Source organism: Polycladomyces subterraneus (assembly GCF_030433435.1).
Lineage (GTDB): Bacteria > Bacillota > Bacilli > Thermoactinomycetales > JIR-001 > Polycladomyces > Polycladomyces subterraneus.
Genome location: NZ_JANRHH010000011.1, coordinates 1 through 57,671, shown reverse-complemented (window position 1 = coordinate 57,671; position 57,671 = coordinate 1). Strand labels below are relative to the sequence as shown.

Below are 57,671 nucleotides of genomic sequence, written 5' to 3'. Positions count from 1 at the left end.
CTCTTGTTCGGCTGCTTGTATCAGCACTTTTTTCATTTTCTTTTCAAACTGCGACCGGGGCAAGAGCACGCTGTGGCCGCAACCGGTACACTTGATCCGAATATCCATCCCCATGCGAATCACTTTCCACGCATTGGTTCCGCACGGATGGGGTTTTTTCATCTCTACGATGTCCCCCAAAGCGAACACTTTCCGTTGCAACACCATCCATCACGCTCCTGCTCATTGCCTGTCGGCTCGGTCATCTGCTCGTATTCCAGTATAACCGATCTGATCAATCCTGCAACAAAACAGAATCCCCCAAACCCGGTTCGCCGAAAGAATGAGAATGTGTTTGGTGCATACTGTCCAATTGCGGAAGGGTTATGTCCGCTCCGACCCGAAGCGCAGTACGCGGGCAAAGTACGCTGCGCTTAGAGGAAGTTGCCCTCGATTTCTTCCCTGCGCGTTCCGGGTATTCGCTCGGCCGGCTTGGTCAGGCGCTCATCTGGGAAAGCATATACTCCACGGATCTACCAGACACGCTAGCGGCTGAATATGTAAAATGATACTCAAAATATCAAGCCACTCCTGTCCAATAGCATGTGGGCCTCCCCGGCCCTGGTTTGGCGGGTAAGCAGATTTCACTTTCAGAATATGGCGATCACATGTGTTCGTTGGAAAAACAAGTCTGTAGAATACGAAAAAACCGGTCAACGACCGGATTTCTGCGTGGATTCTACAATTTAGAAATGATAGAATATTGAAAGGAGACAGGGAAATGCGTTGGCCTCACTCTCTGGCCGGTATCAAGGGGGTGAGGCGCATAACCTGGCAAGAAATAGTTGATCTGATGACCGGTTTGGCGGCAGTACTTGCCGTACTGGTCCAAGTCATTCGTCTTTTCCTTGACTGGGAACAGTCTAGGAAAAAACGGCGCTAAAGCCCTTCCTGTGGTTACGTAATAAAAGGCTCCTAATGACCGCACATCGTTGGGAGCCCGCCGGCCCAGGAGAGTGGGGCCGCTTGCCAGCACGCTTTCCTTGTCTCCATTATATTCCCCATTTCAATCATGATCAATCGATGGACGACCTTGATTTTTGCGGAAAATGATCAACTGGGGACCATCCGGATTTTGAGAATGGGATCCGGCTCATGATCCCCCGATCCGGCAGACTTCGGCAAGCCGTCGGAAAGGTAAAAAGGAGAAGTGCCGCATGAAACGGAAAAGACTTAAAGTGCCGGCGGAGATTACCTTCATCGCCGTTTTTGCGTTCCTGATCAACTTGTGGACGGAAAATGATTCCCAGACACTGTACGACCGATATTTTGCCTTCATCTTCAAATGGAAACTGCCGATCATCATCGTGGCACTGCTGTTTTCGTCTTTTTATATCTATTTTCGTGAGCAAATCCGCGAATACAAGGAAGATTTGGCGGACAACGCCCGCATGTTGCTGCAGGCCTATGACGAGCTGAAGGATTTCAAATGGCGGGCGCGTCTGTTACATGCCATGAAACGGTTTACCCGAAACGAACCGTACGTGCTCGCCGTCCAGTTGTACGAATACACCATCAAGCGGGAAAGGCGGAAAGTCGTCTTCAAAATCAACCACTTGGACGGGTATGTATGGGAAAACATCGACCTCAACGCGATGGTGCAGGCATACTATGAGGTGGACGCGCGATTGTTCCAGCAATTTGAGCAGGCAGTACGAGCATTCGAAGAGGACCGTTTTGATCCGCTGTTGGATTTTATCCAGCAGTATCAACCGGAGATTGAAGAGAAGGATGACATCGACGACCGTACGGCCCTCCAGTATGCATTCGTCCAGCTCGCTCTCGATCTCCTGGAGACCAAAATCAACTTTGATCTGTTGATCGACCCCGAAACCAGAAGGAAAATCAACACCCGAAAGCGAACCGGTATCTTACGGGGCATCATGATGAAAGACCGGTTTTACACGTTTTTGCACGATGGGAATAGCGACAAGCAGGGACGAGTATATTTAACCAAAACCATCCGCATCAAAGGCGGGAGTTACGTTTTCTTGCTCACACTGAGCCCGGACATCCTGGAAGAGGAAAACCACGCCGAGCACTTCGAAAAGCTGTCACAAGCATTTGCCCAGGAGATGCACCAAGCGGAACAAATCACGTATAATAATGGTGAGAGCAACTAAAAGGGGGACAAGCGCATGGAGCGCGGCGAGCTGGACAAACAGCGGGAGCAGATGATTGTCGAGCGGCTCAAACGGATGGGGATCAAGGTGGAACCAAAGGGCAACAAAAAAAGAACCCCCGATTTTTCCGCAATCATCGGCCACCCTCAGCCGCAATGGGTAATCAAGTGAGTATGGGTTCGATGGACCGGCTGAATCGATTGTTTCTATTCACATATGCTAGGACTGATACATATTGCCCGAACCTGACGGAACGGGACCGTATTCCTGTGCCCCATGGCAGATGGAACCGGTCTTTTTTTGTTTCCGGCACCCCGTCTGCATTAAATCAACCGTTGCCGGATTGGATGCAACAGCAATATCATTAAAATAAACAGATTCAATACACCGTACAAAGGATACAAAATCTGGATCAAGGCGGCAAAACCCAAGCGGCTGAGCGGAATCATCACGATTAAGACCATCGCTCCGATCATCCAGCGAGGTAACGGAAGCTTATCGGACAAGCGAGAAATCAAACCGTGCACGTTGCTGACGGCGGTGGTGAAAATGGCCAGCCACAACACCAAAGAAACCACTCCCATCCACCAGGGAGAATAGTGGCGCATCAAGGCAAACAGGGGAATATCATACTGAGGCATCAAATGCGCCACTCGAAGCAAGGCCATATTGTACAGATACGCCACTGCCCCCAGACAAACCGAACTAATGACAGCGGCGAGCCAAATTTCCGATGAGCGGCGAATTTCCGACCCCAACGTGGACAATACCGCCACCAACGAAATGATGTTGAACGCCGCATAGGTAATCGCCGACGACCATAGCGGGGTTTGGTGAGTCATGGTGGACAGATGCCAGGCCGAAACCGGCTCCTTGGCATCGGTTTGCAGAAAGTGGCTGCACACCAACAGCAGGATCAGGGTTAAAACCGGCATCAGTAGCGCATTGACCGTCATCACCCCTCGCAGATTAAACAACAGCACCAAAAAAACGGTTGCACACAGCACCAATCCACCCAGTATGTAAGATCCGTTCCACTGCTCAAACGTCGCACCACTTCCCGCCACCATCACCAATGTCCCGGTCAACAAAAACAGCAGAATCACCCCGTCAAAAAAACGGGCGAGCCGGCCATCCATCAATTGCATTAACATTTCTGAGTAATGCTGGGTCCGGTGGTACCAACAGATTTGAAGCATCGTAACGGTGGCCAAAAAAAACAATGCCATGGACAATACAATTCCCCACCTGCTGTTATCACCGTAAACGCCGAAAAATTCCCATATTTCCCGACCGGACGCAAAACCCGCGCCAATCGTTGTACCCACAATGGTCATGCTGATTTTAACTGAGCGCCAAACAGATGCCCACATACCAACCGCCTCCCAGGCTCGTCGCGGGTTGTCCGTATATGTATATTTCAACCTGTTAATCCGTATACTGGTAAGGACCAAAAATATCGGAGGTCGACTGCCATGCGCGAGCTGGTTCCCAGACCCGGATCACCTTACTCCTATCCGTATCGCGTACAGTACACACAGCCTTATGCCGCACAGGAATGCGCGGAGCGGTTGCATCAAGTCCTTCGCACAAGCGGATCATTCACCCATTTGGCTTGCGTTTGTATCGGAACCGACCGCTCCACTGGGGATGCGCTCGGTCCGCTGGTAGGAACGTTATTGGAGAAGCACGCACCACCTTCCCTGCATATTTTCGGTACATTGGACGAGCCCGTTCATGCCGTCAATCTGCGTTCCACGCTGTACCGTATCCATCAGGAGCTGCATCATCCATTCATCATCGCGGTGGACGCCTGTTTGGGACAATTGAAAAGCGTTGGATGGATTCAATTGGGTTTGGGGCCGTTAAAGCCCGGTGCAGGGGTGAACAAAAATCTTCCTGAGGTAGGCCAAGTACATGTTACGGGAATTGTCAATGTGGCCGGATTTATGGAATATTTCGTATTACAAAACACCCGATTGGGCGTCGTCATGAAAATGGCGGAAGTCATCGCCGATGCAGTACAGTTGGCCGTTCGTCAATACCACACCTTGCCGCGTTGAAGTACATCAGTGCTACCCTGGAAAATCTTCAGAACGAGATGAATGGGTGTTTTTGAAAAAAAAACCATCTGTACCGATCAGGCGATTGAGGTACAGATGGTTTTCCCTTTGATCCTCATTTTCCATCGTTGACTTTTTTTCCTGTTAACACAGCGGTGTCTTCATCTTGATTCCCATTGAGCGCGCGATGGATTGCTTGTCGCTCTTCGGAAGAAAGTGGATAAGAAGACTCGCCTTCAACAATCGGCTTCGCGTAAATATAGGACGGATTATGACGGTTGAATAAACTGCTGATCACCACACCGTTTCCCTGTTCATCCAGCATGGCCAACGAAAAGCTCATGTCGGTCGCACTCTCTCCTATGGCATTATAACGTACCAATCCCATACGACCCTTGAGGGAAGAGAGTGTCTGATCAATACGTTTGAGATAGTACAACAACTGTTCCGCATCCATCTCACCCGATTCCAACAGGTCGGAAATGGAATCGGACTTCTGGAAATAACGGGACAACTTACGCCATCTGCGCTTTTGTAGTGACAAACGAATCCACCCGATTAACAATAAAAGGAACAATACCACTTGTCCAATCAATACACCCATGATCCATGTGGCAGGATCCTGATGTATCCACCCGATCCAACGTTCCAGCATGGTGAAATCCTCCTGTCATTCCCTTTCCATTTCTTAAGAAAAATCGGCGTTGTTGCCATTTACACCAACACCTCTCGGATCTCCCGAAGCGCTGCCAGCAGGTCATCGATATCCTTCTCCTGGTTGAAGTACCCTGGGCTGACGCGAACCGTTCCGGTTTGATCCGTTCCCAAACTAAGGTGAGCCAATGCCGCACAATGAAATCCCGCACGTACGGCGATTTCGAAATGTTGATCCAAGATCTCGGCTACCATCAAACTGTCCACCCCTTCCAAATTGAAGGAGGTAACAGGTAATAAAGAATCATCCGGTCCGTACACTTGGATCCCGTCCATTTCCTGTAAGCCCGACCGCAATCGATCATTCAAGGCCATCTCCTTGCGGTGTATGGCATCCAAGCCGGTTTGGGTGACAAAACGCACCCCGGCCTCCAATCCAGCGATCCCGGGTGTGTTGGGTGTTCCGCTCTCAAACCCGTCCGGGCGGGCCGAAGGGTGTTCCAACGATTCGGAACGACTGCCTGTGCCTCCCTGAATCCAAGGTTCTATTTTGACATCGGGATGCACATACAATCCTCCCGTTCCCTGTGGGCCAAACAATCCTTTATGGCCGGGAAACGCCAAAAGATGAATGTTCATCGTTTCCACATCGATGGGCAGCACACCCGCTGTTTGTGCCGCATCCACCAAAAGAAGCACGTCGTGTTTGGCGGCAATGGCGCCAATCTCTTCGATGGGCAGGACGGCACCGGTCACATTGGAACCATGTGTCATCGCGATTAAACGGGTATCCGGCGTCAATGCTTCTTCCACCGCACGCGGCTCCACCGTTCCCTGCGGAGAGGGTGGCACGACTGTGACACGAATCCCACGTTCCTTTTTCAGCGCCTCCAATGGACGTGCCATCGCGTTATGCTCCCAGGGGGAGATCACCACATGATCCCCCGGTTGAAGCAAACCTTTTAGCGCTTGATTGATCGCTTGCGTTGCATTTGCGTAAAAAAACAGGTTCTGCGGGTCCCGAATCCCAAACAAATCAGCTAAAGCTCGGCGGGCTTTGGCCAACACTTCTCCCGCCTGTACCGACAGCCGGTGCCCCCCTCTGCCGGGATTGGCACCCAGCATATCTATGCAATCTTTTACCGCCTGCGAAACCCCTTCAGGTTTCGGCCATGTGGTGGCGGCGTTATCCAGATAAATCATTTTCCACCACTCCCAGTACCGATGACCCCTCTTTCATTATACAATGTCTGGTCAAAAGTCGGTCCCCGCTGTGCTTGATATCCTCCAATATCCTCCATCTATAAAGCCGGAAATCCCTGTCCCACTCATGCCGCCTGGGTGATCTTTTCTTATGTAATGGCCAATGCTGAAAGCATAAGGTTACCCACAGGAAAACAATCCCCCCTTCTCTATACGGACCATCCCCCTGACTTCAATTTTCCCATGATTCGCCTTGAAGGAATTCAATCAGTCGCTCCAGCTCCCGTTCGGAATAATATTCAATCTCGATTTTGCCTTTCCGTTTTCCCTGCCGGATCCGAACGGGCGTATTCAACGTTTCCCGTAACAGTTCTTCATAACGAGTGTATGGGGAATGGAACTCTGGTCTCTCTTTTTTCTTTTTCGGCTTTACCTGTTGAACGTGTTGCACCCATTCTTCCAGTTGTCGTACGCTGGCCCCTTCCTTTTTTACCTTTTCGGCCAACTTTTTCTGCAGATCCCGGTCTTTCAACCCCAATAAAGCGCGAGCGTGGCCCATGGATAATGTTCCACGTGAAACATCTTCTTGAATCTCAGGTGGCAATTGCAGCAGCCGCAGGAAGTTGGTCACATGCGGACGACTTTTCCCTACCCTCGCTGCCAGCTCTTCCTGTGTCAGTGAAAAATGTGTCATCAATTTCTGGTATGCCATTGCCACTTCCAAGGGATTCAAATCCTCACGCTGTAAATTCTCGATCAGCGCGATTTCCATCATCCGATCATCTGAAAACTCGCGAACCACCACGGGGACTTTGCTTAATCCCGCTTCTTTCGCTGCACGAAAACGCCGTTCTCCCGCTACGATTTCATATCCTCGAATGCTCTTCCGCACAACAATCGGTTGAACGATGCCGTGTTCCTTGATTGAGGAAACCAATTCTTGCAAAGCTTCGGGGTCAAAATGTTTGCGCGGTTGATAAGGATTGGGACGCAACTCCTCCAACGGTACTTCATTGATCGCATCGGATTCCTGGACATCAATGTCCGGTAATAGCGCTCCCAACCCCTTTCCCAAACGTTTACCGCTCACGTCCGATCACTTCCTTTGCCAACTGAATATAACACTCCGCCCCTTTGGAGCGCGGATCATATGTAATGATCGGTTTCCCGTGACTGGGTGCTTCACTTACCCGTACATTTCGCGGGATGACCACATCATATACTTTGTGCTGAAAATATTTCTTCACTTCTTCCATCACTTGGACGGACAAATTGGTTCGACCGTCAAACATCGTCAGCAACACCCCTTCGATCTCCAAATGCTTGTTCAGGTGTTTCTGAACGATGCGGATCGTGTTGAGCAGTTGCCCCAACCCTTCCAATGCGTAATATTCGCATTGGATCGGGATCAATACCGAATCAGCTGCCGTCAGGGAATTGACCGTCAAAACCCCGAGAGACGGCGGACAGTCGATCAACAGATAATCATAATGTTCCCGCACTTGCTGCAATGCCCGTTTCAAGCGCAATTCCCGCGAGATCACCTGTACCAACTCGATTTCCGCACCCGCCAACTGAATCGTGGCCGGCAGCACGTGTAGTCCTTTGATCATGGTGGAGCGGATCACATCAGCTGGTGGAACGTCATTGATCAACACGTCATAGATACAATGCTTGACATCAGCTTTATTGATCCCCAACCCGCTCGTTGTATTTCCTTGCGGGTCAATATCGATGATCAACACTCGTTTCCCTGCCATTGCCAGCCCCGCACCCAGGTTGATCGATGTCGTCGTTTTTCCGACTCCCCCTTTTTGGTTGGCAATCGCGATGATTCTTCCCATGTTTTCACCTCTTTTTTTTGCCCGGTTCTTCTCATCACACGGATACCTTCCTCTTTTATGTAACACCCTTTCTTTCCCGTAATCAAGTGTACATTACTTCCGGTCTCCCTTGGGAATCCGAATGACCAACTCGTAGTAGTCCTCGGTATCGTTCTCATCTGCCAGGACGGTCATCCCGGTTTGTTTGACCATATCCAACGATTGACGAATGGTGTTCAGTGCGATCCGAACATCCCGTGACACGGCCCGCTTGCGGGGTTTTTTGGGGGGATTCACCTTTTCCAATAACTTTTTCACACGCTCTTCCGTTTGCTTGACGTTCCATTCTTTTTCGATGATCTCCTTCAACAAACGAACCTGCATCCCTTCATCCCGCAATGCCAACAGCGCACGAGCATGCCGTTCGGTTATCTTTCTCTTAAGCAGCGCTTCTTTCACTTGTTCCGGCAACTGCAACAGGCGCAATTTATTGGCGATTGTGGACTGCCCTTTTCCCAAACGCTGTGCCAGGCTTTCCTGTGTAAGGCCATGCAGCTCGATCAACTTTTGATAGGCCATCGCCTCCTCGATCACCGTCAACCCTTCTCGTTGCAGGTTTTCGATGAGGGATGCCGATGCCGCTTGTGCATCGCTCATTTCCCTGACGATGGCGGGGATCGTCCGCATACCCAGCTTTTTCACCGCCCGCCACCGGCGTTCCCCGGCGATCAGCTCAAAACCTTTCTTGATCCGCCGGACCACCACGGGCTGAATCACACCGTGGGTTTGAATGGTTTGGCACAACTCATCGATCCGTTCGTCATCAAAAATCGCACGTGGCTGATACGGACTGGGGTGAATCGTATCAACGGGAATTTGTTTGACTTCTTCCTGTTCCTCTTTGTCTACCAAACCGAACAAGCGAGAGAAAGGATCTCTCATTTCGTTGAACACCACCTAGCTTCAACTCATAAACTTGCCGAAGGGCTACAATCTTTGTATTCGAGATCCAACGCCGTCCCCCTGCTTGACAAATCCTGATTGATATTGATGAGACCCCTTTCACGGAGCGCGTATTGACCTTACAAACCTTAGAAAAGCATACTTGCCGCACTGGGAATGTAATGGGTTCGTGCCAAATGTTTCACGTGGAACATTCCGAAAATACACGCGATCTCATTCATTGATTTGTCCCCAAACTCAGTTGACCCTTGTCTATTCGGATTGATAGAATCGATTATAGGAATTTTTCTTTCTATTATGGGAGGAGACCTTATGAGCACACCGGTATATATCGGAAATGACCAGGGTTATTACGGTACCAAAGTAGTGAGCAGACAAGGAGACAAGTTCTACAAACTCTTTATTCGCAACATGGTGGTCCCCAACCGGGTCGGAGAAATTACATACAACAACGATCCACACAACATCATTTATCGCGAAAAAGACGGAGACCGGGAATGGTTCTGTGGTAAATTGGCCATCGAACAGTCTGGCGATGACGAATTGTTCGACTCACACGAACGGCGTTTGTTCAGTCCGACCTGGTTCCGTGAAAAAGAATACCTGATTATGTTCCGTGTCAGCACTGGATTGATGTTGCAAGGGAGCACGGAGCCAATTATCTCGGTAGCTCTGCCCACCGACAGCTACATCGACTACAAAGAGGAATTGAAACGCCGGTTGATTGGCAAACACAGTTTTGAAATTAAGCAAGGAAACCTCCCCTTCCGTCGGATCGAATTTGAAGTGAAACGGGAAAACCTCTATGTGATCAGCCAGCCGATGGCGACGTTGTTCCACATCGCATTGGACCGTGACGGTCAACTGTTGAACGAGGATCTTTTTATCCAAAAAGTGAGCATCAACGACCTCGGATTCGGTACTTCCGACATTGAAACCCTGCATGGCGAAACGATTATCAAGCGGCAAAGCTTCACTTCTCGTCATGCGATGTTGAACGTATATCACCTGTTGTCTAAACGCCTTCTTGAGTTTACCCGTGACGTCGACCCGGACGGCAACGGTAAAGAGTACCCGATCTGGAGCCTGAACCGGGTGATCCGTTCCGGAGAAATCAGCTTCAAAGGAAAAGTGTACGACGTCTCCGAAATCGTACAAAAATGTATTTCCGAAGTGGGGAACGCACTGGTGGACGAAGTATGGCACCGTCTGGACTACGGCGACGACATTACCTACATCATCCTAACCGGTGGTGCCTCCATCCCCTTCAAACCGTTTTACCGCGAACGTTTTGGAGACAAATTGATTTTTGCCCAAGACTACGGAATCGAAGCGCAGTTTGCCAACGCTTTCGGTCTCTGCAAGTTCTCGCAATCCAAATCGCGTACCGTTCCGACCGAAAACATTCAAGAAGCCGCCGCCACCATTCAGGAAGAATTTACGGTGCCGGCCTCCGTTCAAGAACAGATGTCCCATGACAACGATTAATCTCTCCAAACCCATTTCGCCACCCCCAGGGATACCTGGGGGATTGGCTATTTTCTTCTAGGTTTCAACCGCAAGTATTCAACCGCTGTATTTGTCGAAAAAAACCGTCGAACTGATGTTGGATCGGCGAGAATGACCTGATGGATTGGGTTGGATTGGATCGGATCGTGCAAAGGTGATGCTTGTTCGGTAAGCGAATCAACGAAGGAGGAGGCAACATGCAACCAACAGGCGGTGAATATCATGTGATCGTGATTGGAGCCGGTCAAGCGGGACAAAAAGCGGCACACGCCGTCGCTGAAAAGGGATATTCAGTCCTGTATATGCCGGCAAACCCGGGAACGATGTTTTCAATGATGTACCAATCCCCCCACATGGGACAACCCACTCAGATCATTCAGAAGCCTGAACAGCCGGAAGATTCGGTGTCTCCAATTATGCAGGTACAAACTTTTTCCGCACCGGGAGAAGGGAACGGTTGGGTCATTCAAGCTTATGTAAGCAGACCTCTCTCATCGTCAAGGAAGACGTTGCCGGATGATCATGTGGTCCAGGAACGGGAACGATTTGTACGTGAAAAAATGGTCCGTCGTCACGACCTATTTCGTATGGATGGGAAATCGGCAGAGCCAATCGATATGCTGAAAAAACCAGCGGAAAAGGTGGACCAAGCCGTCCCCGAATCTGGTTCTTCCGAACCTGTCTATCGGGAACGCGAGGTACACTTGCGCAAAAAGATGATGGGGTACCGGAACATTGGAAACGACAAACCAGCCGATCTGGAACCGACTCCAGACACACAACTCCATATACCGGAGATGCCGGTACCAGCAAAAGAGTCCGATGCGGCACCGAAGGAGTCCCTTTACAGGGTAGAGGAAATTTGGGCAGGATACCCTTCGTTGTCCACCTCCAAGGAGGAACAGGAACCTGAAACATCACAACAGAAGAAATCAAAACAACATTTGATTCGCCTAGACCCGTCACGTGCGGGACGAAGAGTCCATACCTTCGATACCCAAGCATCCAGTTGGCGTTCATCTTCTACGGGGTCGGAATCCTTGGTCTGGCAGGATAACGAAACACAACCGGAATCCCGAACGGCAAGGCCTCAATCAAAATCGTATGATCAGATTTCCTATTTGGAAGCGGGGAAACAGAAAAAACGAAAACCCGCCGCAGCGAAAAAAACGTCCCTTCCGACCAAAGAAGCCAAGCCGCAGGTGCATTCCCCGTCTCCTGCCGGATCGCGGGTGGCGACACCGCCCAAACGTTCGGAAATTCCCATCAAGCCCAAGCCGAAAATGGTCAATCCGCCCATCCAGTCAAAGGAACGCACATCATTTTTACAACAGGATGCCGCACGGCAAGTATTGGAACAAAGCGCTCCCAAAAACGCGCTCAAACGCGATTCGATCGATTTCGAAGACGCTTACGGATACAGCTCGTGGGACGATCTGTTCACGCCGTTTTCCAATAGCTCCAAACGGCAGGAATTCCAACAGATCGAGAAGCGAAAATTGGCATTGCGCGGGTTGCACAACTTGATCAACAACTTGGGGTGATGACTATATCCCAGCTGGTACAAAAGGAGCACTTTGTCACCGTTTTGCGATATCGTCCACACGCCGCATTTGTCGATGCGGTGTTTTTTTTATTTAACCAGAACTCGAACCGGATGGTTCATCTCCTCCTTACGCTCCTCCGACAATGCCGATATTGATGGAAACAAAGTAGTAGCAGTCGGGGAGATAACAAAAACCAAATGAAGACGCGGTTTCGTCATCGTACAGAAGCCGGTTTTCTTTGCCATAAACAAGTGTCCCCTGTTCGTCCCTGTGTTGGTACATATACTGCTAGAGACTATCAAAGATGGAAGGTGAATTCCCTTTGTTTCCCCTCACTTTCAAACAACTGGCCAGTGTAGTAGGTGGACAAATCGTCCGGGGTCCCCAACATCAACTCATCCGCGGTGTGGTATACCGGCGTGCGGAGCATCTCCAATCGGGAATGATCTGTTTCTTAGAACCAAAACGTTTTGGTTCAGCCTCTTTTTTGAAACATAAGAAAAGTTCAGGTGTAGTGGCACCATTGGGGGGCGAACGATGGATTCCCCGCCATCATCCGCTGATCACCGTTCCCAATGTCACAGAGGCATTATGGAGACTGGTCCGATGGCAACGAGAGCAATCTCGTGCCACAGTAGTCGCAATTACAGGAAGTTCGGGAAAGACGACAACCAAAGAAATGCTCGCTTCCATCGCCAAGCAAAAATATCCCACTCTGAAGACGTTGTATAATCGAAATTTGCTGCGTTCTCTTCCTTCCCATCTGTTTCGGCTAAACGGTCTTCACCGCGTCGTTGTGCTGGAAGTAAGCCCCCCACACCTCCGTGTCCATTGCCAATACGCCCAGCCCCTCATCGGGATTATCACTAATATCGGGGAAGCCCATATCGGTAATTTTGGATCACTGAACAACTTGGTTCGGTCCAAACAACAACTGATCCTGGGAATCCAACCCGGGGGAACGCTGATCATCAATGCGGATGATCCCGGTTCCAAACAACTCAATTTGAATCTGTTCCATGGGAACATCATCCGGATTGGAATCGATCAACCGGCCAATCTTCGAGCCACTCACATCCGATTCACAACCAAAGGCATGCAGTTTCGGGTAGACGGGATTCCCTATTTTATTCCCACATGGGGCAAACATCACGTCTACAATGCATTGGCAGCCATCGCCGCCGCACGAAAACTGGGCATCCCTACCACACTCATTCAACGGGGGTTGAGCAGATACGCTGTTCCTCCCGGAAGACTGCAACCGCTACCCGGGATCCATGGCAGCACATTGATCCATGATGCGTACAATGCCAACCCTACCGCCATGATTGCCGGGCTAAAGGTACTGAAACACATAGCCGGATCACGACCGTCCATCGCCGTCTTGGGCAATATGCTTGAATTGGGGCCATACACCGCAAGCGGTCACCAAAAAGTGGGGCATACGGTGGCGAAACTGGGGATTTCCCGATTGATCACCGTAGGTTCCCATGCCCGTGCCATCGCACAGGCCGCCGTGATGAAAGGCCTGCCCCCGAAACGAATTCGTTCATTTCCCAATCTCCAAGCGGCAGCGTCCTCTCTACCCAAGATGATTGTTCCCGGTTCCGTCGTCTATTTCAAAGCCTCCCGGAATATACACTTGGATCGACTCGTTTTTCAACTGCAAAAAAAGAAAAGCGGCTCGCATCGCTGATGCAGGCCGCTTGATTTATTGGTTAATGCGACATTTCCCGGGAAATGTTGATGTATGTCGTCTCGGCGGTAATTACACAATCGGCTGTTTGGCAGGCGTTCCCGGTTTGCGGGGATAAGCCTTCGGTGTGTTCGCCCGTTTGGAGATCACCAATAAATGACGGGTTCCTTTTTCTTTGGGCAACGTGAATGGATAATCCGCTATTTCTCCACCGCCTAATCGCTGCAATGCCGTTTTCGCCTCCTGCTGTTCCTCGGTCACGTCAGGCCCTTTCATGGCGACGAAGGAACCGCCCATACGAACAAACGGGAGACAGTATTCGGCCAACACATTGAGTTTTGCCACCGCACGCGCAGTGGCCAAATCGAAGGCTTCCCGATACCCTGTCCGACGTCCCCATTCCTCCGCCCGTCCATGGATTGTCTCCACTTTGTTCAATCGCAATTCCCGCACCAACTCCGCCAGGAAGGAGACCCGTTTGTTCAGGGAATCCAGTAACACCACCCGCAAATGAGGAAAGGCGATTTTAAGCGGAATACCAGGGAATCCAGCGCCTGTTCCCACATCGATCAACGTATTGATTTGATTGATGGGAACAACTGCAGCCAACAGCAGGGAGTCATAAAAATGCTTGATGTAGACGTCTTCCCTTTCTGTGATCGCCGTCAGGTTCATCACCCGGTTTTTTTCCACCAACCGTTCATAATACAGTGCGAACTGATCCAACTGTTTTTCCGTCAATGTGATTCCCAGCGGTGCTGCTTGTTCACGTAACCACTGACTGATGTCCATTGCAACCTCCCATAAGAAAAACCGCAGCCAAACTCTTGTATGTCCTGTGGGCTTCGATTTCCCGTCTCCGCCCGGTGGGCAGCTGCCTAGGGCGAGACTGATCCATATCGTCCGCATCGCTTTCCCGGCCCGCTCCACCTGCACCCTGCAGGGAAGCCGATCAAGACCGCTTGAACCGGGGGCAAGGCCAAACGCTGCCGTCTGATCGAATTACCAGACCAGGCCTAGCAGCGCTCAACGGGAAAGTGTCGCTCGCAAGTGGCTAGACCACTTTGTAAATCAATCTCCGATCCGTGTTTCCAGACCGTTGATCTCCTTTCATTCCGCTTTGGCGTGCGCTTTGCCGACCTGTTCGATATGCACCATCAGGATGGAGATGTCGGCGGGGTTGACACCGGAGATCCGGGAGGCCTGCCCCAACGACAGCGGACGTACCTTTTTCAGCTTTTCCCGTGCCTCGGAGGAGATGCCTTGAATCCGGTCATAGTCCACCCAATCCGGGATCCGCTTGTTCTCCATCTTTTTCATTTTCTCCACTTGTTGCAGCGACTTTTTGATGTAGCCCTCGTATTTCAGTTGGATCTCCACTTGTTCCGCCACTTCCGGTGCGATCGGTTCCGGTGCGGGGGAGATTTGTGCGATGTGGGCGTACGTCAGTTCCGGCCGCTTGATCAGGCTGGCCAGGTCGATCGCATTGCTCAGCTCGCTGGAACCGACTTCCCGGAGGATCGCCTGTACTTCCGGCGTGGGTTTCACCTTGGTTTCACGCAGACGTTTCATTTCCCGCTCGATCGCTTCCTTTTTGGCGACAAAACGGCGATAGCGTTCCTCCGGAATCAGGCCGATCCGATACCCGATCTCCGTCAGCCGGAGATCGGCGTTGTCGTGACGCAACAGCAACCGGTACTCGGCTCGGGAAGTCAGCAGACGGTATGGTTCGTCCGTTCCTTTGGTGACCAGGTCATCGATCAGCACACCGATATAGGCCTGGGAACGATCAAGGATAACCGGTTCCTTGCTCTGCACTTTTCGAGCTGCGTTGATCCCGGCCATAATTCCCTGCCCCGCGGCTTCTTCATAACCGGATGTACCATTGATCTGTCCGGCAGTGAACAGGTTTTCCACCAACTTGGTCTCCAGGCTGGGCCACAGTTGTGTCGGCACAATCGCATCATATTCGATCGCATAGCCGGTCCGCATCATTTCGACGTTTTCCAGACCGGTGATCGTCCGCAAAATAGCCAGCTGAACGTCTTCCGGCAAACTGGTGGACAATCCCTGCACGTACATCTCCAGCGTGTTGCGCCCCTCGGGTTCCAGGAAGATCTGGTGCCGATTTTTGTCTGCAAAGCGGACGATTTTGTCTTCGATCGACGGGCAGTACCGCGGCCCCCGCCCTTCGATCTTGCCGGAATACATCGGAGCCCGGTGTAAATTGTTCCGGATGTATTCATGCGTCTTTTCGTTGGTATACGTCAACCAGCATGAGAGCTGGTCGGTAATGTACTCGGTTGTTTCATAGGAAAAGGCCCGTGGCACATCATCCCCAGGCTGTTCCTCCATCACACTCGTGTCGATCGTGTTTTTGTTCACCCGCGGGGGAGTACCCGTTTTGAACCGGACCATCTCAAAGCCGAGATCCTGCAGTTGATACGCCAGATTGATGGACGGTTGCTGGTTGTTGGGGCCGCTTTCGTAAGCCAAATCCCCGATGATGATTTTGCCCCGCAGGTACGTCCCCGTCGTCAGCACCACCGCTTTGGCGCGGTATTCCGCTCCGGTCCGGGTGATGACGCCGTGGCATACGCCATTTTCCACGATCAATTTTTCCACCATGTTCTGGTGGAGGTCGAGGTTGGGCTGCCGTTCAATCGTCCGTTTCATCTCCTGTTGATACAACACCTTGTCCGCTTGCGCCCGCAGGGCGTACACGGCCGGACCTTTACCTGTATTGAGCATCCGCATCTGAATGTGGGTTTTGTCGATGTTTCGCGCCATTTCCCCACCCAAGGCGTCGATTTCACGTACGACGTGCCCTTTTGCCGGTCCGCCGATCGACGGGTTGCATGGCATGTAGGCGATCGTATCGAGACTCAACGTCAACAACAGAGTTTTACAACCCATGCGTGCAGCAGCCAATGCCGCTTCACATCCGGCATGTCCGGCACCGATCACGATGACATCGTATTCACCCGCTCGATAAGTCATCTTTCATCCCTCCTTTATTTCCCCAAACAGAACTGGGAAAAGATCTGGTCAATCAAGTCTTCCGCCACTGCATCACCGATGATTTCGCCCAAGGCTTGCCAGGCGTTTTTCAAATCAATCTCAACCATATCCAGCGGCATGCCCGATTCAATACCTTCAATCACTTCCCGGACACTTCGCTTGGCCCGTACTAACAAGTGAATGTGGCGAGCGTTGCTGACGATGGCCGTATCTCCCACTTCCATTTTGCCGGTAAAAAAGAGATCCGCAATCGCTTGCTCCAAATCGTCGATCCCCCGCTCTTCCTTTAATGACGTGGTGATGAGCGGTTTGTCGCCGATAAGCCGCTTTACCTCATCCAAATCGATCCGTCGGGACAAGTCGGTTTTATTCACCATCACGATGGCGGTTTGCTCACGGATGAGTTCGATCAACCGACGATCGTCCTCGGTCAAAGGCTCATTGTGATTGAGTACCAAAATGACCAGATCCGCCTGTTCCATTGCACGATGGGAACGCTCCACACCGATCCGTTCCACCACGTCCTCCGTCTCCCGGATACCGGCGGTGTCGATCAGACGCAAAGGCACTCCCCGTACGTTCACGTATTCCTCTATCACGTCCCGGGTCGTACCTGGGATGTCCGTAACGATCGCTTTATTTTCATGCGTGAGCGCGTTCAACAGAGACGATTTGCCCACATTGGGACGGCCAACGATCACCGTGGCAATCCCTTCACGCAAAATTTTGCCCTGACGGGCCGTTTGCAGCAGCCGGTCAATTTCCGCTTCCACCTCGCGACATTCCTTGAGCAGCATGTTGGCCGTCATCTCTTCCGCGTCGTATTCGGGATAGTCCACATTAACCGCCAGGTGAGCCAGGGATTCGATGATTTTTTGGCGCAGGCGACGGATCATCTTGGACAATCGTCCTTCTGCCTGGTGCATGGCGACCCGGGCCGCCCGGTCCGTTTTGGCGCGGATCAGGTCAATCACCGCCTCCGCCTGCGATAAATCGATCCGTCCGTTCAAAAATGCGCGTTTGGTGAATTCGCCCGGCTCCGCCAGCCGCGCACCGGCCGACAACAGGGCTTCCAGAGTATTTTTGACGGGGATCATCCCACCGTGACAACTCACTTCGACCACGTCTTCCCGCGTAAACGTGCGGGGTGCTCGCATCACGGTGACCAATACCTCGTCGATTCGTTCCCCTGTCTCCGGATGAACGATATGCCCGTAATGTACCGTATGAGAATTCGCTTCTTTCAGCGATTGTTTTCCACGATAGACCGAATCCACGATCGGAATCGCCTCCGGGCCGCTCACCCGGATGACGGCGATCCCACCTTCTCCTACAGGCGTGGAGATGGCCGCGATCGTATCGTTTTCCATCTCTGTTCACCTCATAACCTCATATCCGAACCATCGATTAACATTAGGATACCATACCGCAAAAGCAACTTGACACTCAACCGCGAATCGCCAAATCTCAACTGCATGGTCACAATGGGGACTTTTTCCTCAATCAAATACATAGTATCTCCCGGATTCCTCCGATAAACAAAAAACTCCCCGTACGGAGAGTTGGGTGAAACGAACGTCACGCTTTGGTGGCCAAGGCGACGACGACGCGTCGGCGGGGTTCCTCCCCTTCGCTGTAAGTGGTCAGCTTGTCATACTTTTGAATATGGGTGTGAATCACCTTGCGTTCCATCGGCGTCATCGGTTCCAACGCCACGGATTTGCCCGATTTCAGTACCTGTTTGGCAATCCGATCGGCCAGATGTTGGAGGGACTCCTCCCGCCGCTTGCGATACCCCTGTGCATCCAGTTGAAAGCGGGTATAACCCGGGTGATGACGGTTGGCCACGATATTGACCAGATACTGCAAAGCATCCAGCGTTTGGCCGTGACGTCCGATCACCATTCCCAGCTCATCGCCGCGGATGTCAATCACCACCGGGCGGGAATCGGTTCGCGCCTCCACCGTGGCGGTGACCCCCATCGTCGCGAGAACATTTTCAAGGAATTGCACGGCATCATCAACGGGCGTGGTGATGAGTTCCGCTTCCACTTTGGCGGGGCGCACGCCGAACAAACCGAAGAAACCACGGCTGGGCTCCTCCAGCACGGTCACGCGGATCTTGTCGCGCGAAGTGTTCAATTGGCGCAACGCTTCCTCGATTGCCGCCTCAACCGTCTTCGCCGTTACAATTACCTTTTTCAACGGGCCGCACCCTCCCGCTTCACTTTATATTTATCTCCGATGAAGTAATACTGCACCATGGTAAACAAGTTGCTATACACCCAGTACAATGCCAGCGCCGACGGGAAGCTGAGCGCCAACACGAAGATCATGACCGGCATGACGAACAGGAAGACGCGCGCTTGCGGATTGTTGCCCATGCCCATCAGGATCGATTGCAGATAGGTGGTCACCCCAGCCAGCACCGGCAGGACGTAGTACGGGTCCGCAGAGCCCAGATGCATCCACAGAAAATCCGAATTGCGGATATGGGTGTTATACATGATCGACTGATAAAACGCGATCAGGATCGGCAATTGGATCAATAACGGCATACATCCGGCCATCGGATTGACATTGTGCTTCTGGAACAGCTTGACAGTCTCTTCCTGCATTTTTTGCGGATTGTCCTTGTACTTCTCCCGCAGCCGGTTGATCTCCGGTTGAAGCTTCTGCATCGCCTGGGAACTCTTCATCTGTTTGATCGTCAGAGGCAGGATGAGCAGACGAATCAGCACGGTCAGAACCAGAATCGCCCAACCATAGTTCCCCAGCACCCCTTTGACTGAATCCATCAACACCGTGAGTGGATAGAGAAAAAATCGGTCCCACAAACTTTTGCTTGGATCGATATGGTGCTGCTTGGCAGTGGTACTGGGAGCACAACCGGCAACGGTCAACACCATTGCAGCGATCAGAATCATCGTAAGTATGCGACGTCCCTGCAAGGGAGATTCCTCCTTGTCAATCTGAACGGTTATCGCGGTTTTTGGTATGTCACGGTACCGGATCGTAACCACCGGGGTGAAAGGGATGGCACTTGCCGATCCGCTTCACCGTCAACCACCCGCCCTTGATGACGCCATACTTTCGGATCGCCTCGTAGCCGTATGCCGAACACGTGGGATAAAAACGGCATGTAGGCGGTTTCAGCGGGGAGAGAAACTTGCGGTAAAACCGGATCAGCCACAATGCGATCGTCCTCATCCCGATCCACCACGCTCCTTTTCGGAAACGACCGGTTTGGACAACAACTTGGCCCGGGAAAAGACGTGACGCAAACTGGATTTCACCTGATGGTAATCCATCTTTGCTGCCGGTGCACGGGCGATGATGATCAGGTCCACGCCATTCGGCAGTGAGTCGACCCACCGTCGGACCACTTCCTTGATCAGCCGCCGGATCCGGTTGCGCGTCACCGCGTTTCCCACCTTGCGACTGACCGACACGCCCACGCGCATTGGTTCGTCGTTGCCGCGATCATACACATACAAGACAAACTGCCGGTTGGCCACCGATGTCCCCGTGCGAAACACGCGCCGAAAATCATTTCGCCGTTTTAAGCGGTATCGTTTCTGCAACATAGCCCCTCCTTCCTGGAGTGAGCCGCTAGTTCCATTATGTGGCGAAGTGGCGGGAAAATAAACATCCCGTGGCCGTTTTAATAGGAAAAAAGGCCACGCTGGGACGGTGGCCTTACGCAGACAGTACTTTTCTGCCTTTGCGACGGCGGTTGCGCAACACTTTGCGGCCGTTTTTCGTGCTCATGCGCTTGCGGAAGCCGTGCACATTTTTCCGTTTACGCTTGCTCGGTTGATAGGTCCGTTTCATGACATTCCCCGATAATGGCTGACACTGCGAAACTAACCTCACAGTGCAGCAGTGGCGCTCCGATCGCCACCCAAACCGGGTTTCCTCCCTTCCTCTATATTCTTTCCACAAATGTGGATGTGAGTTTCCGACGACATTCTTTCTCATTATAGCTAGATGGGTAAAAGATTGTCAAGGAATCCAAAGGCCGACACCCCCCTTGTTATTCACATGTGGACAACTTTCTTCGAAACCGATCCTCCATTGTGGATAACTCTTCCTCCCCCCGATACGAAGTTATCCACCGTTCACCCCTGGGTTATCCACAAATCCACTCCTGTGGATAACTGTTGTCCACATCCCTGTGGATTGTGGATATCTCATCCCCACTCCATTGTCATTACTGGGATCTTTTGATATCATATTGATGTTTTCCACAGTGGATAACTCCTGCTCTCACTCCTCTTATCCACAAGTTGTGGATAACTCTGTGGGTGTTTATCCACAGGTGTGGAAAAAGTTATCCACAGGTTGTGGATACTGTGGGTAACTCTCTTTTTTTGTTGTTATGAGCGCGCAAACCGTTTCTCATTTTTGTGGATAAACCTGTGGACAGTGTCGGAAGGGGGGAGAAGATGGAAACGCATTATCAACAGCTATGGGATCGTGCTTTGCAGTACATCCAGGAGAAGCTGAGCAAACCCAGTTATGAAACATGGTTGAAATCCACAGAGGCAGTGGATTACCGGGATCAGACGCTGATCATCGCGGCGCCAAACGAATTTGCCCGCGACTGGTTGGAATCCCGCTACTCCAATTTGGTGCGGGAAACCTTGCGGGAAGTAACGGGGTCGGTGATCGGCGTACAGTTCGTCACACACTCGTCGAAAGCAAATGACAACACTGATACGGTCTCGCCGACGAACGAGCCGGGGGAAATGGACGAATCACCCAAGACCATGCTCAATCCCCGGTATACGTTCGACACATTCGTGATCGGCTCGGGTAACCGGTTCGCACACGCGGCTTCGCTTGCGGTGGCAGAAGCACCCGCCAAAGCGTACAATCCCCTGTTTATCTACGGTGGCGTCGGGTTGGGCAAAACACACCTGATGCACGCAATCGGGCATTATGTATTGAGTCATAATCCGGGCAGCAGTGTGGTGTATCTGTCATCTGAGAAATTCACCAACGAATTCATCAATTCGATCCGAGACAACAAAACGGTGGATTTTCGGAACAAATACCGCAATGTTGACGTGTTGTTGATCGACGACATCCAATTTCTCGCAGGCAAGGAACAGACACAGGAAGAGTTTTTTCACACGTTCAATGCGTTGCATGAGGAAAGCAAACAGATCGTCATCTCCAGCGATCGGCCGCCCAAGGAGATTCCCACATTGGAAGATCGGCTCCGTTCCCGGTTTGAATGGGGACTGATTACGGACATCCAACCTCCCGATCTGGAGACGCGAATCGCTATTCTGCGCAAAAAAGCGATTGCAGACAATCTCAACATTCCCAATGAAGTGTTGATTTTCATCGCTAACCGCGTCGATACCAACATTCGGGAGCTGGAAGGGGCACTGATCCGTGTCGTCGCATACTCCGCGCTGATGAGCAAACCGATTACAGCCGAACTGGCGGAGGAAGCGCTCAAGGATTTGGTCACTCAATCCGGACCGCGAGCGATCACAATTAAGGACATTCAACAAGTGGTCAGCGACTATTACAGGTTGGATCTGGAGGATCTCAAAGGAAAAAAACGGACGAAAAGTGTCGCATTCCCCCGACAGATCGCTATGTACCTATCCAGGGAAATGACCGATTATTCCCTGCCGAAAATCGGGGAAGAGTTCGGTGGAAGGGATCATACAACAGTGATTCACGCTCATGAAAAAATCGCCAAGATCGTCGAAAACGATCCCCATCTGCAACAGGCGATCGAAGAGTTGAAAAGCCGTATCCGTCAGCGGACGACCTAGTGATTCACAAGTTATTCACAGAAAAACTGTGGATCACTTTTCTTTTCAGGGCTGTGGATGATTGTGGATAACCATAGGTGTTTATCCCCAGCTTGTACACACATTATCCACATCCAAATACGCTGTCACATCTGGGTTTACGCCACTTATACACATTATCCACAGGCCCTACTACTAGTGCTTCTGCTTTTTTATTAATCCAATATAGAAATAGAACAGGAACCGCCCAAAAACATCCTCGCCGTATTCACCGACCACTCCTTTGAGATACGCCAACAAACCAGGTGATCCCCAACATATCCACATCAGCAGAGGAGAAACCAAAAAGGAGGATTCCCATGAATTTTCGCGTACAACGCGCGGCATTGGTGGAAGCCGTGTCCCAAGTGTCCAAAGCGGTATCGCAAAAAACGACGATCCCCATATTGACAGGGATCAAAGTCTCGGCTGACGACACAGGCTTGACGTTGACCGGGATGAACTCCGATCTGACGATTCAAGTGCGAATTCCCCACCGAGTAGATGATAAGGAACAAGTAAATGTGGAAAGAATAGGAAATATCGTCTTACCCGGACGCATTTTGGGAGATATCGTACGCAAATTGCCGGGTGATGAAGTGGAGTGGACGGTAGACCGTCTGATCACCACGATTCGTTCGGGTCAGGCCCAGTTCCAGCTGAACGGGCTGGATGCTGAGGAATACCCGCGTCTGCCACAACTGGAGGAACATCAAACTTTCAGCATGCAGGCGGATCTGTTAAAATCGATGATCCGGCAAACCGGTTTTGCCGTTTCCACACAAGAGGCGCGGGGCGTGCTGACAGGGGTGTTGTGTCAGCTGAAAAATGGCCGCCTCATTTTCGTCGCCACCGACAGTCACCGACTCTCCCGCCGGGAAGCCGAGGTGGAAGCTGATCCGGAACTGGATTTGCACAATGTCGTCATCCCTGGCAAGAGCTTGTCAGAGCTGGCCAAGATTTTGGCGGATCAGGACGGTTGGGTGGACGTGGTCGTTGCCGACAACCAAATCCTGGTCAAAGCGGACAACCTGCTGTTCTTCTCCCGACTGCTGGAAGGGAATTATCCGGACACCAACCGTGTCATTCCCCAAGGCGGTATCTCGGAGATGGTCACTTCCACCCGCGAAATGCTGGAATCAGTGGAGCGTGCCTCATTAATTAGTCGGGATGGACGTGACAATGTGATAAAATGGACTGTGAAAGCCGAAGGGCATGTGGAAGTCACTTCGGCCGCACAGGATGTCGGTGTGGCGACAGAAGAGGTTCCCGCCAAGGTAAGCGGCGAAGAACTGACCATTTCGTTTAACGCCCGATATATGATGGAGGCGCTTCGGGCCGTGGACAGCGAAGAGATCCGCATCACCTTTACGGGAACGATGACACCGTTCGTCATCCAACCGGCCGACCGTGAGGATGCCCTCCATTTGATTGTCCCGATCCGCACGCGTTAGTGTATGTTTGGTCTAACCATGAGTCGGTGACGTTTTCCCAGGCGGGCGAAGACCGAAGTCCGCCTGAGCGAAGAATTGAAAAGCGGTAATGTGGAGGTCGCGGGCAAAATCCTGTAAGTGAATCTACTATGCCCGCGTCCTGTACTTGATGAAAAGAAGGAGTTGGAGTGAAGACCCCGTGCAAATCGTCAAGATCGACACCCCCTATATCACGCTTGGCCAATTGCTCAAAGTGCTGGATGTGATCCAGACTGGCGGGCAGGCCAAATGGTTTCTCGCTGAACACGTCGTGAAAGTGAACGGCGAAGAGGAGGAACGCCGCGGACGCAAAATTTATCCACAGGACATTGTGGAGATTGACGGGTTGGAGCCAGTGCGCGTGGTGGCGGACTGACGGGAGGGACCGTTTTGCGCGTACAACGTTTGGAACTGCGCCATTATCGTAACATCGACCACCTCGACTTGACGTGTCCGGGGGAACTCCACCTCTTCATCGGTCCCAACGCACAGGGGAAAACCAACATCTTGGAATCCCTTTACGTACTGGCCTTGGGCAAGTCGCACCGCGCGCGTTCCCACAAGGAATTGATCCAGTGGGGGCAATCGTTTGCCCAACTGAATGCGCACGTCATGCGCGGTGAAGGAATGCAGCGGCTGGAAATTCGCTTGACGGAACAGGGGAAAAAGGTGAGTCGAAACGGGGTGGAGCAGCGCCGGCTGTCCGAGTACATCGGTACATTGACAGCAGTGCTGTTTGCACCGGAAGATTTGGCGTTGGTCAAAGGAAGCCCGCAGGTCCGCCGCCGGTTTTTGGACATGGAAATCGGCCAGGTCAGCCCCGCCTATGTTCATCACCTGTCGCAATACAACAAATTGATGGTCCAGCGGAACCATCTGCTTAAAGAATTGTTCCGCAACCGACGTCAACTCCCGCTGTTGGAAGTGTTGGACCATCAGCTCGCACAAGCTGCTGCCGTCATATGGAAGAAGCGGGCCACGTTCATCGGGCGGTTGGCCGTTTGGGCTGAAGAGATTCACCAGGCCATCACCCAAGGACAGGAACGGCTGCAACTCCGGTATTGTCCCTCCATTCCCGTCGAGTCTGAAGAGGAGGAACCCATGCTGGCCGAACGTTTGGTTCGTCAGTTGGAAAAGGTGCGTGAAAAAGAAATCGCCAGAGGCAGCACATCGATCGGACCGCATCGGGACGATCTGCAACTTGCGGTCGGTGAAACGGACCTTCATACATATGGTTCACAAGGACAACAGCGAACGGCCGCGCTTTCGCTCAAACTGGCGGAGATTGAACTGATTCGACAGGAAACTGGTCATTATCCCATTCTTCTTTTGGATGATGTCCTGTCCGAATTGGACGATAACCGCAAAACGCACCTGTTGGAGGCGATCCGTGGAAAGGTACAGACATTTGTCACCGCGACGGGTTTGGAAGGAATCGGTTCCGACACGTTGGCACGGGCGCAAGTGTACGCGGTCAAGCAGGGGACCCTTTCCGAATGGAGGTGATTCGGGTTGTATATTCACTTGGGTGGCAACAAGATGATTCGTTCCACCGAGGTGGTGGTCATATTAGATGCGGGAACGCGCCGAGCACCCCATTCGCTTACGCCATTTTTGGAGGCGGCACAGGCAAGTGGGCGAATGGAAACCATTTCGCATGAAGAGGTCAAATCCTACGTGGTGACGAAAGAGGCGATCTATCCGTCGCCGATCTCATCGACCACGCTGATGAAACGGGCACAACCGCCCCGAAACGGTTCTCATCGATCAACTTGAATTTTTCGCAAACCGACGGCAAGTTTTCACATAGGAGAGAGTAGGTGAAGTTGGTGTCAGCACAAAAAACCAACTATGACGAGACACAGATTCAGGTACTTGAAGGCTTGGAAGCCGTTCGCAAACGTCCGGGTATGTACATTGGCTCCACCAGCAGCCGTGGGTTGCATCACCTGGTGTGGGAAGTGGTGGACAACAGTATCGACGAAGCGTTGGCCGGACGATGCGATACGATCGAAGTGACGGTGAACGAAGACAACAGCGTCACCGTGGATGACAACGGCAGCGGGATCCCGGTCGGGATCCATCCCAAAATGGGAAGACCGGCGGTGGAAGTGGTGATGACCGTCTTGCACGCCGGCGGCAAATTCGGCGGCGATGGGTACAAAATCTCCGGCGGATTGCACGGGGTGGGTGTTTCTGTCGTCAACGCCTTGTCTGAATGGCTGGAAGTGATCGTCAAACGGGACGGCAAAGTGCACCGACAGCGTTACCGCCGCGGTGTGCCGGAATTCGACCTGGAGGTCATCGGAGAAACCAATGAAACCGGAACCCGCATCACGTTCAAACCCGATCCGGAAATCTTCACCGAGACCACCGTCTATGATTACGACATTCTGCAGAAACGGTTGCGCGAGCTGGCGTTTTTGAACCGCGGCGTAAAGATCACCCTGCGGGATGAACGAGGAGAGGGCAAGGTCGAGACGTTTAAATACGACGGGGGGATCATTCAGTTTGTCGAGCATTTGAACCGCAACCGGGAAGTGTTGCATCAACCTCCGATTTACATCGAAGGTCAAAAGGAAGGCCTCGAGGTGCAGATCGCCCTGCAATACAACGATTCCTATGCATCCAACATCTATTCGTTTGCCAACAACATTCACACGCATGAGGGCGGAACGCACGAGGCCGGTTTCAAATCGGCGCTCACTCGCGTGATCAACGATTACGCCCGGCGGAACAATCTGCTCAAAGACAACGACAGCAACCTGACCGGGGATGACGTGCGCGAAGGCCTGACCGCCATCGTCAGCGTAAAAATCCCCGATCCGCAATTTGAGGGACAAACCAAAACCAAACTGGGCAACAGCGAAGCTCGGACAATAACGGAAACCCTGTTTGCTGAGCATTTCGGGATGTATCTGGATGAGCACCCGGCCGAAGCGAAAAAGATCATCAACAAAGCGGTGATGGCCGCCCGAGCACGGGAAGCCGCCCGGAAGGCGCGCGAGTTGACCCGGCGCAAAAATGCGTTGGAAGTGAGTTCCCTGCCGGGGAAACTGGCCGATTGCACGTCTCGGGACGCTTCCATCAGCGAGTTGTATCTGGTAGAGGGGGATTCCGCAGGCGGTACCGCCAAGCAAGGACGCGACCGCATGTTCCAAGCGATTTTGCCTTTGCGCGGGAAAATCCTCAACGTGGAAAAGGCGCGCCTCGATAAAGCCTTGTCCAACGAAGAAATCCGTACGATCATCACGGCGTTGGGCACGGGCATCGGCGAGGATTTTCAGTTGGAGAAGGCACGGTATCACAAGATCATCATCATGACGGACGCCGACGTGGACGGAGCGCACATCCGTACCCTGCTCTTGACATTCTTCTATCGCTACATGCGACCGCTCATCGAGGCGGGCTACGTTTATATCGCTCAGCCGCCCCTGTACAAAATCACACAGGGCAAAACGATTCGCTATGCCTACAACGACCGGGAAAAAGAGCAAGTGGTTCGTGAGATGGAAGGCAAGGGCAAAATCGAAATTCAACGGTACAAAGGGTTGGGTGAAATGAATGCCACCCAGCTTTGGGAGACGACAATGGACCCCGAAAGCCGTACCCTGCTCAAAGTGTCGCTGGAAGATGCGATGGATGCGGATACGGTCTTTGAAACGCTGATGGGGGACAAAGTAGAGCCGCGCCGCGAATTCATCCAGGAATACGCCAAACAGGTGCGCAACCTGGATATCTGATGCGGCTTGAATCGGAGGGAATAGAGATATGCCTGAGGGAACCGAGCGCATACACGAAGTGAATATTAGCCAGGAGATGCGCAACTCGTTTTTGGACTATGCGATGAGCGTCATCGTCAGCCGGGCCCTGCCGGACGTCCGGGACGGATTAAAGCCGGTGCACCGCCGGATTCTCTATACCATGTTTGACTTGGGTATGACGCCGGATAAACCGTACAAAAAATCGTCCCGCGTCGTCGGGAACGTAACTGCTCAGTTCCACCCGCACGGCGATGCGGCCGTGTACGACGCGATGGTTCGGATGGCACAGGATTTCTCCTACCGCTACATGCTGGTGGACGGTCACGGTAACTTCGGTTCCGTTGACGGGGACGCGCCCGCCGCGATGCGGTACACCGAAGCCCGGATGGCGCCGATCACCTTGGAGTTGCTGAGGGACATCCACAAAGACACGATCGACTTCGGTCCCAACTATGACGGTCAACAGGAAGAACCGCTGGTGTTGCCCGCCCGTTTTCCCAACCTGCTGGTCAACGGGGCATCGGGCATCGCCGTCGGGATGGCCACCAACATCCCCCCACACAACCTGCGGGAAGCGATTGACGGCTTAATCCTGATGATCGACAACCCCGATGTGGCGATCGATGATTTGATGAAAAAGATCAAAGGACCGGACTTTCCCACCGGCGGTATCATCATGGGCAAGGACGGCATCAAGAAGGCATACCGAACCGGCCGGGGCAGCATCCAGATCCGGGCCAAAACGCGGATCGAGGAAGCCAACAACGGCAAGATGCGCATCGTGGTTGAAGAGTTGCCGTATCAGGTGAACAAGGCGAAATTGGTGGAGAAAATCGCCGAGCTGGTGCGGGACAAAAAGATCGAAGGCATCACCGACCTGCGCGATGAATCAGACCGCAACGGCATGCGTGTCGTCATCGAATTGCGCCGGGATGTCAACCCGCAAATCATCTTGAACAACTTGTTCAAACACACGGCCTTGCAAACCAGCTTCGGTGTGATCATGCTGGCCTTGGTGGACGGCCAGCCGCGAATTCTCAATCTGAAGCAGCTGCTCCATCACTATCTGGAGCATCAGATTGAGGTGATCCGTCGCCGTACAGCGTACGATCTGCGCAAAGCGGAAGAGCGGGCCCATATCCTCGAAGGGTTGCGCATCGCGCTGGATCACATCGATGAAGTAATCGCCCTGATTCGCGGCTCGCGTACCGCGCAGGAAGCGCGCGACGGGCTGATGGGACGATTCGGTTTGTCCGAGAAGCAGGCACAGGCGATCCTGGACATGCGCCTGCAACGTTTGACCGGATTAGAGCGGGAGAAAATCGAAGACGAGTACCAAGAACTGCAAAAATTGATCGCCCACTTACGCGACATCTTGTCCAGCGAAGACAAAATTCGCGGAGTGGTACGCGAGGAATTGCTGGAAATCCGTGAGAAATACGGGGACGACCGGCGGACGCGGATTCGTGCCAAAGCGGACGAGATCGATGAAGAAGACCTGATTCCGGAAGAAGAGGTGGCAATCCTGCTCACTCATCGCGGGTATATCAAACGGATGCCGCTATCCACCTACCGAGCGCAAAAGCGTGGCGGGCGCGGCATCACTGGCATGGGCACGCGGGAGGACGACTTTGTCCAACACCTGTTCGTCACTCATTCACACAACCAACTCTTGTTCTTCTCCAACAAGGGGAAAGTCTATCGGCTCAAAGCGTATGAAGTGCCGGAGCTGGGGCGGACGGCTCGGGGAACGCCGATCATCAACCTGATCCAGATCGATCAGGATGAATACATCCATGCGGTCATCCCGGTCAAGGAGTTCGCTCAAGACAAATTCCTCTTCTTTGCCACCCGGCACGGTGTCGTGAAAAAGACGGCATTGCAGGAGTTTGAGAACATACGGCGAAACGGCTTGTTCGCCATTAACTTACGTGAAGGTGACGAGTTGGTCGGCGTACACCTGACCGATGGCAACCAGGAAGTCGTGCTGGGAACCAAGCATGGTATGGCCATCCGCTTCCCCGAACAAGAAGTCAGGGAAATGGGCCGGGCGGCCACCGGAGTGAAAGGGATCACCCTGGCCGAGGGGGACGAAGTGATCGATATGGATATCGCCACGGATGGATTGGACGTGATGATCGTCACTTCCAAAGGGTATGGCAAACGGACTCCTCTGGAGGAATATCGCGTACAATCCCGTGGCGGCAAAGGGATCAAGACGCTCAGCCTGAACAAGCGGAAGGGATTTGTCATCGGACACAAAGTGGTATCGCCGGAAGAGGATCTCATGATCGTCACCACCGGTGGTGTCGTGAACCGGCAGAAAATCGCGGGTATCTCCACACAGGGACGATATGCTCAGGGCGTTAAGCTGATTCACCTGAAAGAGGGCGAGGAAGTGGCCACCGTTGCACCGGTTCACAAGGAAGAGGAAAACGGAGAAGAGACGAGTGAGTAGAACAAACGTGGCCTCCCATCAAAGGGAGGCCTCCTTTTTGTTGACATCAGGTTAGTTATTGATATAGCGCTCAAAGACAAAACCGAAATCCTTGATGCGATATTGCTTGGTGGTGTCCACCAGCCATTGGAAGGAAGCCTGGTTCAACGCTTTAAACTGATGGACCAATCCGCTTTCCGTGCTCGCCACCCGGCTCAGCGTTTGGGAAGCCAGCTCCAGGCTTTGTTTGGCGTAAGACAGCATCACTTCATTTTCGTGCGTGATTTCGGCGATTTTGATGAGCGCTTTGTACAAATCATTCAACTCTTCCAGATGCTTTTTATGTACGTCGATGGAGTAGTGCTGGGAACCGATGTGGAATTTGATTTCCACGTCTAAGTCTACCGTACCGGCGGTTTCAAGCACGACATTGGAGATTTTGTGCGTCACGTAATCATAGCGGCGGAGCACCCGTTTTTTGCTGGTCGCACTGGTACCGTGCGTCTTCATGCATCAAATAATCATCGGCGTCCACCTTGTCGTAATCCTTTGGATAGATCACGGACCCGATATCAGTCAATCCCAATACGTCGGCCGCCACTTTCCCAAACACGTTTTCCCAACCTTTCCTTTTAAGAAGGATCTTAAGATTTTTCGGTCTATACAACCTTGATTATAACATGAACGGAAAATATGGAAGAGAAAGAATTTTATACAGGTGTTGTTGGGGATGTATGGTTATGGCCTATCCAATCATCGACAACTTTTCGGATGGGTCTTCTTCGAGCGGGGGATTCCCACAAGTTATCCACAGAGTTATCCACAACCAGTGGAGGAATTGTGGAAACATCCGTTCCGGCCCCACAGGGCTTCCCATACCAACAGCGGCGTCTTGACTTGTACCAAAAGCAAAAACGAGCGAATTAACGCCGTCTCATCTGCCGTACCTTCGAGATTCATCTCCGCCCACAATGGTGTTTCATAGCGGCAGAGCATACTGAGCGCAAACAGAATCGCATAGTGGACCAACAGCTCGGGGAGGAGACCGCATACAGCGTTTTCCCCTGTATAGACGAAAGATTGACTCGCCAGGGAAGTGCGAAACCAGGGGTGAATCCCTTCCAACCGGATCGGTTTGTCAGGATCGGATTGCAGTTGAAAGAATACGCGGCCGTTGTCGACGGATAAGAGGGTGATTGTATGATTCCCCTCTGTCATTGGTCCGTTCAAGCGTCGAATCCAGCCGGCAGGCGTCAAATGCAATGCATCGAGCAATTTTTCGGAAACCGAATAGGAAAAAGGAGTTGTAACATCTTCTTCGTGACAGACGATCGGATAGAGCGTAGTGCGCCCATAAAGAAACTGGTACGTTTCCTGCAATTCCGGAATCAATCCCCACAATTCCTTCAGGAACAACACTTCGCCCTCCAGTCCCCATATCCCAAACAGGCCAAGCAAAAGTGGGAACAATCCCTCCTTTTGCACACGCACCTCTTCGTCCCGAAAGCGGAACAGGCTTTTTTTCCGTTTGCGTGTGGAGAGGCCATGCCGCAGGACAGATGTGTTTTGGGGATAATCAGGCGTCCGTGAAAGGATGAGCGCCTTCATCAAATGCATCATGCCATAGTAGGCAGGAAGTGGCTGAATCAGCGGGTCACATGTCCGTATGGAGTGGATGGTCTCCCGGCCCAGTTTGAGGTAATAGCGGAACGGTTGGGAACTGAGATATGCCGCCCTTTCTGCATTTTCTACTCCCTGTTCCCGATAGCGTTCAGTCAAAAAACGCTTGGCCGCCGGTTCGTTTTCCAACCGCAAAAACAGCGACCAGACGGCTTCCTCCGTCGGATGGATCACTGGGATACACCTCGAATGTCAGGGTTTCGTTAGTCTGCCCGGTTCGTGGAAAGCCATGCTTTATTTAGAAAATTCGACCTTGCACAACTCCATGAAAATCGCGGGTTTTGTCTTGACGGACCGATTAAGTGTTTGTTACACTTGCACAAACTATCATTCGGAAATAAACAAAAAAGGGGATCGGATGCACCCATGTGGGATGACAAATTTGCCAAGGAAGGTCTCACGTTTGACGACGTTTTGCTGATACCCAACAAGACGGACGTGTTGCCGCGCGACGTGGATGTTTCCACCAAGCTGACGGACAAGATCCGATTGAACATCCCGTTGATCAGCGCAGGCATGGATACGGTGACGGAAGCGCCGATGGCCATCGCGTTGGCCCGGCAAGGTGGTATCGGTATCATCCATAAAAACATGAAAATCGAGGAACAGGCAGAAGAAGTGGATCGCGTCAAGCGTTCCGAGAGCGGGGTCATCACCAATCCTTTTTATCTCCATCCCGATCACAAAGTGTATGAAGCGGAAGAATTGATGTCGAAATACCGGATTTCCGGTGTGCCGATTGTGGATGAAAAGCGGAAACTGGTAGGTATCATCACCAACCGGGATTTGCGATTCGTCCACGATTATTCCACGCCGATCAGCGAAGTGATGACCAAGGAAAATCTGGTCACGGCGCCGGTCGGCACCACGCTGAAAGAAGCGGAAGGCATCCTGCAAAAACACAAGATCGAAAAATTGCCCTTGGTGGACGAAAACGGTGTGCTCAAAGGGCTTATCACCATCAAAGATATTGAAAAAGCCACATTGTTCCCCAATGCCGCCAAGGATGATCAGGGCCGCTTATTAGCTGGTGCGGCGGTCGGTGTGTCGCAGGATACGTTTAAGCGGGCGGCGGCACTCGTGGAAGCGGAAGTGGACGTATTGGTGGTGGATACCGCGCATGGCCATTCCAAGGGTGTGCTGGAGACAGTGGCCAAATTGCGGGAGATGTTTCCCGATCTGGTCATCATCGCTGGAAATGTGGCGACAGCCGAGGGTACCCGTGACCTGATCGAGGCTGGTGCCAGCATTGTCAAAGTGGGGATCGGTCCCGGCTCGATCTGTACCACCCGCATCGTCGCGGGTATCGGCGTACCGCAGATCACGGCCATCTACGATTGTGCCACGGCGGCACGCGAATACGGTGTCCCGGTCATTGCCGACGGAGGGATCCGTTATTCCGGCGATATTGTCAAGGCGATCGCCGCAGGCGCGCATGCGGTCATGCTGGGCAGTCTGTTCGCCGGTTGCGAGGAATCCCCGGGTGAATCGGAGATTTACCAAGGGCGCCGGTTTAAGGTGTACCGTGGCATGGGTTCGCTCAGCGCGATGCAGGCGGGCAGCAAAGACCGCTACTTCCAGGAAAATGAACGCAAGCTGGTACCCGAAGGCATCGAAGGTCGCGTGCCATACAAAGGGCCGGTGGCCGACACGGTGTATCAACTGATCGGCGGACTTCGGGCCGGCATGGGTTATTGCGGGGTGAAAAATCTGGACGAACTGCGTGAAAACACACGGTTCATCCGGATCACCAATGCATCGTTGCGTGAAAGCCATCCCCACGACATCCAGATCACCAAAGAAGCACCCAACTACCATCTGTGAGATTCGGCGGGGAATCTTCCCTGCTCAGGTTATTGACAAAGTTCGCGGGTTCCGATTTCCCGTCACCGCTCCTCACTCGACGGAAATTCGGACCCGCTCCTCAAAAAAGAGGGTAGCCGTTTCCCCACAAGCGACCTTTGAGTGTTTACATTACAACGTCGACAGTATCAGCAGGGAAGATTCCCTGCTTTTTTCTTGTCTTTTTTCTGTCATTGATTCCGCACAATCACGAACGTAAAATGGAGATATGCTTGTGTTCAATTTTTCCAATTGTCGCCGGAGGTGACCCGTTTGCGTCGCTGGTTTCGGAGTGCTCCACAGAGAAAAATCGCCGCACTCCTACTGATCTTTTGTCTGCTTCCCTCTCTTGTACCGGCACAGGCTGCTTCAAAACCACCTCAGGTTCGCGCCGCTTCCTACATCGTGATGGAGTTCCAATCTGGCCGGGTGCTGGCGGAGAAAGAAGCAGATGTACCTCGTCCGCCGGCCAGCATGACCAAGATGATGGTGGAATACATCGTGATGGAAAAGGTTCGGCGAGGGGAACTTCATTGGGAGGATCAGGTAACGGTAAGCAAGCACGCCGCGGGTGTGAACGAAGCCCAAGTGAATTTGGTGCCGGGGGAAAAACGGACCGTATTGGAGCTGTTTACGGCCATGGCGGTCTATTCGGCCAACGATGCAACCGTTGCCTTGGCCGAAAAAATCGGCGGGAGCGAAGAAGCGTTTGTGGGATTGATGAATCGCAAGGCCCGGGAGTTAGGGATGTCTCATACGCATTTCCACAATGCAACGGGGTTGGACAATTATTTCTATGCTGATCCGCCCAACGTACCGGGTTCTCATGTGATGTCCGCACGTGACTGTGCTCTTTTGGCACGTCGGTTATTGAAAGATCATCCGGAAGTGACCAAGATCATTTCCCAGCCGCGTATTGTGTTTCGCAAAGGAGAACCACGCCAACAACGTCTGACTAACTGGAATCTCATGTTGCCGGGACTCAGGTTTTACTACCCGGGCGTGGATGGATTGAAAACAGGACATACTAGGAACGCGGGATATTGTTTCACCGGAACCGCCGTGAAAAATGGGATGAGGTTGATCACTGTTGTGATGGATACGCCTGCCGAAAGCACCCGATTCACGGTCACAAAGCAATTGTTGGATTACGGGTTCAGCCAATTCACCCTGAAGACGTTCCTCTCGGGTGGACAAGTGATACCGGGGTACGAGCGCGTGCCGGTAACGGACGGGGTGGTGCCCAAGATTCCGCTGGTGACGGATCGCCCTGTTGCTATTCCAATTGAAAAAGGACAAGAGAACCGGTACACGCTCCACGTGGATTACATAAAAAAACTGGAAGCACCGCTTCGTGCCGGAGAGGTAGTCGGCACACTGCGAATTTTGTATGATGGGAAAGAAATCAAGAATCTAGATCCCATTCCCGTCAGGGTTCTTCAGGATGTGGAAAAAGCTAGCTGGTGGGATTTGTTTTTCCGGAAAATCGGTGAGGAAGTCAGTGGCTGGTTTTCCTGATCCAGTACTTGGTGAAAGCCGATTTCCCGGTTGCAAATGGCCTTAGATAGTGATCTCTCCACGTGGGGAAGGGTTGATCATCACTCACCCCAGGGGTTGGTCTCTCACAGTTCCACGGTTATTTGGTATAATGAATGTGCTGAGTGTGGAAACACGATAAACGATCAAGCATACATGCATGGAATGGAGAACCCATCGGGATGCGGGAAGGGCAGGGAGAGAAGCAATGGCTGAGAAAAACGTGATCACAGGTACGGATCGTGTTAAACGCGGCATGGCCGAAATGCAAAAAGGCGGCGTCATCATGGACGTCGTCAACGCCGAACAGGCCAAAATCGCGGAAGCCGCCGGAGCGGTGGCCGTCATGGCGCTGGAGCGCGTCCCGGCCGATATTCGGGCCGCAGGTGGCGTGGCGCGGATGGCGGATCCGACCGTCATCGAAGAAGTGATGAACGCGGTGAGCATTCCGGTCATGGCCAAAGCTCGGATCGGACACTTCGTGGAGGCACGTCTGTTGGAAGCGCTGGGCGTGGACTACATCGACGAAAGTGAAGTGCTCACGCCGGCGGATGACGTGTACCATATCGATAAAACGCAATTTACCGTGCCATTCGTTTGCGGAGCGCGGGATTTGGGTGAAGCATTGCGCCGGATCGGTGAAGGTGCTTCGATGATCCGGACCAAAGGGGAACCCGGTACGGGTAATATCGTCGAAGCCGTCCGCCATATGCGGATGATGCAAAGCCAGATCCGCAAGGTGCAATCGATGTCCCGTGACGAGCTGATGGCGGAAGCTAAACAGCTGGGGGCACCGTATGAGCTGTTACTGCAAGTGCACGAAACCGGCCGCCTGCCGGTCGTCAACTTCGCAGCAGGCGGTGTGGCGACCCCGGCGGACGCGGCGTTGATGATGCACCTGGGTGCTGACGGCGTCTTTGTCGGATCGGGAATTTTTAAATCGGAGAATCCGGAAAAATATGCCCGTGCGATCGTGGAAGCGACGACGCACTACGAAGATTTCGAGCTGATCGCCCATCTTTCCAAAGGTTTGGGCGGCGCGATGCCGGGAATCGAAATTTCCCGCCTCGCCAAAGAAGACCGCATGCAGGAACGCGGCTGGTAATGGGAGGAATGGCACGATGAAAATTGGGGTGCTCGCTTTGCAGGGAGCCGTTCGTGAGCATCTGCGCCTGTTGGAGATGGCTGGCGCTGACGCGGTACCGGTGAAACGGGCTGAGCAGCTGACCGACCTGGACGGTTTGGTCATTCCGGGCGGGGAATCCACCACCATCAGCAAGCTGATGCACAAATACGACCTCGTGGAGCCGGTTAAGCGGATGGCCGAAGCAGGGAGACCGATGTTTGGTACCTGCGCCGGATTGATCCTGCTGGCCAAACGGATCGAAGGGACGGACACTCACCATTTGGGTTTGATGGACATCGCGGTTGAACGCAATGCATTCGGTCGTCAGCGTGAAAGTTTTGAAGCCGATCTGAACATTCGCGGGGTGGCCGATAACTTCCGTGCGGTGTTCATCCGGGCGCCGTACATCACACAAGTGGATGACGGAGTAGAAGTACTGTCCGAGATCGACGGGAAAATCGTGGCGGCCCGTCAGGGTCACCTGCTGGGTGCCGCATTCCATCCTGAGCTGACTGATGACGTACGGGTACACGCCTACTTCGTGGACATGGTGAAGGAATCCCTGCAAGTCCCGACGGTTTAAATCCGGGATGTTGGATGATAATAGGATAGAAAGTGATAGTGGTAGTGGTAGTGGATCCCATTTCCACGCACATAACCGGTACCAGCCGGATGTGCCACGACAAATGCATCTGACATAGGCCAAATGCGCTGATGAGAACGAGTACCTTCATGCTGTCGGTTACAGAGAGGCGGTGGGTGGTGCGAACCGTCCCGGCAGATGAAGGGAATCCCTCTCGGAGCAGGGCGTGAAAGCGCGGACCCGTCAAACGGTTCCGTGCCCGAAACGCTTCCGTCAGGCGGAACGTTACTCCGTCGGAGAGCGGGCCGAAACGGTGGGAAACCATCCTTTTCGGTCAACAAGGGTGGCAACGCGGAACCTTCCGTCCCTTCGGTGGCGGGAGGTTTTTTATTTTTGGATTGGGAGGTTGATCGTGTATGCTGGACATGAAACTGTTGCGCAATCAGTTTGATGAAGTGAAAGCCAGGCTGCAACATCGGGGAGAAGATATCAGCGGGCTTGATTCCTTTCAGCAACTGGACGAAAAGCGAAGGGAACTCCTGCGACAAACCGAGCAGTTGAAAAACCAGCGCAACACGGTTTCCCGGGAAATCGCCCAAAAGAAAAAAGCAGGAGAAGATGCCACCGCCGAGATTGAGAACATGAGGCGGGTAGGTGACGAGATCAAACGGTTAGATGAGGAACTGCGCCAAGTCGAAGCGGAATTGCAGGACATCCTGTTGACAATCCCCAACCTGCCACACGAAAGTGTGCCGGTAGGGGACAGCGAGGAAGATAATGTCCCCGTCCGCCATTGGGGAGAACTACCCCAGTTTGATTTTGAACCGAAACCGCATTGGGAGATTGCACAAGCGTTGGACATCTTGGACTTTGAGCGTGCGAGCAAAGTGGTCGGTTCTCGCTTTGTCTTTTACAAAGGGGCAGGTGCCCGGCTGGAACGGGCCCTGATCAACTTCATGCTGGATCTGCACACCGAACAACACGGATACGTGGAGATGATACCGCCATATATGGTGAACAGGGACAGCATGACCGGTACGGGTCAATTGCCCAAATTTGAAGAAGACGCATTCGGCGTACGGGATACGGATTACTTCCTCATTCCTACGGCCGAGGTGCCGGTTACCAATTTTCACGCCGGGGAAATCCTGTCGGAAGAGGAGCTGCCGATCCGGTATGCGGCGATCAGTGCCTGCTTCCGTTCGGAGGCCGGTTCCGCCGGACGGGATACCCGCGGATTGATTCGCCTGCATCAGTTCAATAAAGTGGAATTGGTGAAATTCGTCCGCCCAGAGGATTCCTATCAGGAGCTGGAGAAATTGGTGGCGGATGCGGAAAAAGTCTTGCAACTGCTGGAGCTACCCTACCGCGTATTAAATATGTGCACGGCCGATCTGGGATTCACCGCGGCCAAAAAATACGATTTGGAAGTCTGGTTGCCCAGCTCGGGAACCTACAGGGAGATTTCCTCGTGCAGTAACTTTGAGGATTTTCAGGCTCGTCGAGCCAACATCCGCTTTCGCCGCAACCCGAAAAGCAAGCCGGAATTCGTCCACACCCTGAACGGTTCGGGGTTGGCCCTCGGGCGGACGGTGGCGGCCATTTTGGAAAATCATCAGCAGGCTGACGGTAGCGTGCGGATTCCAAAAGTGCTCCAACCCTACATGGGTGGAATGGAATTCATCCGTCCGGCCGGAAAGTAATGGAAGGAAAGCACAGGTGGATGGCCATGATGGGGACCGTTTTCCCGGTGGTATTCCCTGACATACCTCAACGGGGAAACAGGTCCCTTCCCTTCCTAACAACTTCCTGTATTCGTGAACTACCGCTGTAGTGTTACTCTACCCTTGACAATTTGGCGTGTTTGAGTATAATGACATCATGTCTCCGTCTATTATGGAGAGGTGGTCGAGTGGTTTAAGGCAGCGGTCTTGAAAACCGCCGAGGGCTTACGCCCTCCGTGGGTTCGAATCCCACCCTCTCCGCCAAAGGATAGAAGCCGTTCTGCATGGTCAGGACGGCTTCTTTTTTTATTTGGAGGGAAATAATCTCACGGTTGACTCCATGAGACAACCACTGAAAGAACCATGTCGATTAGGGATAAATTCCCCCAAATATACCAATAGGAGCAGGAAAACTTTTCGGATACACAAGCCCAAGCGGATACAACAAATCCAAGCAATTCATGGGGATGGAACGTTTCGAATCTGATACGGAGCCGTCATCAAGACGGCTCCTTTTTTTCTTCAGGTTCATTTCGGCTTAAACGTGTGACAATCCGTTTCTTCGGAGTTTGCTGCTTTTTCCCCGTGATGGCTGACGACATAGATCCGATCGGCAGTACATTTGTTGCCTTCGCCCCAGAAAGTGCAATTATTGACTTCGCACAGTACGTCTCGCGCCATGCTTGTCACCCCTTTGCTTGGAGGTTATGGTTATTTTTCACGATCCGGTCGTAAATATGAAGGTGAATTCAGGGAGCATTTCCGAAACTCGGTGTCGAGGGTGCACCCGGATGCCTTTCCCCACATAGGATGATGTGGGGCAATCGCCCATAACCAACAGGAGATCATTGGCATGGAGGGATGGGAAACCCATGTGCGGCATCACGGGATGGATTGACTGGAAACGGGATTTACGAAAGCAGGGTGCGATTCTGGAGACAATGAACCAAACCCATTGTCGTCGCGGACCGGATGCGGAGGGGAATTGGCTGTCCCAGCACGCGGCATTGGGTCATCGGCGTCTCGCTGTCATCGATCTGGATGGGGGAGCCCAGCCGATGGTCCGGCGGAGCGGTGAACGAACATACGTCATTGTCTACAATGGCGAATTGTACAATATGGACAAACTGCGGCGGGAGTTGGAACAATGCGGCCACTGTATGGAATCGCGATCCGATACCGAGCTGGTATTGCGGGCGTACATGCAATGGGGGCCGGCATGCATGAGCCGATTGCGCGGAATTTTTGCCTACGCCATTTGGGATGAAGCGGAGAAACGACTTTTTCTGGCACGAGATCGTATCGGCGTAAAACCGTTGTTTTATGCGGTGCGTGATGGGGCGTTTTTGTTCGGTTCCGAGCTGAAATCCCTGTTGGCACATCCCGATGTGGAGCCGGTCATTGATGCCGAGGGACTGGCGGAAGTATTGGTGATGTCGCCGGCACGCACACCCGGCCACGGTGTGTTCCGGGGAGTGGAGGAATTGCGTCCCGGTTGGTGGATGATTGTCGACCAGGATGGGATCCGCAAACAACCGTACTGGACATTGGAAAGCCGGGAGCACACCGATGATCTGCCGACCACGATCGAACGGGTACGGTCTTTGTTCCAAGATACGGTTCGACGGCAGTTGGTATCCGACGTGCCAATAGGAACGATGCTGTCCGGCGGACTGGACTCCAGTGCTATCTCCGCTTGGGCGTCCAGGGTGATGGAAGAGGAAGGACGCGGTCCCTTGGATACCTTTTCCGTGGACTACGTGGGTAATGACCGGCATTTCACGCCAAACGAGTTTCAACCCAATGCAGATGCGCCTTGGGTCAGACGAATGAGTGAATATTTGGGATCTCGTCATCATGTCATCGAAGTGGATTTACCGGAATTGGTCTCGTCGTTGGCGGATGCCCTTCGGGCAAGGGATTTGCCGGGGATGACGGACGTGGACGCCTCCCTTCTCCTGTTTTGTAAGGAAATCAAACAAACAGCCACGATGGTATTATCGGGCGAATGTGCCGACGAAGTGTTCGGGGGCTATCCATGGTTTCATCGACGGGAAATGGTGGAAGCAGACACATTTCCTTGGGCGCGTATGACGGATCAGCGGGTCCGCTTTCTCTCTCCGGATGTGGCTCGGATAACACGGTCCGACGAGTATGTACAGGAGCGGTATCGGGAAGCGATAGCCGAGGTGCCCGCCTTGGAGGGAGAAGAGGCTTCCAATGCCCGAATGCGGGAGATGTTTTACCTCAACCTCACGCGTTGGATGCCCACACTGCTGGATCGAAAAGACCGCATGAGTATGGCGGTCGGATTGGAAGTGCGGGTGCCGTTTTGCGATCATCCGCTGGTAGAATACATGTGGAACGTTCCATGGGAGTGGAAGGCATTGGAAGGGCGGGAAAAGGGATTGCTCAGGCGGGCGTTGACCGGCATCCTGCCTGATGACGTGTTGTGGCGCAAAAAAAGTCCATACCCAAAAACGCATGATCCAGGTTATTTAACCGCTGTGAGGGATCAGGTCCTGCAATTGCTGGACGATCCGCAATCCCCGTTGCGTGATCTATTGGATATAGAAGCGGTCCGATCGTTTGCCCGTTCCGATCTTTCCAATGTCCACCTCCCTTGGTTCGGTCAACTGATGAACGTCCCGCAATTGTTTGCTCATTGGTGGCAACTGGATAGGTGGATACGTGAATACGGCGTGTCGATCCGGGTATGATCAGACACACCCTTACCATATGGCATTGGTAATCCTTTTTCCTCTCGCTCCTAAATTGCAATGCTCAAAGGTCACACTCGTTGGAAAAAGCCATGTTGGGTAGCGGCTAACATGAGCTGGCGCGCTTGGACTTTCCTTGATTGAGAGAAAGATTTTGTTTCTGCTGTTTTACATGAGGACAAAAAATTTCTTGACCGTTTTTGTCGAACCCCTTCCAATATGCGAACGTATGTTCTATAATGAGGGTACAAATTACCCTCGTGAAGGGGGATGGCCATGGAACGTTGGCTTCAACTAATGGCCGCCATCATTGCGCTGTTCCGTTTGGTGTTGGAATTAAGGGAACTATGGGGGCGTCGGCAAAAGCGGTCTAACCGAAAAAAGAAAAAGTAACTCCTTTCCACACATACACTGGTTGCAGGAAAATTTCCAATGTGGTAGAATGAGGTTTGACCTTATGCGCCCGTAGCTCAGCAGGATAGAGCAGCGGTTTCCTAAACCGCGTGTCGGAGGTTCGAGTCCTCTCGGGCGCGCCAATTGGATCGAAGGAGGCTCCATGACTTTGTGGTCGTTTGTGGCGGTGTCACTGAGTGTCATTGGAGTGGTCCTTCTCATTTCGGATGTTATTCAAGGCTATTCCCTATTGTTTAAATGGGGAAGGGATCTGCTTCAAAAGCAGGTCATACGAAAAATTCACAAGTAAACAGCCCGGTTCCAAACAGGGAAGAGAGTTGGACCAAAGTCAGCGACGGCGATGGTATTTAACGAAAACAGCCCCGAACTTACGTCGGGGCTGTTTTTTGCGTTCTAGGCCCTTACTGGCTCCCGTTGCAATAACCGGTCAAAATACGGGGTGAAGGCTGAGTCCCCGGAGTAGGATACAAACAAATAGTCACGGGCCCTCGTCAATCCTATGTACAGTAAAGATGCTTCTTGGGCCGGCCCGATCTCTTGATTGTGAAATGGCATGCTGTCTATGCCCACCACGAAACCCGCCTTGAAGTCCAGCCCCTTGCTGCTGTGAATGGTGCAGATCTTGACGGCTGCTTCATCTTTGTTGAAATTCATTTTGGTGTCTCTGCTTTCCGATATCCAGTAATATGGAATGTCTCTTTGTTTCAGGTGTTGCAAAAGAAGCCGCACGATCGGGTATGATCGACTGAAATTGTAGCGATATAAAACGGCGATCTCCTCATAAGGCACCCGCTTATCGTCGTGTAATCGTTCAATCTGTTTTGCCACCCATGCCATTTCTTCCAACAGGGACGACGCTTTGTGGATGATGGGGGGATCTCCGGGGCGTTGAGAGCTTTCCGGAGGGATCACCTCCACTTCGTCCTCCTGATCGTGGTAATCCAACCCGTATGTTTGGTAAAAGTCCCATGCCAACTGGATAATCGGTGCGGTGTTGCGGTAGTTTTTCTTCAATACACGGGAACGCCCCCGGAAGCTCAAACCAATATCCTGTGCAAAGTTACGCTGGCGGGAATAGACAGTCTGGGCGCGATCCTCAACGATCAAGAGGGACATGGTTTCCGGATTGAGCAGTTTTACCACCAGCTTCAACCATTCGCTTGAAAAATCCTGTCCCTCGTCGATTAACACCGCATCATACATTGGAAAATGCCCTTCACCTTTTTCCAGGCGTTTGAGAACATCAGGGATTTGTTCATCTTTCGAAATCCCGATCTCCTTCAACCACTGGTGAAAATGGCGAACCGTAATTCGAACATTGTTCGGGGTGGGGGGTACCGCCGATTTTTCACTGTGCTCGACGATATTTTCCCGCAATTTGTACTGAATCATCTGATCGATATAGCGAGCCAAAGCGATATTGAAACACAAAACGAGAATGTGCCAATCCGGATGGGATTCTGCAAGTATTTTAGCCCGGCTGGCCAGAATCAGCGTTTTTCCACTCCCCGCCACGCCGCGAATCAATCGATGTTTGTCTCCGATCTGTTTGGCCAGGTTCTCCTGCTGAAGATCCATCACTTTAACATCATCCAGCTCCACCAGTGCATACTGGGAGCCAGGTAATGGGCGGACTGGTTTATATTCCGCGCTGATCCGCACTTCAGGGAACAGATGATAACGAATGGTCCGGATGTCCCTTTGACTGAGTGGAGCATGTCGGAACGATGCAACGAACATGTTTTTGATTTTATCCAACAGATCCGTAGGGGAGAAAGATTCGCTCTGCGGATCGATATCATCCCGTGTCAGGCACAGTTGGGGATTCAATACATCCGCGAGATCATGCCGATATAGATGCTTCCGAGTAAGACGGGTCATCACAACACCGTAACCGTAGGGAAATTTCAGACGATACTTGTATTTTCCCTCCAGTTGAATCAAACTTTTGTCCCGCTCCAACAGGTTGGCGATCCGAAAAGCATATTCCCTCGCTTGTTTCAGAGGACTTTTTTGAACGACCAATCCAGAAGAGGTTTGGATCAACCATTGGTCCGGATTCAACCGGTGTAATGTATTTTTGGTGTAGTCTTTCACTTCCAGCACGACCAGCCCCAGATCGGGTCCGATCAGGACAAAGTCCGGGCGCACGCCTTGAATGTCCGGTTCGTAATAGACAATGTAATCGTCGGGTAAAAAGTGGCGCAATACTTGAAACAATAGCCGTTCACCAGCGGTGACGGTTGAAGGGAGCTTCTCAGGGACGCTTTTGGCCATCAGATGTTCTCTCCTCCACGAAGTATCAGAAGGTTATAAATAAAAAATCAATACATATTGTATCATTTTTATATCATAGATCAATCGAACAAATGCTCTCCATCCATGAAAACAGACTCTTCTCGAATAGTGCAGAACCTTTTTTCCTGATATAAAATAGGACATATCCGTAATATATGGAGGTTTATCTGATCATGCGTCATGAAACGATCGATCTGATCTTCGATGCGGCTGTCGAAGTTTTTGCCGAATATGGTTTTGAACGGGCCAAAGTGGACGATATCGCCATGAAGGCGGGTATCGCCAAAGGGACAATATACTATCATTTCAAGAGCAAGGAAGAGCTCTTTGTCGCCTTGATGAACGAAGGTTTAGAAAAAATGCTAGATCATATACACGTGGAGATGGACCGGACGGAGTCGCCCCGAGAACAGCTTCGTCGCATATTGGCGGCTCAGGTGCGTTTTTTGATTGGACACGGGACATTCACCAAGCTCCTGTTGACAGAAGTATGGGGGTCCAAGGAACGACAACAGGCGTTCCGGAGCCGCATCCGTCAATACATCGACATGATCGAGCAGGTATTGCGTAGGGGAACAGAGCAGGGAATATTCCACTTGGCTCATGCAAATGAAACAGCCGCTTCTATTTTTGGTGCTGTCAGCGTGGCAGTTTTACATACGATTTATCGATGTCAGGATCAATCGGAACAAATGGAGGCGGAAATCCCCAAAATCATCGACACATTGGAACATCTGTTGTTTAACGGGATCAACGCTTGAGATCGAAGGTGTTTTTTCTGGTTGCAAATCTGGAGAGATAGAGTATAATGTCATTTATACTGACCAGTCAGTTTATTGTGTGATGGGGGGGATGAGCCATGCGAAAAAAAGCCGCATGGAAATGGCCGCAAACGTACGGTCTGATGAACATGTGGGAAAAACCGGGTTTGCGGTTGGGGTTGGTGGGAATCATCTTGGTTCCCGTCGTTTACAGTTTTATTTATCTGTGGGCATTTTATGATCCTTATGCAAACGTGGACCACCTCCCTGTCGCTGTGGTGAATGAGGATCAGGGAGCGGTGGCGGATGGAAAGACGGTCCGTGCCGGTGATGATCTGGTCAAGGAGTTGAAGAAGGAAAAGAAATTGGATTGGCATGTTGTTTCACGCAAAGAAATGGAGAAAGGATTTCGGGAAGACCGCTATTATTTCGGTGTTGTCATTCCACGGGATTTTTCCCGCAGGGCGGTCAGTGTGAATAGTGCCGCTCCATTGAAGGGAGAATTGGAATTTTATGTGGATGAAGGGAAGAACTTTATTACCTCCCAAATCGGCCGCAAGGCTTTTTTGGCCATGGAAGGAGAAATCCAGCGGCAGTTAACGGAGATGTACGCGCGGGGTATGTTGGACAAAATGAAGCACTCCACCCAAAATTTGTCCAAAGCTGCCGATGGAGCTGGCAAATTGGCCGATTCCACCGGTCAAGCCGCATCAGCCGGGAACAAGATCCATTCGGGTGTCAAACGGTTGGAACAGGGAGTCCAGCGATTGAAAAAAGGCGGTGACCAGTTGGCCAACGGTGCCCAGGCATTGACGCAGGGCGCTGCCCAAGCTGGCGATGGAGCGGGTCAATTGGCTGCCGGAGCGGAACGGCTGAATAGCGGAATTCATCAATTATCTCAGGGGATTCAACAGGGGGCAGAGGGAGCTGCCCAACTGCACGAGGGTGCTCGGCAAGTGAAGGATGGTCTGCAGGAAGCCTCTCAAAAAGTGAACGACAGGTTGTTGCCGGGCTCCGCGCAGGTAGCCGATGGAAGCAGAAAAATGGAGGCAGGAGCGGAACAGGCCCAAGCAACATACCAACAATTACTCAAACGCTATCCCTGGCTGAAGGCGGACCCTGACGGCATCAAACTGGCAGTCATTTTGACAAGAATGAGCGACGGCGGACAACAGTTGTCCGAGGGAGCCGATCAACTGCATCAGGGAGTAGCGCAATTAAATGACGGATTGAGTCGCTTGGCCGACGGTCAAGATCGTGTGGTTCAGGGAACCGAACAATTGCACGACGGGATCGTTCAACAACAAGCGGGTGCAGCGCAATTGGCGTCAGGATCGTCGCAACTTGCCGGGAAATTGCGTGAACTTCAGCGGGGAATGACCCACCTGATGTCCGGAATCGGTCAATGGCGGGACGGACTTGATCAATGGGTCGCTGGTCAAAAACAGCTGTCGGGCGGACTGGCCCAACTGGATAAAGGAACCGTTCGCTTGAGCGACGGATTGACCCGTATCACAGATGGACAAATCCGATTGGCACACGGATTGGAAGAGGGGACGGACAAAGCCCGCAACCAGTTGCGGGGGGCGAATGCCAAAGCCGAGATGATGGCTGATCCGGTCGATGTGAAAGAAGACCGATTGAACCCGGTGCCCAACTATGCGACTGCTTTAACTCCGTATTTCCTGTCGCTTTCCCTGTGGGTGGGCGGCTTGATTCTGTTTACAATTCTGGATCTGTATCGGTCCCCGTTGGAGAAGCAACAACGCATTTCCTGGATCGCGGGTGGATTGATCGGTGTATTGCAAGCGGTCGTGGCAACTACGGCGCTGACGAGAGGATTGGGGATTTCCCCGCAACACCCTGTGGGCATTTACGCGTTTGCGATCCTCATGTCGTTTGCGTTTATCTCGTTGAATCAAATGTTGGTACTGTTGTTGAACAACGCGGGCCGATTCTTGTCCATTTTGCTGTTGATGCTGCAATTGACTTCTAGTGGAGGTACCTATCCTGTCGAGTTGTTGCCGGCCTTTTTCCGTCACATTCATCCCTATCTGCCGATGACCTATTCCGTTGAGGGACTGCGTGCAGCCGTTACTACCGGAGATGTCAGTGTGTTGGCACGCGATGCCTGGATTTTGGTCGGGTTTATGACGGGTGCATTGCTGATCGTGGAATTGTACCGCGTGTGGCAAGTATTTCGCCTGCGACGGACAAAACGAGGGGAAGTCGGTGTGACGGTTTAGGTAAAATCTGTATCGATTAGGGTAGAAAAACCTGTTTCCCGTGAAACAAAACTGCTGCGGAGGTATTTAGGGGTTCCTGGGCTTGTCTGGTCATTGTGAGTGAGCAATGTTTTCCCAGGTGAGGGGCGACCGAAGCCCAATCGAGCGGAGAACTGGAAAAGCGCAAGAATACGAAGTGTGCTTTTTCCCGCGTCCATGTGCCCCCGTTTTTGAGCAGCCTTGCTCTGCTTCCATGCAGGGAACAGGTGGAGCAATTCAGGAAGCAGCGGATCGACTCATCAGATACAACCTCGACGTTGCCGTTCAATTTGCCGTCCAACCGCTTTATTTAACAATCTCGCGGTTCCTTCGGGAACCGCGCTTTTTTGTGCATCCTTCCCCTAAATCGTAATTTTTACGTTTTACAAATGGTGGTGAGTGACATATAATCATTCATGACTAAGATTATTACAAAGATGTCAAAGGTGGGTAGCCAAAGTGAAAAAGATCGGTTTCGGTTTGTTGGCCGTTCTGCTTTGCAGTTTGACGGCGTTGGCGGGATGTGCCAAGCCGGAGGCAGCCGGTCGTGCGAACGGCAAGATCGCAGTATATACCAGCATTTATCCGCTCGCTTATTTTGCGGAACAAATCGGAGGAAAGCGGGTCGACGTCCGGGCGTTAGTTCCGCCGGGGACGGAACCGCATGAATTCGAGTTGTCGACTCGGGATATGGCTCGGTTGAGCCAAGCGGATGTGTTCATTTACAATGGTGCGGGGCTAGAAGCATGGGCCGATCAGGCGAAACAGATGCTCGATCCGAGTCGGACAGTGCAGGTGAACGCAACCAAAGGAGTTCCGTTGCTGGATGCCAAGGAGGAACATGACGATCATCATGGCGTGCATGAACACGGGCACAGCGGTGTTGATCCGCATGTTTGGCTCGATCCGAAGCGCGCCATGATCCAGGCACGCAATATCCGGGACGGATTGATTCAAGCTGATCAGCGTCACAAAGCGGAGTATGAAGCCAACTATGTGAGGTTGCAACAGCGTTTAACTGAGCTGGACCGGGCATATGCTGAACTGGCGAAACGCACTCCCGTCAAGACATTTTTGGTTTCCCATGCAGCATTCGGATATCTGGCGGATCGCTACGGGTTGAAACAAATCGCCATCGCCGGTTTGTCTCCGAACGATGAACCCAGTGCCAAAGAATTGCAGGCGTTGGTTGAAACGGCCAAACGAGAAAAGGTGCATGTGATCTTTTTTGAGACATTGGTTAATGCCAAAACAGCGGAAACGCTGAAAAGCGAAATCGGGGCGAAGTCCTTGACGCTCAATCCACTGGAAGGGTTGACACCGGAGGAGATCAAACGCGGGGAGAACTACTTCACGATTATGGAGAAAAACCGGCAGAACCTGGCTCAAGCGTGGGGGGTCCAACCATGACGGATATGATTCGGATGGAACGGGTCCATTTTTCGTATCAAAATGAAAAAGTGTTGGACAATGTGAGCCTCACACTCCACCAAGGTGAATTTTTGGCCTTGGTCGGGCCGAACGGATCCGGAAAATCGACGCTTGTCAAATTGGCGCTCGGTTGGCTCAAACCGCAAGCAGGCGACATTCGCCTAATGGGACAGGACATCAGTCGGTTTCGCGATCGTGACAAGATCGGCTATGTATCCCAGAAAGCCAATAGTTTTAATCTGGGGTTTCCGGCGACCGTTTTTGAAGTGGTGGCCGCAGGATTATACGGGAAAATGGGTTTGTTCCGGTGGATGGGAAGAAAGGAAAAACAAAAAGTGTATGAAGCGATCGAACAGGTGGGGTTAAGCAATTGGGCCCACCGTAACATCGGTCGCCTTTCCGGAGGACAACAACAACGTGCGTTTATTGCACGCGCATTGGTGAGTGATCCCGAGCTGTTGATACTGGATGAGCCGACCGTTGGGGTTGATGCAGAATCGGTCGACCGGTTTTATCGGTTGCTGACGCATTTGCACCGGGAAAAGGGATTGACGCTGTTGTTGGTCACGCACGATATCGGTGCAGTCACCACCTATGTGGATCGGATCGCCTGTTTGAACAAGCGGATTTTCTTCCATGGTGACCCGGAGGAATTTACCCAGAAGAAAAAAGAGATTCTGACAGCTGCTTACGGCCATGAAGTACAGATGATTGACCATCAGCACGAGTCGACTGATGAGATGTCCCTGTTCGTCGGTGCATGAGAATGGAGCGAGAGGGGGAAGCGCGTACTAGGGCGTGTCTGACACAAGTGGTAAAATGGAGGGAGAACGCCCAGGTAGTGCGTAAAGCGATGGAAGCGATGTGGCAATATGAGTTTATGCGGCATGCATTGCTGGCTGGAGTGATCGTTGGACTGATCTCACCGTTGGTCGGCGTGTTTTTGGTAGTTCGTCGGTTGTCACTGATTGCGGATGCATTGTCACACGTGACACTGTCGGGGGTTGCCGCCGGCTTGCTTTTGCAGAGGGAATTTCCTTGGTTTCAATCATTCAACCCGCTCTATATGGGGACCGCTTTTTCCGTGGCTGGTGCATTGTTCGTCGAGCAGTTGCGTCGGTTGTATCGTTCGTATCAGGAGTTGGCAATTCCCATTATTCTCTCCGGCGGGATCGGGCTCGGTGTGGTACTGATCAGTGCCGGAGACGGGTTTAATGTCAATGTCATGGGATATTTGTTCGGTTCGATCATCGCCGTGAACGAGGACGATGTGAAATGGGTAGTGGCGGTCGGGATCATCGTCGCATTGACGATTGCACTTTTGTTTAAGGAACTGTTCGCTCTCTCGTTTGACGAGGAGAGTGCGTATCTTTCGGGCATTCCCCGTCGCGGAATCAATTTGGTTTTCATCCTGTTAGTCGCACTTGTGATCACGGCATCGGTACGTGTTGTGGGTATCTTGCTGGTCTCAGCGCTGATGACATTGCCGGTGGCCGCCAGCTTGCAATTGGCGCAAAGTTTTCGGCAAACTGTTATGCTCTCCGTACTATTTGCGGAAACATCCGTCATCAGCGGATTGATCTGTTCTTTTTATTTCGATTTGGCCCCCGGTGGCACCATTGTGCTGATCGCCGTTGGCTGGCTGTTGTTGACGATCCTGTTGAAACGGCTCCGGCAGTTCGTCCGGTACCGTTGGATGAAACGGGAACAAGCGGTCGAATGAACCTTTTTCCAACAATGGGAATGGGAGCGGATCGGGATGGATTATCGACGTGCACTGGAGAAATTGAAGGCAAACGGGTATAAATTCACAGGAAAACGGGAAATGATGGTGCAGTTATTTGCAGAAGAGAATCGCTATCTGTCCGCTAAAGAAGTATTGGACCACATGCAGAAAACTTACCCGGGCTTGAGTTTCGACACGGTGTACCGCAACCTTTCTCTATTTGAGGATCTGGGCATTTTGGAAGGGACGGATTGGGATGGTGAGCGGCGGTATCGCTTCCGTTGCGAAGGCGATACTCACCATCACCATTTGATCTGTACCGAATGCGGACGGACGCGCAAATTGGAGATTTGCCCCATGAATGCCATTTTGGGTCAACCCGAGGACTTCCACATCACCGGACATCGTTTTGAAATTTACGGACGTTGTGCTGACTGCGACCAAAATTAAAGCAACAGGAGCAGAAACCTCATGAATGTGGAGTATGAAAAATGGATGCAAGCTGCCATTGAGGAAGCAGAGAAAGCCCGGAAGATCGGGGAGGTACCGATCGGGGCGGTGGTCGTCAGAAAAGGAGAGATCATCGGCCGTGGACATAATCTGCGTGAGACGGCCAAAGATCCCACGCTGCATGCGGAGATGATTGCCATTCGTCAAGCGGCCGAACGGCTGGGCGGATGGCGGTTGATCGAATGTTCCTTGTATGTGACACTGGAACCGTGTCCCATGTGTGCGGGTGCGATTGTACAATCCAGAATCGAGAAGGTGGTATTCGGTGCCGCCGATCCCAAGGCCGGATGTGCGGGTACATTGATGAATCTGCTGGAAGATGAGCGGTTCAACCACCAGGCCGAGGTTATTCCTGGTGTCATGGCCGAGCAGTGCGGTTCGTTATTGACTCAATTTTTCCGTGAACTGAGAGAACGGCGCAAACGGTAAAAGGGTCCTCTGGATGGATTTCCCCTTGACTTCTCGACAGTTAACCCTTAAGATTATGTAATGTCCAGTACATCAGTTCAACCCGTGGAGAGGTGTCCGAGTGGTTGAAGGAGGCGGTCTCGAAAACCGTTGTACCGGTATTCCCGGTACCGTGGGTTCGAATCCCACCCTCTCCGCCAGATCGTACATGATGTTAGTGAGTCGCCACTTTTTAGGGCGGCTTTTTTGTATTCCCAAGTAGCAAATCCTTCCGCTCGTTGTAAATAAGGAGAAAATGTGTTACCATATAAGAACCGCGCTAGACGGGGAACTTGCGGTGCCCTGTAACCCGCAATCCGCATTAGCGGGGTCGAATTCCCGTCCTGAGGCCTTCTCCGTGTGGGGCCAGGTCTGGGTAAGCGATGTTGAGGATTGGGTCCTGCGCAACGAGAACTTCCGAACCGTGTCAGGTCCTGACGGAAGCAGCACTAAGGAAGACCTCTCGTGTGCCGCAGGGGTGCCTGATCTGAGTCGGTTGCTCAGGAGCCGCCCGGGCGGAAAGGTCGAAGGCGGGTGCGCGGTATACATAAGCGGGAAAGCATGGTGTCTCTGTAGGATGCCATGCTTTCCTTTTTTTATATGTGGGGAACGAACGGCAAAAAATTTCCATTCTTAGAAGGAAGATGCACCCGGAACGAGAAATAAATTGTAGGATGAAACGATTGCGGATGGAAACGGAAGAAACTGCATCTCGGGATGGATAGACGACGATTTCTGCGGCAAAGGGGGGAGGTGGCATGGGGTGCCCATCGGGTTTCATCTCGATATGGAGCTGAGACAGTTAGTCGCCTGGTTGGAGCAGATGCCCCAAGCTGTCATGGTGGTGGATGACCGCGGAAACGTCGTCGCGGTAAATCCGGTTTTATTGCATTCCATCCGGCGTGACAGGGAAGAGGTGGAGGGAAAACCTTTCACCCAATTTGTCACCATCTCCAAAGAAGCGGTTGATTTCATTCACCGTGCCGACAGTTCCTGTGCTTGGTATCAACAGGTACTCGGCAGTGTCATCGCAAGAGATGGGAGTTATTATTCCACGGATGTGCAAATGGTTCGTGGGTGGGACGGGCAACGTCGATATCATCTCCTGTTTTTCAACCGGATCACCCGGCAGATCTGGCCTCATTTGCTGCAACGATTTGCTGACCACTTGATCTCCGATATCCATCTCGGAATCGTGCTGGTGGACAACCACGGGAATTTGACGGAGATCAACAGAGCGGCATGCGATTTGTTCGGCGTTCAAAGGGCCAAACTGGTTCATCAGCCGTTCGATAAGCTGATGAACCATGTATCACCCGCGGAAGAGCAGAATGTGCTCGAAAAAGCATTGACCGGCATCCCGACCCGAAATTATGCGGCGACATGGACGATCGGTGACAAACAAGTGCATCTTCTGGTCGACGCTCATACCTTGTGGGACGAAACAGGTCGTATCTTGGGAGCATACATGGTATTGAAAGATATGACCAACTTGCGTTTGTTGGAGGAACAAATCCAACGCAACGACCGTTTGGCGACAATCGGTCAGATTGCCGCTGGCACCGCCCACGAAATTCGGAATCCACTGACTTCGATCAAAGGTTTTTTGCAAGTGATCAAATATGCCCTCAAGGAAAAGGGACATGTAAAAGAACAGGGATATACGGAGATCATGCTCCGTGAAATCAACCGGATCAACAGTTTGGTCAGCGAATTTCTACTCCTCAGCAAACCGCGCAATATCAAACTCCGCCCGCTTCAAGTCACCGATGTTTGGAACGAAATGCTACCCATTGTTGAAAATGAAGCGCTCTTACATAACATGGAAGTCCATTTTGTGACGGAACGCTCCCTTTTCCCCCTGGTCGTAGCGGATAGTGAGCTATTAAAGCAGGTATTTCTCAATCTGTGCAAAAACGCGATTGAAGCCATGGGGGAAGGCGGAATGCTGACCGTGCGAATCAGGTTGGAGGAAGCGGAACAAAAACTGGCTGTCGATGTGCAGGATACCGGACCGGGCATTCCCGCTTATGCGTTGGACAAGATCTTTGACCCGTTTTTTACGACCAAAGAAAACGGAACCGGTCTTGGGTTGCCCGTTTGTCAAAAAATCATTCACGAAATCGGAGGTATGATTCGCGTCTCCTCCAAAGAATGGGGAACTGTTTTTACGGTATTGTTGCCGTATATCGATTAAGGGAAAGGATCCATTGATTGCGCTGTTCGCAGGAGAGATTCTCCCTTCCGAAGGTTTGCCGCTTGGGCGGCTTTTTCCTTTTGGAAAAAAAGGGCCAACTGTAGTATGATGGAGTCGACAAAGGATAGAGGGATCTCCACGTACGAATACTGGAGTGATGGTTTTGTCGTATCGGGCATTGTACCGTGTTTGGCGGCCGCAGACCTTTCGGGATCTTGTCGGCCAAGAACACATCACTCGAACATTGCAGAATGCATTGGCAGAAGGATCTTTTTCGCATGCCTATCTGTTCAGCGGTCCAAGGGGAACCGGCAAGACCAGTGCGGCCAAAATCATGGCCAAGGCTGTCAACTGTGAGAAAGGTCCTGCTCCGGAGCCGTGCAATGATTGTCAGACATGTCGTCGCATCACCGAAGGTTCCTTAATGGATGTTGTGGAAATCGATGCGGCATCCAACCGGGGCGTCGATGAAATTCGGGATTTGCGGGACAAAGTGAAGTACGCCCCGACCGAAGTGCGTTACAAAGTCTATATTATCGACGAAGTGCACATGTTGACGACAGAAGCGTTCAATGCTTTGCTGAAAACGCTGGAAGAGCCGCCGGGGCATGTGATTTTTATCCTGGCCACGACCGAACCGCACAAATTGCCGCAGACCATTGTTTCCCGTTGCCAACGGTTTGCGTTTCGCCGGATCGCATTGCCGGAGATTGTCAATCGTCTTCGATATATCTGCGAGGCGCAATCCGTGAAAGCGGATGAGAATGCGTTGCATCAGATTGCACTTGCCGCGGACGGGGGAATGCGGGATGCATTGAGTTTATTGGATCAGGTACTGGCATTCGGCGGCCGGCAAGTGGATGAGGAAACGGTATTGGCCGTGACCGGTTCTGTCTCCCGTACCGATTTGGCGGGGATTTTGAGTGCTTTGGCCCATTCCGATGCTGCTGCAGCGCTTGAACGGGCAGACCGACTGATTATGGGTGGTTTGGAGCCGGAACGTCTTTTGCAAGACTTGATCCATGCCTGCCGTGATTTGTTGCTGATGAAGACCGCTCCTCAATTGCCGGAAGTGAAGGATCGTCTTCATGATCATCTGTGGACGGAATTGGCGGAAAAATGGTCTGTCAGCCGGTTGTCCGCGGTGATGGACGGCTTGATTGCGTATCAGCAACAAATGAAATGGACGCCGCATCCGAGGATTGTCCTGGAGCTGGCTATTGTGAACGCTGCACAGTCGCAGTCCGCATCGGACGAGAAGGAGGAAGTCGTCCCCTCTGATACGATTCGCTGTCTTGAGGAACGAATCCGTCAGTTGGAGGGGCGGCTTGAGGCCATTCAGGGGCAAGTTGCCGTTCAAAGTTCGCCACAAACCGCGGGATTCCGTCGCCACGAGCCCCCCAAAAAAGCGTCGTCGCGTACTGCCGGCGCGTCTGTCCAACAAGATCAATGGAAGAGTTTGTTGCAACAATCAGACACAGAAACCTTTCGCCATGTCAAGCAGTGGTGGCCGGATATTTTGCAAAAAGTAAAAGAGCGGAAAATCACGGTTCATGCATGGCTGGTCGATGGGGACCCTGTGATGGCTTCAAAGGATACTGTAGTCGTAGCGTTCAAAAACAAAATTCACCGGGAAACCACGGAAAAAGAGACAAACAAATCATTAATTGAACAGGTGATGCAGGATGTGCTGGGTCGCTCGTTCCGGTTGATCACGGTGATGCGCCAGGATTGGGATGCACTTTCCGATTCGATCGCCGAAATGTCTGCTGCGGCGGAAGAGGGAAAGGACGCCGATGCCCCCCAATCCGACGATGTCATGCAAAAAGCGGTGGAGTTGTTCGGTGAGGATTTGGTGGAAGTGGTCGATTAAAATAAAAGGATAACTGCAGGCAATTCGGCCGATAGGAGGAATGGACCATGATGCGGAACATGAACCAAATGATGAAACAAGTGAAAAAAATGCAGGAGCAGATGCAAAAAGCGCAGGAAGAACTGGGTAAAAAAGAAGTGGAAGGCACAGCGGGGGGCGGTGTCGTCAAAGTAGTGATGAATGGTCACAAGCAGTTGGTTTCTGTGGAAATCGCTCCGGAAGTGGTAGATCCGGACGATGTGGAAATGCTGCAGGATCTCATCACGGCCGCTTTCCAAGATGCCCTGAAGAAAACGGACGAACTGATCGCCCAGGACCTCGGTAAATTTACTGGTGGACTCAATTTGCCCGGTTTGTTCTAACGGCATGGTTGCATCCATAAAATAAAGGCATCAGGAGTGCGTGGAAGTGTACGTACCTGAACCCATCTCCAAGTTGATCGAAGGTTTTATGAGGCTGCCGGGCATTGGACCGAAGACGGCCCAACGCCTGGCCTTTTTTGTATTGAAAATGGAAGAGGAAGATGTACTGGATCTGGCCAAGGCACTCGTCCGTGCCAAACGTGATCTGCGCTTTTGTGCAGTTTGCAATAACATCAGCGACCGGGAAGTATGTTCCATTTGCAGTGACAAGCATCGTGACCGGTCGACGATTTGTGTCGTGCAGGACCCCCGTGACGTGATGGCGATGGAACGAACACGGGAGTACAATGGGTTGTACCATGTTCTGCATGGAGCCATATCACCCATGGAAGGGATCGGTCCGGATGAGTTGAAGATCCCGGAACTGTTAAAGCGGCTGGAAGATGAAACAGTGCAAGAGTTGATCTTGGCCACCAACCCCAATATTGAAGGGGAAGCAACCGCGATGTATTTGGCCAAATTGGTCAAGCCGTTCGGGCTGCGCGTTACCCGGATCGCCCATGGATTGCCCGTAGGCGGGGATTTGGAATATGCGGACGAGGTGACGTTGACCAAGGCGCTGGAAGGTCGACGGGAGCTATAAAGCATTTGTGTGAAGGAGCGTTTCACCATGCAGACACCGATGATTTCCACCCCTCCCCCCATCGGGCCCCGTTCACAAAAGACTTCGGCCAAGTTGCAGTTGATATCCGCCTGGATGCTGTCACTCAGCTTTCTCACGATGATTCCGATGGAGTATGCCTCTTTGGACTGGGAAAAAACATCAGCGGGTACATGGCGAATTGTCGAAGGAGATCACTTGAGCCTGACGCTGGTATTGGCCTATGGTTTATGGGCATTGTGGACAGTGGTGGGAACCGGCATGTTTCTGGTTGCTGGCATCGTCAACCGGTTCACCTACGAACGTTCGCTTACGGATATCACTTGGCGGGATTTGATTTACTTTTTGGCTTGGGTACAATGCCTATCGCTCCTGCTTTCCCTTCCCTTTGAATTGTTTCCGGGAGCAGGGGGCAGTGTGAGTTTATTGTATCCGTATTTGCCACATCTCATCATTTTGGGTCTGGGATTGATTTTGTTCCGCCATCGCTTGCATCTGTTGGGATTTCGCCGTCCGAATTCCTACGGGTGGATGGTGATTGTCATCATTTTGTTGTATGTGGTCATCTTTTTCCAATGGATCGATCAATGGGTGACTCATCCCGTCGCCAGATATTTCTCGCTGGAGCTGGATTCGTGGCGGGAGGAAAGCATCTCCCAAGGCATTCACCAGGCTGGAACATCCGGATGGGCTGCATTGACCGGTCAAATCGTGATGCTGGGTATAATCGGGCCCATTGCAGAAGAGATGTTGTTTCGGGGGGCTTTACAGGAAGTATTGCGGCGTCGACTCGGTGTATGGGTGAGCGTTTTGTTATCTTCCGTTTTGTTTGCGCTGTTTCATGTGGATGTCGCTTTGCTGGCACCTTTGTTAGTGCTGGGTCTCATTCTCGGCTCTTTGAAGGCTTTCTTCCGCAGCCTGTGGGCGCCCATTTTGTTTCATATAGTTAACAACACCACATCGGTGATCATGGAATTGTTACATCGATAGTCCGTGGGATCGTGTGTCACCCCGCCCATTGTTCTATTCCCGAGTCCTCCTTCATACGCTTGTACCAAAAGGAGGGATGGACATGGGAATCAAATGGTGGATAATGGCGGGTGCGGGCGGCACGATCCTTTTTATGTTGCTCAGCCGATCCGCCTGGCGACCACTCAAGTGGATTTGGTACGGGGTGTTATATACGGCGATAGGAGCAGTCGTGTTGTTTTTGTTCAACCTGGTGGGAGAATGGATTCATTTCCGCATTCCCATCAATCTGATGACTTCCTTTATCACCGGTGTGCTCGGTTTGCCGGGATTGATGTATTTAGTGATCGTCAAGGGCTTTTTATTGGGTGGATAAACGTTGGATCATGATCATCAAAAAAAAGTGTTGACGAAACA

At 52.1% G+C, this 57,671-nt stretch carries 51 protein-coding genes, 3 tRNA genes, 1 other RNA gene, 1 pseudogene and 1 other annotated feature (1 of these 57 running past the window's edge); of the genes and pseudogenes, 37 read left to right on the top strand and 19 right to left on the bottom strand.

Annotated elements, in window-relative coordinates; translation table 11 throughout:
• Positions 1 to 201: the 5' portion of a DUF951 domain-containing protein gene (locus tag NWF35_RS01305; protein ID WP_301237338.1), read on the bottom strand. It extends 12 nt beyond the left edge of the window; only the first 201 of its 213 coding nucleotides appear in the window; it begins with the start codon at positions 199 to 201; its stop codon lies off the left edge, out of view.
• Between the two features lie 559 nt (positions 202 to 760).
• Between NWF35_RS01305 and NWF35_RS01300 the strand changes: the two genes are divergently transcribed.
• The 3 genes from NWF35_RS01300 (at position 761) to NWF35_RS01290 (ending at position 2,333) form a co-directional block, all read left to right on the top strand.
• Complete coding sequence (locus tag NWF35_RS01300) at positions 761 to 922, top strand: hypothetical protein (RefSeq protein ID WP_301237291.1); 162 nt, start codon at positions 761 to 763, stop codon at positions 920 to 922.
• A gap of 274 nt (positions 923 to 1,196) precedes the next feature.
• Positions 1,197 to 2,162 carry a hypothetical protein gene (locus tag NWF35_RS01295; protein WP_301237290.1) on the top strand — a complete coding sequence of 322 codons (966 nt, stop codon included), beginning with the start codon at positions 1,197 to 1,199 and terminating at the stop codon, positions 2,160 to 2,162.
• 15 nt (positions 2,163 to 2,177) lie between these two features.
• Positions 2,178 to 2,333, top strand: coding sequence for a hypothetical protein (locus NWF35_RS01290; protein WP_212773616.1), 156 nt, complete (start codon positions 2,178 to 2,180; stop codon positions 2,331 to 2,333).
• Positions 2,334 to 2,485: 152 nt separating this feature from the next.
• Here the strand turns inward: NWF35_RS01290 and NWF35_RS01285 are convergent, their stop codons facing one another.
• A complete protein-coding gene (locus NWF35_RS01285) occupies positions 2,486 to 3,535 on the bottom strand; it encodes a YkvI family membrane protein (protein WP_301237289.1) in 1,050 nt (349 codons plus the stop codon).
• Between the two features lie 102 nt (positions 3,536 to 3,637).
• Here NWF35_RS01285 and yyaC point away from each other — a divergent pair, with 102 nt between their 5' ends.
• Positions 3,638 to 4,225, top strand: coding sequence for a spore protease YyaC (gene yyaC, locus NWF35_RS01280; RefSeq protein WP_212773618.1), 588 nt, complete (start codon positions 3,638 to 3,640; stop codon positions 4,223 to 4,225).
• A 115-nt stretch (positions 4,226 to 4,340) separates the two neighbouring features.
• Here the strand turns inward: yyaC and NWF35_RS01275 are convergent, their stop codons facing one another.
• From NWF35_RS01275 to noc, 5 genes are all read right to left on the bottom strand, one after another.
• Positions 4,341 to 4,880, bottom strand: coding sequence for a DUF4446 family protein (locus NWF35_RS01275; RefSeq protein WP_301237288.1), 540 nt, complete (start codon positions 4,878 to 4,880; stop codon positions 4,341 to 4,343).
• Positions 4,881 to 4,939: 59 nt separating this feature from the next.
• Positions 4,940 to 6,082 carry an aminotransferase class V-fold PLP-dependent enzyme gene (locus NWF35_RS01270; RefSeq protein ID WP_301237287.1) on the bottom strand — a complete coding sequence of 381 codons (1,143 nt, stop codon included), beginning with the start codon at positions 6,080 to 6,082 and terminating at the stop codon, positions 4,940 to 4,942.
• Positions 6,083 to 6,314: 232 nt separating this feature from the next.
• Positions 6,315 to 7,172 carry a ParB/RepB/Spo0J family partition protein gene (locus NWF35_RS01265; protein WP_301237286.1) on the bottom strand — a complete coding sequence of 286 codons (858 nt, stop codon included), beginning with the start codon at positions 7,170 to 7,172 and terminating at the stop codon, positions 6,315 to 6,317.
• Positions 7,162 to 7,926, bottom strand: a complete 765-nt coding sequence (locus NWF35_RS01260; RefSeq protein ID WP_301237285.1) for a ParA family protein — start codon at positions 7,924 to 7,926, stop codon at positions 7,162 to 7,164. The genes NWF35_RS01265 and NWF35_RS01260 overlap by 11 nt, the downstream gene beginning before the upstream one ends.
• Positions 7,927 to 8,019: 93 nt before the next feature.
• A complete protein-coding gene (noc, locus tag NWF35_RS01255; protein WP_301237284.1) occupies positions 8,020 to 8,847 on the bottom strand; it encodes a nucleoid occlusion protein in 828 nt (275 codons plus the stop codon).
• Between the two features lie 333 nt (positions 8,848 to 9,180).
• On the opposite strand from noc, the gene NWF35_RS01250 reads away from it, so the two are divergent.
• The 3 genes from NWF35_RS01250 (at position 9,181) to NWF35_RS01240 (ending at position 13,620) form a co-directional block, all read left to right on the top strand.
• Positions 9,181 to 10,356 carry a ParM/StbA family protein gene (locus NWF35_RS01250; protein ID WP_301237283.1) on the top strand — a complete coding sequence of 392 codons (1,176 nt, stop codon included), beginning with the start codon at positions 9,181 to 9,183 and terminating at the stop codon, positions 10,354 to 10,356.
• 218 nt (positions 10,357 to 10,574) lie between these two features.
• On the top strand, positions 10,575 to 11,921 hold the full coding sequence (locus NWF35_RS01245) for an FAD-dependent oxidoreductase (protein ID WP_301237282.1): 1,347 nt from the start codon (positions 10,575 to 10,577) through the stop codon (positions 11,919 to 11,921).
• 325 nt (positions 11,922 to 12,246) lie between these two features.
• Complete coding sequence (locus NWF35_RS01240; protein ID WP_301237281.1) at positions 12,247 to 13,620, top strand: UDP-N-acetylmuramoyl-tripeptide--D-alanyl-D-alanine ligase; 1,374 nt, start codon at positions 12,247 to 12,249, stop codon at positions 13,618 to 13,620.
• Between the two features lie 72 nt (positions 13,621 to 13,692).
• On the opposite strand, the gene rsmG is transcribed toward NWF35_RS01240, so the two are convergent.
• The 8 genes from rsmG to rpmH all read right to left on the bottom strand — a co-directional run bounded on the left by rsmG (position 13,693) and on the right by rpmH (position 20,475).
• The gene (gene rsmG / locus NWF35_RS01235) at positions 13,693 to 14,412 is read right to left on the bottom strand and encodes a 16S rRNA (guanine(527)-N(7))-methyltransferase RsmG (protein WP_301237280.1); all 720 of its coding nucleotides are present in this window, start codon (positions 14,410 to 14,412) and stop codon (positions 13,693 to 13,695) included.
• Positions 14,413 to 14,730: 318 nt separating this feature from the next.
• Positions 14,731 to 16,620: a tRNA uridine-5-carboxymethylaminomethyl(34) synthesis enzyme MnmG gene (gene mnmG, locus NWF35_RS01230; RefSeq protein WP_301237279.1), complete on the bottom strand. Its 1,890-nt coding sequence runs from the start codon at positions 16,618 to 16,620 to the stop codon at positions 14,731 to 14,733.
• A gap of 14 nt (positions 16,621 to 16,634) precedes the next feature.
• Positions 16,635 to 18,011, bottom strand: coding sequence for a tRNA uridine-5-carboxymethylaminomethyl(34) synthesis GTPase MnmE (mnmE, locus tag NWF35_RS01225; RefSeq protein WP_301237278.1), 1,377 nt, complete (start codon positions 18,009 to 18,011; stop codon positions 16,635 to 16,637).
• A gap of 208 nt (positions 18,012 to 18,219) precedes the next feature.
• Entirely contained in the window at positions 18,220 to 18,846 is a 627-nt protein-coding gene (gene jag / locus NWF35_RS01220) for an RNA-binding cell elongation regulator Jag/EloR (protein ID WP_301237277.1), read from the bottom strand.
• Positions 18,843 to 19,592, bottom strand: coding sequence for a YidC/Oxa1 family membrane protein insertase (locus tag NWF35_RS01215; RefSeq protein WP_435873797.1), 750 nt, complete (start codon positions 19,590 to 19,592; stop codon positions 18,843 to 18,845). The genes jag and NWF35_RS01215 overlap by 4 nt, the downstream gene beginning before the upstream one ends.
• Positions 19,593 to 19,641: 49 nt before the next feature.
• On the bottom strand, positions 19,642 to 19,851 hold the full coding sequence (yidD, locus tag NWF35_RS01210; protein ID WP_301237276.1) for a membrane protein insertion efficiency factor YidD: 210 nt from the start codon (positions 19,849 to 19,851) through the stop codon (positions 19,642 to 19,644).
• Positions 19,848 to 20,225: a ribonuclease P protein component gene (gene rnpA, locus NWF35_RS01205; protein WP_301237275.1), complete on the bottom strand. Its 378-nt coding sequence runs from the start codon at positions 20,223 to 20,225 to the stop codon at positions 19,848 to 19,850. Before rnpA ends, yidD begins: the two co-directional genes overlap by 4 nt.
• A gap of 115 nt (positions 20,226 to 20,340) precedes the next feature.
• Positions 20,341 to 20,475: a 50S ribosomal protein L34 gene (gene rpmH / locus NWF35_RS01200; RefSeq protein WP_205492374.1), complete on the bottom strand. Its 135-nt coding sequence runs from the start codon at positions 20,473 to 20,475 to the stop codon at positions 20,341 to 20,343.
• A 614-nt stretch (positions 20,476 to 21,089) separates the two neighbouring features.
• Between rpmH and dnaA the strand changes: the two genes are divergently transcribed.
• The 7 genes from dnaA to gyrA all read left to right on the top strand — a co-directional run bounded on the left by dnaA (position 21,090) and on the right by gyrA (position 30,151).
• Entirely contained in the window at positions 21,090 to 22,439 is a 1,350-nt protein-coding gene (gene dnaA / locus NWF35_RS01195; protein ID WP_301237274.1) for a chromosomal replication initiator protein DnaA, read from the top strand.
• A gap of 338 nt (positions 22,440 to 22,777) precedes the next feature.
• On the top strand, positions 22,778 to 23,911 hold the full coding sequence (gene dnaN, locus NWF35_RS01190; RefSeq protein WP_301237273.1) for a DNA polymerase III subunit beta: 1,134 nt from the start codon (positions 22,778 to 22,780) through the stop codon (positions 23,909 to 23,911).
• 148 nt (positions 23,912 to 24,059) lie between these two features.
• Positions 24,060 to 24,305 carry a S4 domain-containing protein YaaA gene (gene yaaA / locus NWF35_RS01185; RefSeq protein ID WP_435873802.1) on the top strand — a complete coding sequence of 82 codons (246 nt, stop codon included), beginning with the start codon at positions 24,060 to 24,062 and terminating at the stop codon, positions 24,303 to 24,305.
• A 14-nt stretch (positions 24,306 to 24,319) separates the two neighbouring features.
• On the top strand, positions 24,320 to 25,435 hold the full coding sequence (recF, locus tag NWF35_RS01180; RefSeq protein WP_301237271.1) for a DNA replication/repair protein RecF: 1,116 nt from the start codon (positions 24,320 to 24,322) through the stop codon (positions 25,433 to 25,435).
• Positions 25,436 to 25,441: 6 nt separating this feature from the next.
• Entirely contained in the window at positions 25,442 to 25,705 is a 264-nt protein-coding gene (gene remB / locus NWF35_RS01175) for an extracellular matrix regulator RemB (protein ID WP_301237270.1), read from the top strand.
• A 53-nt stretch (positions 25,706 to 25,758) separates the two neighbouring features.
• Positions 25,759 to 27,672, top strand: a complete 1,914-nt coding sequence (gene gyrB / locus NWF35_RS01170; RefSeq protein ID WP_301237336.1) for a DNA topoisomerase (ATP-hydrolyzing) subunit B — start codon at positions 25,759 to 25,761, stop codon at positions 27,670 to 27,672.
• A gap of 28 nt (positions 27,673 to 27,700) precedes the next feature.
• A complete protein-coding gene (gyrA, locus tag NWF35_RS01165; RefSeq protein WP_301237269.1) occupies positions 27,701 to 30,151 on the top strand; it encodes a DNA gyrase subunit A in 2,451 nt (816 codons plus the stop codon).
• A gap of 51 nt (positions 30,152 to 30,202) precedes the next feature.
• Here gyrA and NWF35_RS01160 read toward each other — a convergent pair.
• Both NWF35_RS01160 and NWF35_RS01155 read right to left on the bottom strand, forming a co-directional pair.
• Positions 30,203 to 30,743, bottom strand: a pseudogene (locus NWF35_RS01160) (YvbH-like oligomerization domain-containing protein).
• A gap of 203 nt (positions 30,744 to 30,946) precedes the next feature.
• On the bottom strand, positions 30,947 to 31,984 hold the full coding sequence (locus NWF35_RS01155; protein WP_301237268.1) for a YaaC family protein: 1,038 nt from the start codon (positions 31,982 to 31,984) through the stop codon (positions 30,947 to 30,949).
• Positions 31,985 to 32,176: 192 nt separating this feature from the next.
• On the opposite strand from NWF35_RS01155, the gene guaB reads away from it, so the two are divergent.
• The 6 genes from guaB (at position 32,177) to NWF35_RS01125 (ending at position 38,885) form a co-directional block, all read left to right on the top strand.
• On the top strand, positions 32,177 to 33,634 hold the full coding sequence (guaB, locus tag NWF35_RS01150) for an IMP dehydrogenase (protein ID WP_301237267.1): 1,458 nt from the start codon (positions 32,177 to 32,179) through the stop codon (positions 33,632 to 33,634).
• A 291-nt stretch (positions 33,635 to 33,925) separates the two neighbouring features.
• The gene (locus NWF35_RS01145; RefSeq protein WP_301237266.1) at positions 33,926 to 35,170 is read left to right on the top strand and encodes a D-alanyl-D-alanine carboxypeptidase family protein; all 1,245 of its coding nucleotides are present in this window, start codon (positions 33,926 to 33,928) and stop codon (positions 35,168 to 35,170) included.
• 226 nt (positions 35,171 to 35,396) lie between these two features.
• Complete coding sequence (pdxS, locus tag NWF35_RS01140) at positions 35,397 to 36,293, top strand: pyridoxal 5'-phosphate synthase lyase subunit PdxS (protein ID WP_301237265.1); 897 nt, start codon at positions 35,397 to 35,399, stop codon at positions 36,291 to 36,293.
• Between the two features lie 16 nt (positions 36,294 to 36,309).
• Entirely contained in the window at positions 36,310 to 36,897 is a 588-nt protein-coding gene (gene pdxT / locus NWF35_RS01135; protein WP_301237264.1) for a pyridoxal 5'-phosphate synthase glutaminase subunit PdxT, read from the top strand.
• Between the two features lie 119 nt (positions 36,898 to 37,016).
• Positions 37,017 to 37,269: a binding site (T-box leader), on the top strand.
• A gap of 44 nt (positions 37,270 to 37,313) precedes the next feature.
• Positions 37,314 to 38,600: a serine--tRNA ligase gene (serS, locus tag NWF35_RS01130; RefSeq protein WP_301237263.1), complete on the top strand. Its 1,287-nt coding sequence runs from the start codon at positions 37,314 to 37,316 to the stop codon at positions 38,598 to 38,600.
• Positions 38,601 to 38,795: 195 nt separating this feature from the next.
• Positions 38,796 to 38,885, top strand: a tRNA-Ser gene (locus tag NWF35_RS01125).
• A 264-nt stretch (positions 38,886 to 39,149) separates the two neighbouring features.
• Here the strand turns inward: NWF35_RS01125 and NWF35_RS01120 are convergent.
• Positions 39,150 to 39,302, bottom strand: a complete 153-nt coding sequence (locus tag NWF35_RS01120; RefSeq protein ID WP_301237262.1) for a DUF1540 domain-containing protein — start codon at positions 39,300 to 39,302, stop codon at positions 39,150 to 39,152.
• Between the two features lie 191 nt (positions 39,303 to 39,493).
• On the opposite strand from NWF35_RS01120, the gene asnB reads away from it, so the two are divergent.
• Both asnB and NWF35_RS01110 read left to right on the top strand, forming a co-directional pair.
• Positions 39,494 to 41,341 carry an asparagine synthase (glutamine-hydrolyzing) gene (gene asnB / locus NWF35_RS01115; protein ID WP_301237261.1) on the top strand — a complete coding sequence of 616 codons (1,848 nt, stop codon included), beginning with the start codon at positions 39,494 to 39,496 and terminating at the stop codon, positions 41,339 to 41,341.
• A 459-nt stretch (positions 41,342 to 41,800) separates the two neighbouring features.
• A tRNA-Arg gene (locus NWF35_RS01110) sits at positions 41,801 to 41,877 on the top strand.
• A 271-nt stretch (positions 41,878 to 42,148) separates the two neighbouring features.
• On the opposite strand, the gene NWF35_RS01105 is transcribed toward NWF35_RS01110, so the two are convergent.
• Positions 42,149 to 44,032, bottom strand: coding sequence for a 3'-5' exonuclease (locus tag NWF35_RS01105; RefSeq protein ID WP_301237260.1), 1,884 nt, complete (start codon positions 44,030 to 44,032; stop codon positions 42,149 to 42,151).
• Positions 44,033 to 44,226: 194 nt separating this feature from the next.
• Here NWF35_RS01105 and NWF35_RS01100 point away from each other — a divergent pair, with 194 nt between their 5' ends.
• The 15 genes from NWF35_RS01100 (at position 44,227) to NWF35_RS01030 (ending at position 57,630) form a co-directional block, all read left to right on the top strand.
• Positions 44,227 to 44,814, top strand: a complete 588-nt coding sequence (locus NWF35_RS01100; RefSeq protein WP_301237259.1) for a TetR/AcrR family transcriptional regulator — start codon at positions 44,227 to 44,229, stop codon at positions 44,812 to 44,814.
• Between the two features lie 98 nt (positions 44,815 to 44,912).
• Positions 44,913 to 47,060, top strand: coding sequence for a YhgE/Pip domain-containing protein (locus tag NWF35_RS01095; RefSeq protein ID WP_301237258.1), 2,148 nt, complete (start codon positions 44,913 to 44,915; stop codon positions 47,058 to 47,060).
• A 477-nt stretch (positions 47,061 to 47,537) separates the two neighbouring features.
• Positions 47,538 to 48,488, top strand: coding sequence for a metal ABC transporter substrate-binding protein (locus NWF35_RS01090; RefSeq protein WP_301237257.1), 951 nt, complete (start codon positions 47,538 to 47,540; stop codon positions 48,486 to 48,488).
• The gene (locus tag NWF35_RS01085; protein ID WP_301237256.1) at positions 48,485 to 49,273 is read left to right on the top strand and encodes a metal ABC transporter ATP-binding protein; all 789 of its coding nucleotides are present in this window, start codon (positions 48,485 to 48,487) and stop codon (positions 49,271 to 49,273) included. Before NWF35_RS01090 ends, NWF35_RS01085 begins: the two co-directional genes overlap by 4 nt.
• An 89-nt stretch (positions 49,274 to 49,362) precedes the next feature.
• Entirely contained in the window at positions 49,363 to 50,232 is an 870-nt protein-coding gene (locus NWF35_RS01080; RefSeq protein WP_301237335.1) for a metal ABC transporter permease, read from the top strand.
• 36 nt (positions 50,233 to 50,268) lie between these two features.
• A complete protein-coding gene (locus NWF35_RS01075; protein WP_301237255.1) occupies positions 50,269 to 50,685 on the top strand; it encodes a Fur family transcriptional regulator in 417 nt (138 codons plus the stop codon).
• A 21-nt stretch (positions 50,686 to 50,706) separates the two neighbouring features.
• On the top strand, positions 50,707 to 51,174 hold the full coding sequence (gene tadA, locus NWF35_RS01070) for a tRNA adenosine(34) deaminase TadA (RefSeq protein WP_301237254.1): 468 nt from the start codon (positions 50,707 to 50,709) through the stop codon (positions 51,172 to 51,174).
• An 86-nt stretch (positions 51,175 to 51,260) separates the two neighbouring features.
• Positions 51,261 to 51,353 (top strand) — tRNA-Ser (locus NWF35_RS01065).
• 114 nt (positions 51,354 to 51,467) lie between these two features.
• Positions 51,468 to 51,734, top strand: an RNA gene (gene ffs, locus NWF35_RS01060) — signal recognition particle sRNA large type.
• A gap of 221 nt (positions 51,735 to 51,955) precedes the next feature.
• Positions 51,956 to 53,389, top strand: coding sequence for a PAS domain-containing sensor histidine kinase (locus tag NWF35_RS01055; RefSeq protein WP_301237253.1), 1,434 nt, complete (start codon positions 51,956 to 51,958; stop codon positions 53,387 to 53,389).
• Positions 53,390 to 53,552: 163 nt separating this feature from the next.
• Entirely contained in the window at positions 53,553 to 55,262 is a 1,710-nt protein-coding gene (dnaX, locus tag NWF35_RS01050) for a DNA polymerase III subunit gamma/tau (RefSeq protein ID WP_435873795.1), read from the top strand.
• A gap of 50 nt (positions 55,263 to 55,312) precedes the next feature.
• Entirely contained in the window at positions 55,313 to 55,624 is a 312-nt protein-coding gene (locus NWF35_RS01045; protein ID WP_205492378.1) for a YbaB/EbfC family nucleoid-associated protein, read from the top strand.
• Between the two features lie 46 nt (positions 55,625 to 55,670).
• Positions 55,671 to 56,267 carry a recombination mediator RecR gene (gene recR, locus NWF35_RS01040; RefSeq protein WP_212773657.1) on the top strand — a complete coding sequence of 199 codons (597 nt, stop codon included), beginning with the start codon at positions 55,671 to 55,673 and terminating at the stop codon, positions 56,265 to 56,267.
• A gap of 27 nt (positions 56,268 to 56,294) precedes the next feature.
• Positions 56,295 to 57,275 carry a CPBP family intramembrane glutamic endopeptidase gene (locus NWF35_RS01035; RefSeq protein ID WP_301237251.1) on the top strand — a complete coding sequence of 327 codons (981 nt, stop codon included), beginning with the start codon at positions 56,295 to 56,297 and terminating at the stop codon, positions 57,273 to 57,275.
• Between the two features lie 82 nt (positions 57,276 to 57,357).
• A complete protein-coding gene (locus NWF35_RS01030; RefSeq protein ID WP_301237250.1) occupies positions 57,358 to 57,630 on the top strand; it encodes a pro-sigmaK processing inhibitor BofA family protein in 273 nt (90 codons plus the stop codon).
• Positions 57,631 to 57,671 lie beyond the last annotated feature (41 nt).

Coding starts and splice junctions, on each gene's coding strand:
- NWF35_RS01300 (WP_301237291.1), top strand. CDS start 761: ATGCGTTGGCCTCACTCTCTGGCCGGTATCAAGGGGGTGAGGCGCATA.
- NWF35_RS01295 (WP_301237290.1), top strand. CDS start 1,197: ATGAAACGGAAAAGACTTAAAGTGCCGGCGGAGATTACCTTCATCGCC.
- NWF35_RS01290 (WP_212773616.1), top strand. CDS start 2,178: ATGGAGCGCGGCGAGCTGGACAAACAGCGGGAGCAGATGATTGTCGAG.
- NWF35_RS01285 (WP_301237289.1), bottom strand. CDS start 3,535: ATGTGGGCATCTGTTTGGCGCTCAGTTAAAATCAGCATGACCATTGTG.
- yyaC (WP_212773618.1), top strand. CDS start 3,638: ATGCGCGAGCTGGTTCCCAGACCCGGATCACCTTACTCCTATCCGTAT.
- NWF35_RS01275 (WP_301237288.1), bottom strand. CDS start 4,880: ATGCTGGAACGTTGGATCGGGTGGATACATCAGGATCCTGCCACATGG.
- NWF35_RS01270 (WP_301237287.1), bottom strand. CDS start 6,082: ATGATTTATCTGGATAACGCCGCCACCACATGGCCGAAACCTGAAGGG.
- NWF35_RS01260 (WP_301237285.1), bottom strand. CDS start 7,926: ATGGGAAGAATCATCGCGATTGCCAACCAAAAAGGGGGAGTCGGAAAA.
- noc (WP_301237284.1), bottom strand. CDS start 8,847: ATGAGAGATCCTTTCTCTCGCTTGTTCGGTTTGGTAGACAAAGAGGAA.
- NWF35_RS01250 (WP_301237283.1), top strand. CDS start 9,181: ATGAGCACACCGGTATATATCGGAAATGACCAGGGTTATTACGGTACC.
- NWF35_RS01245 (WP_301237282.1), top strand. CDS start 10,575: ATGCAACCAACAGGCGGTGAATATCATGTGATCGTGATTGGAGCCGGT.
- rsmG (WP_301237280.1), bottom strand. CDS start 14,412: ATGGACATCAGTCAGTGGTTACGTGAACAAGCAGCACCGCTGGGAATC.
- mnmG (WP_301237279.1), bottom strand. CDS start 16,620: ATGACTTATCGAGCGGGTGAATACGATGTCATCGTGATCGGTGCCGGA.
- mnmE (WP_301237278.1), bottom strand. CDS start 18,011: ATGGAAAACGATACGATCGCGGCCATCTCCACGCCTGTAGGAGAAGGT.
- yidD (WP_301237276.1), bottom strand. CDS start 19,851: ATGAGGACGATCGCATTGTGGCTGATCCGGTTTTACCGCAAGTTTCTC.
- rpmH (WP_205492374.1), bottom strand. CDS start 20,475: ATGAAACGGACCTATCAACCGAGCAAGCGTAAACGGAAAAATGTGCAC.
- dnaA (WP_301237274.1), top strand. CDS start 21,090: ATGGAAACGCATTATCAACAGCTATGGGATCGTGCTTTGCAGTACATC.
- dnaN (WP_301237273.1), top strand. CDS start 22,778: ATGAATTTTCGCGTACAACGCGCGGCATTGGTGGAAGCCGTGTCCCAA.
- yaaA (WP_435873802.1), top strand. CDS start 24,060: ATGAAAAGAAGGAGTTGGAGTGAAGACCCCGTGCAAATCGTCAAGATC.
- gyrA (WP_301237269.1), top strand. CDS start 27,701: ATGCCTGAGGGAACCGAGCGCATACACGAAGTGAATATTAGCCAGGAG.
- guaB (WP_301237267.1), top strand. CDS start 32,177: ATGTGGGATGACAAATTTGCCAAGGAAGGTCTCACGTTTGACGACGTT.
- pdxS (WP_301237265.1), top strand. CDS start 35,397: ATGGCTGAGAAAAACGTGATCACAGGTACGGATCGTGTTAAACGCGGC.
- pdxT (WP_301237264.1), top strand. CDS start 36,310: ATGAAAATTGGGGTGCTCGCTTTGCAGGGAGCCGTTCGTGAGCATCTG.
- serS (WP_301237263.1), top strand. CDS start 37,314: ATGCTGGACATGAAACTGTTGCGCAATCAGTTTGATGAAGTGAAAGCC.
- NWF35_RS01120 (WP_301237262.1), bottom strand. CDS start 39,302: ATGGCGCGAGACGTACTGTGCGAAGTCAATAATTGCACTTTCTGGGGC.
- asnB (WP_301237261.1), top strand. CDS start 39,494: ATGTGCGGCATCACGGGATGGATTGACTGGAAACGGGATTTACGAAAG.
- NWF35_RS01105 (WP_301237260.1), bottom strand. CDS start 44,032: ATGGCCAAAAGCGTCCCTGAGAAGCTCCCTTCAACCGTCACCGCTGGT.
- NWF35_RS01100 (WP_301237259.1), top strand. CDS start 44,227: ATGCGTCATGAAACGATCGATCTGATCTTCGATGCGGCTGTCGAAGTT.
- NWF35_RS01095 (WP_301237258.1), top strand. CDS start 44,913: ATGCGAAAAAAAGCCGCATGGAAATGGCCGCAAACGTACGGTCTGATG.
- NWF35_RS01085 (WP_301237256.1), top strand. CDS start 48,485: ATGACGGATATGATTCGGATGGAACGGGTCCATTTTTCGTATCAAAAT.
- NWF35_RS01080 (WP_301237335.1), top strand. CDS start 49,363: ATGGAAGCGATGTGGCAATATGAGTTTATGCGGCATGCATTGCTGGCT.
- NWF35_RS01075 (WP_301237255.1), top strand. CDS start 50,269: ATGGATTATCGACGTGCACTGGAGAAATTGAAGGCAAACGGGTATAAA.
- tadA (WP_301237254.1), top strand. CDS start 50,707: ATGAATGTGGAGTATGAAAAATGGATGCAAGCTGCCATTGAGGAAGCA.
- NWF35_RS01045 (WP_205492378.1), top strand. CDS start 55,313: ATGCGGAACATGAACCAAATGATGAAACAAGTGAAAAAAATGCAGGAG.
- NWF35_RS01035 (WP_301237251.1), top strand. CDS start 56,295: ATGCAGACACCGATGATTTCCACCCCTCCCCCCATCGGGCCCCGTTCA.
- NWF35_RS01030 (WP_301237250.1), top strand. CDS start 57,358: ATGGGAATCAAATGGTGGATAATGGCGGGTGCGGGCGGCACGATCCTT.